This is a genomic window from Collinsella sp. TM10-22, from assembly GCF_003466125.1.
Taxonomy (GTDB): domain Bacteria; phylum Actinomycetota; class Coriobacteriia; order Coriobacteriales; family Coriobacteriaceae; genus Collinsella.
This window is the reverse complement of sequence record NZ_QSOC01000008.1, coordinates 1-57,671: the sequence shown is the minus strand read 5'-3', so window position 1 is coordinate 57,671 and position 57,671 is coordinate 1. Positions and strand designations below refer to the sequence as shown.

43 protein-coding genes, 1 tRNA gene and 1 other RNA gene (1 of these 45 running past the window's edge) are annotated in these 57,671 nt (G+C 60.9%); 26 read left to right on the top strand and 19 right to left on the bottom strand.

Translation table 11 applies throughout. The features are described from left to right. A protein-coding gene (locus tag DXD94_RS08665) for a DNA/RNA non-specific endonuclease (RefSeq protein ID WP_117763825.1) crosses the window boundary here: on the bottom strand, positions 1-786 show its 5' portion. It extends 195 nt beyond the left edge of the window; only the first 786 of its 981 coding nucleotides appear in the window; its start codon is at positions 784-786; its stop codon lies off the left edge, out of view. A 377-nt stretch (positions 787-1,163) separates the two neighbouring features. On the opposite strand from DXD94_RS08665, the gene DXD94_RS08660 reads away from it, so the two are divergent. Continuing rightward, positions 1,164-2,858, top strand: coding sequence for an ATP-binding protein (locus DXD94_RS08660; protein WP_158564816.1), 1,695 nt, complete (start codon positions 1,164-1,166; stop codon positions 2,856-2,858). A 295-nt stretch (positions 2,859-3,153) separates the two neighbouring features. On the opposite strand, the gene DXD94_RS08655 is transcribed toward DXD94_RS08660, so the two are convergent. Then, positions 3,154-4,032, bottom strand: coding sequence for an ATP-dependent sacrificial sulfur transferase LarE (locus DXD94_RS08655; RefSeq protein WP_117763823.1), 879 nt, complete (start codon positions 4,030-4,032; stop codon positions 3,154-3,156). A 173-nt stretch (positions 4,033-4,205) separates the two neighbouring features. Here DXD94_RS08655 and DXD94_RS08650 point away from each other — a divergent pair, with 173 nt between their 5' ends. After that, positions 4,206-4,856 carry an HAD family phosphatase gene (locus DXD94_RS08650; protein ID WP_117794809.1) on the top strand — a complete coding sequence of 217 codons (651 nt, stop codon included), beginning with the start codon at positions 4,206-4,208 and terminating at the stop codon, positions 4,854-4,856. 201 nt (positions 4,857-5,057) lie between these two features. Here DXD94_RS08650 and DXD94_RS08645 read toward each other — a convergent pair whose 3' ends face one another. Continuing rightward, entirely contained in the window at positions 5,058-6,263 is a 1,206-nt protein-coding gene (locus DXD94_RS08645; protein WP_117763821.1) for an ATP-binding protein, read from the bottom strand. A 214-nt stretch (positions 6,264-6,477) separates the two neighbouring features. Beyond that, complete coding sequence (locus DXD94_RS08640) at positions 6,478-7,611, bottom strand: LacI family DNA-binding transcriptional regulator (RefSeq protein WP_233540356.1); 1,134 nt, start codon at positions 7,609-7,611, stop codon at positions 6,478-6,480. A gap of 560 nt (positions 7,612-8,171) precedes the next feature. On the opposite strand from DXD94_RS08640, the gene glmS reads away from it, so the two are divergent. After that, positions 8,172-10,019 carry a glutamine--fructose-6-phosphate transaminase (isomerizing) gene (glmS, locus tag DXD94_RS08635; protein ID WP_117763820.1) on the top strand — a complete coding sequence of 616 codons (1,848 nt, stop codon included), beginning with the start codon at positions 8,172-8,174 and terminating at the stop codon, positions 10,017-10,019. Positions 10,020-10,139: 120 nt separating this feature from the next. On the opposite strand, the gene DXD94_RS08630 is transcribed toward glmS, so the two are convergent. Further along, positions 10,140-10,841, bottom strand: coding sequence for a GntR family transcriptional regulator (locus DXD94_RS08630; protein ID WP_233502147.1), 702 nt, complete (start codon positions 10,839-10,841; stop codon positions 10,140-10,142). A 193-nt stretch (positions 10,842-11,034) separates the two neighbouring features. Between DXD94_RS08630 and DXD94_RS08625 the strand changes: the two genes are divergently transcribed. From DXD94_RS08625 to DXD94_RS08615, 3 genes are all read left to right on the top strand, one after another. After that, positions 11,035-12,069, top strand: a complete 1,035-nt coding sequence (locus tag DXD94_RS08625; RefSeq protein WP_117734862.1) for a YeiH family protein — start codon at positions 11,035-11,037, stop codon at positions 12,067-12,069. A gap of 266 nt (positions 12,070-12,335) precedes the next feature. Next, positions 12,336-13,553 (top strand): helix-turn-helix domain-containing protein, encoded by a 1,218-nt coding sequence (locus tag DXD94_RS08620; protein WP_117734863.1) that lies wholly within the window; start codon positions 12,336-12,338, stop codon positions 13,551-13,553. Positions 13,554-13,637: 84 nt separating this feature from the next. Then, on the top strand, positions 13,638-14,213 hold the full coding sequence (locus tag DXD94_RS08615) for a hypothetical protein (RefSeq protein WP_158564815.1): 576 nt from the start codon (positions 13,638-13,640) through the stop codon (positions 14,211-14,213). A gap of 63 nt (positions 14,214-14,276) precedes the next feature. Here DXD94_RS08615 and DXD94_RS08610 read toward each other — a convergent pair whose 3' ends face one another. Next, positions 14,277-14,798: a nitroreductase gene (locus DXD94_RS08610; RefSeq protein ID WP_117763818.1), complete on the bottom strand. Its 522-nt coding sequence runs from the start codon at positions 14,796-14,798 to the stop codon at positions 14,277-14,279. Between the two features lie 295 nt (positions 14,799-15,093). Here DXD94_RS08610 and DXD94_RS08605 point away from each other — a divergent pair, with 295 nt between their 5' ends. From DXD94_RS08605 to DXD94_RS08590, 4 genes are all read left to right on the top strand, one after another. Continuing rightward, on the top strand, positions 15,094-15,384 hold the full coding sequence (locus tag DXD94_RS08605) for a hypothetical protein (RefSeq protein ID WP_006235631.1): 291 nt from the start codon (positions 15,094-15,096) through the stop codon (positions 15,382-15,384). A gap of 181 nt (positions 15,385-15,565) precedes the next feature. Further along, positions 15,566-16,066, top strand: coding sequence for a MarR family winged helix-turn-helix transcriptional regulator (locus DXD94_RS08600; protein WP_117734866.1), 501 nt, complete (start codon positions 15,566-15,568; stop codon positions 16,064-16,066). After that, positions 16,066-17,790, top strand: coding sequence for an ABC transporter ATP-binding protein (locus DXD94_RS08595; protein WP_117763817.1), 1,725 nt, complete (start codon positions 16,066-16,068; stop codon positions 17,788-17,790). Before DXD94_RS08600 ends, DXD94_RS08595 begins: the two co-directional genes overlap by 1 nt. Before the next feature lies 1 nt (position 17,791). Next, positions 17,792-19,798 (top strand): ABC transporter ATP-binding protein, encoded by a 2,007-nt coding sequence (locus tag DXD94_RS08590; RefSeq protein ID WP_199407130.1) that lies wholly within the window; start codon positions 17,792-17,794, stop codon positions 19,796-19,798. Between the two features lie 107 nt (positions 19,799-19,905). Here the strand turns inward: DXD94_RS08590 and cysE are convergent, their stop codons facing one another. Then, positions 19,906-20,610 (bottom strand): serine O-acetyltransferase, encoded by a 705-nt coding sequence (gene cysE, locus DXD94_RS08585; protein ID WP_117717063.1) that lies wholly within the window; start codon positions 20,608-20,610, stop codon positions 19,906-19,908. 223 nt (positions 20,611-20,833) lie between these two features. Between cysE and DXD94_RS08580 the strand changes: the two genes are divergently transcribed. Next, positions 20,834-21,481, top strand: a complete 648-nt coding sequence (locus DXD94_RS08580; protein WP_117763816.1) for a DedA family protein — start codon at positions 20,834-20,836, stop codon at positions 21,479-21,481. A gap of 287 nt (positions 21,482-21,768) precedes the next feature. Continuing rightward, positions 21,769-22,821: a branched-chain amino acid aminotransferase gene (locus DXD94_RS08575; protein WP_117734869.1), complete on the top strand. Its 1,053-nt coding sequence runs from the start codon at positions 21,769-21,771 to the stop codon at positions 22,819-22,821. A 299-nt stretch (positions 22,822-23,120) separates the two neighbouring features. Here the strand turns inward: DXD94_RS08575 and DXD94_RS08570 are convergent, their stop codons facing one another. Continuing rightward, complete coding sequence (locus DXD94_RS08570) at positions 23,121-23,672, bottom strand: LemA family protein (protein ID WP_199406608.1); 552 nt, start codon at positions 23,670-23,672, stop codon at positions 23,121-23,123. A gap of 211 nt (positions 23,673-23,883) precedes the next feature. Here DXD94_RS08570 and DXD94_RS08565 point away from each other — a divergent pair, with 211 nt between their 5' ends. Next, positions 23,884-24,468: a TetR/AcrR family transcriptional regulator gene (locus DXD94_RS08565; protein WP_117734871.1), complete on the top strand. Its 585-nt coding sequence runs from the start codon at positions 23,884-23,886 to the stop codon at positions 24,466-24,468. 3 nt (positions 24,469-24,471) lie between these two features. Here the strand turns inward: DXD94_RS08565 and DXD94_RS08560 are convergent. Then, positions 24,472-24,561 (bottom strand) — tRNA-Ser (locus tag DXD94_RS08560). Between the two features lie 51 nt (positions 24,562-24,612). On the opposite strand from DXD94_RS08560, the gene tadA reads away from it, so the two are divergent. Together tadA and ffs are read left to right on the top strand one after the other, a co-directional pair. Continuing rightward, positions 24,613-26,394, top strand: coding sequence for a tRNA adenosine(34) deaminase TadA (gene tadA / locus DXD94_RS08555; RefSeq protein WP_117763815.1), 1,782 nt, complete (start codon positions 24,613-24,615; stop codon positions 26,392-26,394). 133 nt (positions 26,395-26,527) lie between these two features. After that, positions 26,528-26,623: signal recognition particle sRNA small type (gene ffs / locus DXD94_RS08550), an RNA gene on the top strand. Positions 26,624-26,938: 315 nt separating this feature from the next. On the opposite strand, the gene DXD94_RS08545 is transcribed toward ffs, so the two are convergent. Continuing rightward, positions 26,939-27,928, bottom strand: coding sequence for an LPXTG cell wall anchor domain-containing protein (locus DXD94_RS08545; RefSeq protein WP_117763814.1), 990 nt, complete (start codon positions 27,926-27,928; stop codon positions 26,939-26,941). A 209-nt stretch (positions 27,929-28,137) separates the two neighbouring features. Here DXD94_RS08545 and DXD94_RS08540 point away from each other — a divergent pair, with 209 nt between their 5' ends. From DXD94_RS08540 to bilS, 3 genes are all read left to right on the top strand, one after another. Continuing rightward, positions 28,138-29,991, top strand: coding sequence for an ABC transporter ATP-binding protein (locus DXD94_RS08540; RefSeq protein ID WP_117763813.1), 1,854 nt, complete (start codon positions 28,138-28,140; stop codon positions 29,989-29,991). After that, complete coding sequence (locus tag DXD94_RS08535; RefSeq protein ID WP_117763812.1) at positions 29,992-31,851, top strand: ABC transporter ATP-binding protein; 1,860 nt, start codon at positions 29,992-29,994, stop codon at positions 31,849-31,851. A gap of 105 nt (positions 31,852-31,956) precedes the next feature. Then, positions 31,957-32,514, top strand: a complete 558-nt coding sequence (gene bilS, locus DXD94_RS08530) for a flavodoxin family protein BilS (RefSeq protein WP_233505103.1) — start codon at positions 31,957-31,959, stop codon at positions 32,512-32,514. Positions 32,515-32,819: 305 nt separating this feature from the next. Here the strand turns inward: bilS and DXD94_RS08525 are convergent, their stop codons facing one another. Then, positions 32,820-35,120, bottom strand: coding sequence for an LTA synthase family protein (locus DXD94_RS08525; RefSeq protein ID WP_117743447.1), 2,301 nt, complete (start codon positions 35,118-35,120; stop codon positions 32,820-32,822). 211 nt (positions 35,121-35,331) lie between these two features. On the opposite strand from DXD94_RS08525, the gene DXD94_RS08520 reads away from it, so the two are divergent. From DXD94_RS08520 to DXD94_RS08500, 5 genes are all read left to right on the top strand, one after another. Beyond that, complete coding sequence (locus DXD94_RS08520; RefSeq protein WP_117763811.1) at positions 35,332-36,207, top strand: nitroreductase family protein; 876 nt, start codon at positions 35,332-35,334, stop codon at positions 36,205-36,207. 167 nt (positions 36,208-36,374) lie between these two features. Further along, entirely contained in the window at positions 36,375-38,402 is a 2,028-nt protein-coding gene (locus DXD94_RS08515; protein ID WP_117743449.1) for a KUP/HAK/KT family potassium transporter, read from the top strand. Between the two features lie 69 nt (positions 38,403-38,471). Next, entirely contained in the window at positions 38,472-38,666 is a 195-nt protein-coding gene (locus tag DXD94_RS08510) for a hypothetical protein (protein ID WP_117734879.1), read from the top strand. A 113-nt stretch (positions 38,667-38,779) separates the two neighbouring features. Then, complete coding sequence (locus DXD94_RS08505; protein WP_117763810.1) at positions 38,780-40,405, top strand: ATP-binding protein; 1,626 nt, start codon at positions 38,780-38,782, stop codon at positions 40,403-40,405. 4 nt (positions 40,406-40,409) lie between these two features. Then, the gene (locus DXD94_RS08500) at positions 40,410-41,123 is read left to right on the top strand and encodes a response regulator (protein ID WP_199407131.1); all 714 of its coding nucleotides are present in this window, start codon (positions 40,410-40,412) and stop codon (positions 41,121-41,123) included. A gap of 92 nt (positions 41,124-41,215) precedes the next feature. Here DXD94_RS08500 and rlmKL read toward each other — a convergent pair whose 3' ends face one another. Then, entirely contained in the window at positions 41,216-43,774 is a 2,559-nt protein-coding gene (gene rlmKL / locus DXD94_RS08495; RefSeq protein ID WP_117763809.1) for a bifunctional 23S rRNA (guanine(2069)-N(7))-methyltransferase RlmK/23S rRNA (guanine(2445)-N(2))-methyltransferase RlmL, read from the bottom strand. A gap of 75 nt (positions 43,775-43,849) precedes the next feature. Between rlmKL and DXD94_RS08490 the strand changes: the two genes are divergently transcribed. After that, positions 43,850-44,677, top strand: a complete 828-nt coding sequence (locus tag DXD94_RS08490) for an HAD-IIB family hydrolase (RefSeq protein WP_117734882.1) — start codon at positions 43,850-43,852, stop codon at positions 44,675-44,677. Between the two features lie 192 nt (positions 44,678-44,869). Further along, the gene (locus DXD94_RS08485; RefSeq protein ID WP_233502152.1) at positions 44,870-45,574 is read left to right on the top strand and encodes a transaldolase; all 705 of its coding nucleotides are present in this window, start codon (positions 44,870-44,872) and stop codon (positions 45,572-45,574) included. 380 nt (positions 45,575-45,954) lie between these two features. Here the strand turns inward: DXD94_RS08485 and DXD94_RS08480 are convergent, their stop codons facing one another. From DXD94_RS08480 to DXD94_RS08465, 4 genes are all read right to left on the bottom strand, one after another. After that, positions 45,955-48,102 (bottom strand): Tex family protein, encoded by a 2,148-nt coding sequence (locus tag DXD94_RS08480; RefSeq protein WP_117763808.1) that lies wholly within the window; start codon positions 48,100-48,102, stop codon positions 45,955-45,957. 420 nt (positions 48,103-48,522) lie between these two features. Further along, positions 48,523-49,563 carry a Gfo/Idh/MocA family protein gene (locus DXD94_RS08475; RefSeq protein WP_117763807.1) on the bottom strand — a complete coding sequence of 347 codons (1,041 nt, stop codon included), beginning with the start codon at positions 49,561-49,563 and terminating at the stop codon, positions 48,523-48,525. Between the two features lie 69 nt (positions 49,564-49,632). Then, entirely contained in the window at positions 49,633-50,889 is a 1,257-nt protein-coding gene (locus DXD94_RS08470) for an MFS transporter (protein WP_117763806.1), read from the bottom strand. Positions 50,890-50,973: 84 nt separating this feature from the next. Continuing rightward, positions 50,974-51,855, bottom strand: a complete 882-nt coding sequence (locus DXD94_RS08465; RefSeq protein ID WP_117734887.1) for an SDR family NAD(P)-dependent oxidoreductase — start codon at positions 51,853-51,855, stop codon at positions 50,974-50,976. 233 nt (positions 51,856-52,088) lie between these two features. Between DXD94_RS08465 and DXD94_RS08460 the strand changes: the two genes are divergently transcribed. Beyond that, on the top strand, positions 52,089-52,967 hold the full coding sequence (locus DXD94_RS08460) for a LysR family transcriptional regulator (protein WP_233540354.1): 879 nt from the start codon (positions 52,089-52,091) through the stop codon (positions 52,965-52,967). A gap of 305 nt (positions 52,968-53,272) precedes the next feature. Here DXD94_RS08460 and DXD94_RS08455 read toward each other — a convergent pair whose 3' ends face one another. Genes DXD94_RS08455 through DXD94_RS08445 form a run of 3 tightly spaced genes read right to left on the bottom strand, consistent with a single transcriptional unit; the run spans position 53,273 to position 57,498 of the window. Beyond that, positions 53,273-55,192, bottom strand: coding sequence for an ABC transporter ATP-binding protein (locus tag DXD94_RS08455; protein ID WP_117763804.1), 1,920 nt, complete (start codon positions 55,190-55,192; stop codon positions 53,273-53,275). Continuing rightward, on the bottom strand, positions 55,185-56,999 hold the full coding sequence (locus DXD94_RS08450; RefSeq protein WP_117763803.1) for an ABC transporter ATP-binding protein: 1,815 nt from the start codon (positions 56,997-56,999) through the stop codon (positions 55,185-55,187). Before DXD94_RS08450 ends, DXD94_RS08455 begins: the two co-directional genes overlap by 8 nt. Beyond that, complete coding sequence (locus tag DXD94_RS08445) at positions 56,992-57,498, bottom strand: MarR family winged helix-turn-helix transcriptional regulator (protein WP_117734890.1); 507 nt, start codon at positions 57,496-57,498, stop codon at positions 56,992-56,994. The genes DXD94_RS08450 and DXD94_RS08445 overlap by 8 nt, the downstream gene beginning before the upstream one ends. Positions 57,499-57,671 lie beyond the last annotated feature (173 nt).

The window sequence follows — 57,671 nt, the reverse complement described above, 5'->3', positions numbered from 1 at the left end:
GTCGCGGATATAGCCGAGGATCTGCTCTTCGAAGGGCAACATGCCCGTCTCGTTGAGATAGCGCGTGCCGGTCAGGAGATTTTTGCGGTTGGCGTTTTCGCCGCAGAGCGACCAAGCGATAAGGTGGCAACGGTTATAGAGGCTCTGGCTCGGAATAAAGTCGTAGCGCTGCTGGTGCCATCCGGCGGGGTGGATACGCGAGATATCGCCGCGCTTGCCCTGACCGAGCGATTCAGGTCCTATGCAGGCGAGTGCTTTGCGGGTACGGCCCAGGCTGTCGAGTTTAGAGAACTTCTTAAAGCAGCCCTCTTCTGCAGCGCGCTCGTATTCATCGAGCGTGAATGATGGCGTGCCGAGCGCGTGCGTGCTGTCGGCACGAAGGGCAACGTAGGGGTTGCCGGCGTAGTCGGGAATGCTGCTGAGATATACGCCGCGGGCGCGGTTGAGATCGGGGTTTTCGACCTCGTCGATGGGGGTGGCGCTGTTTGCGGATGCGTCGTCACCGGTGTCGGTTGCGGCGGAATCGGAGCCATCGCCAGAGTCCTGGCTGTTTTGAGGGTCCGGGGAGCTCGCCGTTCCCGATTCGAGCCGGGCGACCAAGTCCGCTTCGTCGTCGGTGCGGTTGGGGCTCTCGCTTTGCTTCTCGGCCAGAGCCGCCGCCTGCTCATCGCTTTGCGGCGACAACAGCTTGGGCGCTCCGTCGATCGATCCCGTAAACAGCGCAAACCCCAGCACCACGGCGGTGCCGATGGAAAGTACTTGCTTGTAGGCGGACTTGCGCGACATGGGGGCTCCTGGTTAGTCGGTTGCGAATCTACCAGTCTAGCAGGAGACGCCGCAGGTCGTTTCCCAGATAAAACCTGCCAAAATAAACCCGTCCTCTTTTGGCGGGTTGGCGGGGTAATGCCCGCCGCAACTTAGGGCACGGTTGGGATGTGTACGCTTTAAAGAGCGGAGCCCATGGTTAGAGAGATGCGCTCGTCTCTCTAAACGTCTCTCTAAAGAGAACGTCGGTTAGAGAGATGGCCTTAGGTAATCTAGCAGTGAATTCGATACATCTCTCTAAATTTCTCTCTAAAAGAAGGTGCTCATCTCTCTAAAGTTAGAGAGATATACTAAGCTTTAGAGAGATAAATCTATTGTTTTAGAGAGACGGAATGCCAATGCTGTTGGATGAACCTCTTGGCCTTATCGTTGAGCGCCTTCGCAGGCGGGGGACCGATGACGCATCGGTAGAAGTTAAAGCCTGCACGAATAAATTGAGTGCAGACGTATGGGAGACAGTGAGTGCTTTTGCGAACACTGCGGGCGGGCTCATTATTTTGGGCCTGAACGAAGCCGAAGGATTTGTTCCTTCTGCCAACTTTGCTATCGACAGGGTGCGCGACCAGTTTGTTTCGGGTATCGGAGACGGAGGCTCAGCGGCGGTGGTGACCCATGCGCCACGGTATGAGCTTGATCGAGGCGAGGTCGACGGGCTCCAGGTACTTCTGGTGCGCATCTTTGAACTTGAGCTCAAAGCGAAGCCATGCTATATCGGCGCGCGCGGCGTGCAGAACGGTAGCTACAAGCGCGTGGATGATAAAGATATCAAGATGTCGCCCGCTGAGCTATATGAGCTACAGAGTGCGTTGCTTCCGAGCGATGCAGACGGTACGGTGGTTTCGGAGGCAACAGTCGAGGATTTGGATCCAGATGTCGTGCGGTCCATTATCGCAAATCGCCGGCTGCAGACCCCGCGCGTTTTGCGCGGGGCCGATACGCTGGAAAAGCAGCTGGCCAGACTCAATATCACTACAAAGGATGGAGCTGTGAAGCTCGCGGGGCTGCTGTCGGCGGGAATCTACCCCCAGCAGTTCTATCCTAAGCTGATGATCGATGTCGCCGTTCATTCCGATGTGGAAAAATCTGCTCCTGGGCAACCCCGGTTTATTGACCGCCAGTTGTGCGATGGCCCGATTCCGGCTTGCATCGAAGATGCCCTCGCTGCGATCGGACGAAACTTGCGCAAAGCGGCGATAGTGCGAGGCGCTGGTAGAAGGGAAGATTGGGAAGTACCCCAGGAGGTTTTGCGCGAGGCCTTGGCGAATGCCTGCATCCATCGAGAGTATTCGCCCATGTTTGTGGGGCAGGCCGTGAGCGTCGATATCTACCCAGACAGAATAGAGATCAAAAACCCCGGCGGGCTTTGGGGCGGAAAGACGGTGGACAATCTTGCGGACGGGGAATCGCGCTGCCGAAACCCAAAGCTCATGAGCCTGATGGGGGCGACGCCGTTAGAGCATGCTGAGGGGGCTGTTGCGGAAAGTCAGGGATCTGGCATCCCGGCTATGATTCGCGAGATGGAGTCTCGTTCGCTTGGCAGGCCGAAATTTATCGTTAAGGCCGATTCGTTTACGGTGCTGCTTTCCCGGCACGGGGCGGAGCTTGCTGAAAACCGCATGTGGATTCAGGGCCATGTGGACACCGAACTGACGCATCGCGAGGAAACATTGCTCATGTTTATGCGGGAGCATGGGTGCGTATGCGATGTTCAAAAAATACGAGAGGCTTTGAAGTGGGATTCGGATGACATTCGCCTGATCTGCGGGGGCCTTGTCGATAAACATGTCCTGTCAAAATGTGGCAAAGACACGTTTGAAATTATCGATATGAGCAGAGAATTGTCAGCTTCGACGGCGGATAGGATCCTGGAGGCTCTCAGCGCCGGAATGGATATGACGGCGCGAGAAATAGCGGTTGCATCGGGGGTTAAGATTTCGTCCGTCCGTTACCATCTGCCAAAAATGGCGGATAAAGGACTCATTGAAGTAATGGGTTCATCGACGAGCCGCAACCGCCGCTATCGGAAGAAGTAGATGCAGCCGGGTCGCCTCTCTAGTGTCTCTCGAGGCCAGATGGGTGCTGGAGGGGCGATTGTCTCGCGATATTTCCCCAGATAAAACCTGCCAAAATAAACCTGTCCCTTTTGGTAGGTCAGTTAACGCAGTCCAGGTTGAGCATATGCGAGCGAGCAGGCTCCGGGTGCGGTAAGGTGACGTGAAACAAGCGGGCGCTGACCTTTTGGTCGCGCCCGTGAAGTTGAACGTCAGATTGCCGCGCCCGGGGCCTGCGCAGCGCCGAGCAGTTACGCCGTTTGTAAAACGGCGTAACCTAAAGGTTCATGTTGCCGTGGATGTAGGGGGTGACCTCGGGGAAGATGTGGGCGCAGCCCAGCTCGCGCAGCGCGGACTCGATGGCGGCGGGCAACGGGGTCTTGCCCTCGCCGTCGACGGCGGCACTGCCGAGGGCGGCAATCTTAGCGAGATCTGCGGGAGCGGCTTCGATATGCATGCAGCCGCCGACGAGGCGTGCGCGGACCTGGTCCAGGCCAAGGTCGTGCAGGTAGTCCTCACAGGTGCGGATTACATCGACCTTCTCGCGCGTGAGCTCCTCGCCCGTGGGGACACGCGTGGCCAGGCAGGCTCCTGCCGGCAGGTTCCAGACGGGGTATCCCCAGGCGCGCAGCAACTCGCGCTCCTCGTCCTTGGTAAAGCCGACCTCCATGAGAGGGGAGCGTACGCCGAGCTCCTGGGCAGCGCGCATGCCGGGGCGGTAGTCACCGCGGTCGCTTGCGTTGCTGCCGTCGATGACGGTGGGAAAGCCCAGCGACTTGGCGTGGTTGACGATGGCGGTAAAGCCGGCGCGCTTGCAGTGGTAGCAGCGGTCGGCATCGTTGCAGGCTACTTGGGGGAGCCGCAGCTGATCGACCGAAAGATTGAGCACGGGGAGCTTAAAATGCGGCCCCTCATTGGCCTGCCCGTCAACGGACCGCTCAAACGAAGCCTGCTCGGGCGTGCCGATGAGCGGCGTGGTGAGGTGAACGAGAAGCGTGCTGGCGGGCATGATGCGGGCGCAGACCGCGGCCAGAAAGCTGCTGTCGACGCCGCCGGAAAAGCCAATGGCGACGCGTCCGTATGCCAAAAGCAGCTGCTCGAGCGCTGTGAGTTTGTCCTGAAGCCCCTCTGCAGGTGCGGTGGTGTCTGAAAGCATGAATCGATCCTTGCCGTTGAGTACTCGGTCGAAAACTATAATCCTACCGAGCCGCTTGTCATAAGACTTCTATCTATGTAACGAAAATGCAATATGCTATATACGTTATATACAAGTCTACAGGTGCGGTAAAGTTGCGGGAGTACAGAAGCGCGAAGCGATGGGGGACCGATATGATCAATGCCGTTATTTTTGACATGGACGGAACGCTGGTCGATACCGAGCGTTTGGGTATCAAGGCGTGGAAGGCGGGCGCGGCCGAGCTGGGATTCGCGATTGATGATGCGCTGATCCATCAGTTTATCGGTCGTACGCTGCCCGACGTCATGGGCATCCTTGAGGAGCATTACGACAGCTGCGAAACCGCTGAGGCAATCTATCGTCGCCATAGGGAGATTCGCGACGAGATGGTCAAGACCGACCTGGAGCTTAAGGCCGGCGCCGCCGAGTGCCTCGACGAGCTGCTGGCTGCGGGCTATCACGTGGGCCTCGCGACGTCGTCGCGCCACGTTACCGCCGAGCGCAACCTTAAGATGGTCGGTCTCTTTGACAAGTTTGAAACGGTGACCTGCGGCGATGACGTCGCGCACGGCAAGCCCGATCCCGAGATGTACCTGCTCGCCTGCGAGCGCGCGGGCTTTGCTCCCGAGGAGTGCGCCGTGGTCGAGGACTCACGCAACGGCTGCGTCTCGGGCATCACGGCCGGCTGCCACGTCTTTGCCGTCCCCGATATCGTGCCGCTGCCGCAGGACGTGGTGGATGGCTGCGAGGCCGTGCTCGACACGTTGTTCGATCTGACGGCGGCGGTCAAGGCCGTGTGTTAGCGTTTGTACGTGAGTCGCCATGTCCCGCGCCCGATCCCGCGGGACGGTGGCGGCAACGGCGCCTGCGTGGAGGCGCCGACGCAGTCAGCCCCTCTTATCACGCCAAGATTGCTGTTTTGGCTGATAAGAGGGGCATTGTGCTTTAAGCGACTGGGGCTGCGGCCTTGGTAAGGAGCTGGCGGAGGGTTATGACGCTACAAGTTACTCAAGGAGCCAGTCGATCACGTTGCGCTTGCGGACTCCTTCGTAGTTCGCGTCCGCAAACAGCGTGTCGAGCGTAAGAAGCGTCTTGGGGTAGTTGTCTCGGACTTTCTTAAAGGGGGCCAACTCTCGATTGAGGGTGGTTTCGTCGAGCGTTGTGGCTGAAACCTGAAAATAGGCTGTCTCGTCTGAGTTTAGGGCAACAAAATCGATTTCCCCGCCGTCGATATCGCCCACGTAGACGTCGTATCCACGGCGTAGGAGCTCGAGATAAACAACATTTTCGAGGATATGACCGATATCGCTGCTTTGGGTTTTGACAAGAGCGCCTCTAAGTCCAAGGTCAACGGCGTAGTATTTGCCGTTTGTTGAAAGAAGCTGCCGACCGCGCACGTTATAGCGCGGAGCAAAGTACAGCACAAGGCTGTCTGTTAAGCCTTTGAGGTACTTGGCTACGGTTTTCTGGTCGGTTTTGTTGCCGTTGGACGAGAGCGTGTCGGAGATTTTTTTAATCGAGATCCGGTTTCCAATGCTATGGAGTAGGAACTTGGTGATATCGCGCAGGGTCGGGACGTCCGAGACCTTCAGGCGTTCGATAACGTCGCGTATGACGATGGTATCGTAGAGGCTCATAAGATAATCGCGCGCCTGGGGTCCCTGAATACCCGTCTCGGCGATAAAGGGAAAAGAGCCCCGGGTGATGTACTCGTCAAACAACTGCGCGGGAGCCTTTCCGTCATTGGTTTTTGCCGAGCAAAACTCTTTAAAGGATAGGGGCAGCATCTTGAGCTCTACGTAGCGACCGGAGAGCAAAGTAGCCAGCTCGCTCGAGAGCAGATAGGCGTTGGAACCGGTTATGTAGAGGTCGACATTGTCCTTGATAAAAAGACTGTCGACGGCTTTTTCGAAATGCTCGACGTGCTGTATCTCGTCCAGAAAAACGTAGTTCATCTTATCGGGGACGAGTCTGGCGGAAATGTAGTCGTAGAGTGCTCTATATGACGTAAGCGACTCGAACTCCAGGTCTTCAAAGTTGAGGGATATAACCTGGTCACCTGTGATTCCATGATCGCGCAGGTAGCTACGGTAGATTTCGAATAGCTTTGATTTGCCGGACCTTCGCACGCCCGAAACGACCTTGATGACGTGCGAGTCTTTCCACGAAATGAGCCAGTCGAGGTACTGTTTGCGATCAATCAGATTCATGAAACCCCTTTCTTGGCGAGAAAAAACTGGAGCAAAATCAATACTTATAGGAAATATCTAAAAAAATGGAATTGAGTCTATTTTAACAAAAAAGTTAATGAAAATTGGATTACATTCCATAAATATCCGTAACCGCAGGTCCGGCTAAACGGGGGGCGCATGGGGCCAGTAAAAAACGCCGCAGCGGGCCTGTTTCCGTTTCGGCGTTTTTTTGTTACAAGTAGGCGCCTAGGTTGATGTCGGTTGTCGGGACCATGGGTTGGCCCGTCGGGTGCGGCTTGGCATTTTGGGTGCTTACGCGCTCGAGCAAGAAGGGACGCACGAGCTCCTGACGGTTAATGTCCTCGCTGGCCGTGACCGTGGTGACGGTGCGCGCGGCGGAGCCGATGCGGACTCGTTTGGTCTTGGCGACAGGTTTATCCTCGATTTGTTCCATGAGCAGCTGTACGCCCTTGCGGCCAATTTCGTAGCCCGGCGGCGCCACGGTGGTAAGGGGAACAGACCCGCTCCATGCAAGGGGGTTGCCGTCGCAGCCGGCCACACGGACCTGCTCGGGGACGAAGATGCCTTTGTCGGTCAGCGCCGAGATAACGCCCGAGGCCAATACGTCGGTCAAGCCGATGACAAAATCGGGGCGCTCGTCAGCAGGGCGTTCGGCAATCTGGGTACCGATGCTGTAGCCGTCGGCTGCGGTATTCCACTCTCCGGCATCGATGACCTCAATTTTGATATCGGGATGCAGGGCAAGTGCTTTGTGGATGCCAAGGACGCGCAGGGTGAGCTGCATAAATGCCGCTCTGCCCACAACGGTGATATGGCGTGCGTCGCGGGCGATGGCGAGCTCGGCGATAATGCGCCCCTGTGCCTCGTTGTCGGTGGCCACGTAGTAACCGGGTTCGGAGCAGTGGATGTCCAGATGGACGATCGGCACGGGCATTTTGGTCATGGCGGGGCGCCAGTCGGGGGATGCCATGGGCTGAACCATGACGCCGGACATCTGAGTGCCCATAAAGTAGCGCAGGTAATGATCCTCGAGAATATCGTCGTTATCGGCATTGGCGATGAGCAGATCGTAGCCGTGCTTGCGGGCCTCGTTGTGGGCGCCGCTGGCGATTTGGAGCGAAAAGCCGTGATCGAGACGGGGGAGCACCAGGCCAAAGGACTTGGTGGCGCCGCCCGCAAGCTGACGAGCGCTTTGGTTGGGCAGGTAGCCCAGTCGATTGATGGTTTCGTTAATGAGCTTGAGGGTCTCGGGGCGCAGCTTTTCGGGGTGGTTGAGCGCGTTGGATACCGTGCCCAGCGAAACCCCGGCTTCGCGCGCGACGTCGCTGATTTTAACCTTTGCCATAGCGGCCCCTTTGATGCGTTTCAAGTACAAGCCAGATTGTAGCATCGCCCGCCCGCAGGGTGTCAAAACCTGCCAATTAGGGACAGGTTTATTTTGGCAGGTTTTATCTGGGGAAACGCCGCTACTGCCCCGGACCACCACGAAGGGGACAGGCACCTTTGTGGTGGTTTGAGCTGCCCGGGCCTTCAATTGTCTCGATCTGTAACATCTGGACGGCAAAACCGGCTCTACCTGTTACAGATCGAGACATAGTGCAGGGGCCGAACCGTAATGTCTCGATCTGTAACACTAAGCCGGCTTCCGGAGCCGCAGATGTTACAGATCGAGATCTTTCGCCGGGATAAGCCGCCGCCCCGGCCCAAACCACCGTTAAAGGTGCCTGTCCCCATTGTGGTGGTTTGGACCGGCTGGGCATGTGTGCATCGGGTGGTATCTAAGTTGAGATACCACTTCTGGTATATCAGCTTGCGCTTGCGTGAGTACAATACTCGAACGTTATACGTCTCAGCGCCCCCTGTGCGTGGACGTCTTGCAGTCACGCGAACGAAGGGATTTATCCTATGTGCGGAATTGTCGGCTACACCGGCTCTGATATTGCAAAGAACATCCTGGTCACGGGCCTCAAGCGCATGGAATATCGCGGCTATGACTCCTCGGGCGTTGCGCTCGAGGTGGGCGAGGGCGCCGCGGCTCACCTCGACGTCATCCGCCGCGTGGGCAAGGTCGCGGGCCTGGAGAGCGAGCTTTCCAATATCGACAGCGACGCTACCTGCGGCATCGGCCATACCCGCTGGGCTACCCACGGCAAGCCCTCCGTCGTTAACGCCCATCCCCACACCAGCTGCGACGGTCGTATCGCCATCGTCCACAACGGCATCATCGAGAACTTCGCTGAGCTGCGCGAAGAGCTGGAGGGCCGCGGCCACCACTTTAAGAGCGAGACCGATACCGAGGTCTTTGCGCATCTGATCGAAGAGGCCTATGCCGAGACGCACGACCTGATGGCCTCCGTGCGCGAGGCTTGCACCCACGTGGTCGGTGCCTATGGTCTGGCCGCAGTGTGCGCTGACGAGCCCGGCGTGATCGCCGTAGCCCGCAAGGATTCCCCGATTGTGGTAGGCGCAGGCGAGACCGGCGCCTATGTCGCCTCCGACGTCATTGCACTCATCGACGCCACCCGCGATGTCGTGGTGCTCGAGGACGGTCAGTTTGCCAAGCTCACGCCCGCAGGCGTCGAATACACCGACGAGGCCGGCAATGTTATCGAGCCCAAGGTCACTCACATCGACTGGGATCTGGACATGGCCGAAAAGGGCGGTTATCCCGACTTCATGCTCAAGGAAATCCACGAGCAGCCGCGCGTCGTGCGCGACACGCTGGTCGGTCGTATGACGCCAGCCGGCGAGCTCGACATCGACGAGCTGGGCCTTTCGCTCGAGGAGCTCAACGACATCGACCGCGTCTACGTGATCGCTTGCGGCACCAGCTATCACGCTGGCCTCATTGCTAAGAATCTCATTGAGGGCTGGGCTCGTATTCCTACCGAGGTCGAGGCGGCAAGCGAGTTCCGCTACCGCAACCCCATCATCACGCCGACGACGCTTGTTGTGGCCGTGTCCCAGTCGGGCGAGACGGCCGATACCCTTGCCGCCATTCGCGACGCGCGCATCAAGGGTGCCAAGGTCTTCGGCATCACCAATGTGGTGGGCAGCCCGGTGGCGCGCGAGAGCGACGGCGTCATCTATACCAAGGCCAACAAGGAGATCGCGGTCGCCTCGACCAAGAGCTTTATCGGCCAGGTTGTGAGCCTGACGCTGCTGGCGCTGCTGCTGGCGCAGGTCAAGTACCGCCTGACCACCAAGCAGGCGCGCATGCTGTTCCGCGAGCTTTCCGATACGGCCGAGCAGATCCAGTGGATTTTGGATACCCAAACCGAGACCGTTCATGAGGCCGCCCTGCTGTGCAAGGGCGCGCAATCGGCGCTGTTCGTGGGCCGCGGCATGGGCGCCGCCATTTCCTACGAGGGCGCGCTCAAGCTCAAAGAGGTCAGCTACCTGCACGCCGAGGCCTACGCCGCCGGTGAGATGAAGCACGGCCCCATCGCCCTGATCGACCCGGGCTTCCCTGTCATCGCCGTGGCCACCAAGAGCGCCACCTACGACAAGACCGTGTCGAACCTTATGGAGTGCAAGGCGCGGGGTGCCAAGGTCATCGTCGTTGCCACCGAGGGCGACGAGGAGATCAACAAGATCGCCGATTGCATCATCCGCGTGCCGGCAGTCCGCGACGTGTTCAGCCCCATCACGGCGAGCGTCCCGCTGCAGCTGCTCGCCCGCGAGGTCGCCATCCTGCGCGGCTGCGACGTCGACCAACCCCGAAACCTGGCGAAAAGCGTTACTGTCGAGTAGCGGATGTTCCGGCGTTCCAACAGCCAAGGCCCGGCTCCGCGTCATCAGACGGAGCCGGGCCTTTTTGTACGGAGAAACCACCACAAAGGTGCCTGTCCCCTTTGTGGTGGTTTTGGCAGGTTAGCGGAGCTTGCTGGTCTCGAAGTACTCGGGATACTGGTCCAGAATCTCGGTCTGGTTGCGGAACATCATGTGCAGGTGCTTGCTCACCAAAAAGCGCGCCTCGATGGGGTCGCGTCCGGCAATAGCGCGGCGGATTTGCTTGTGCTCGTTAACAATCTCCTGCTTGTCGAGCGTCTGCGTGGCGGCGCGCAGCCAGCGGAAGCGCTCTAGGTCGGCATTGGTCTCCTCGAGCCACGACCACACGGTGCTGCGGCATGCGATGCTAAAGATCATGCGATGCATGAGATTGTCGCTCAAAAAAAAGCCGATGCGATCCTCTTCGGCCATCGCCTTTTCCTGCAGCACGATGGCGCGGTCGAGCTGCTCGATGCCCACCGAGGTGGCACGCGCGCAGCACTCCACGATCACCTGCTTTTCCAGGTGCTCGCGAATGTAGCAGGCACTCTCGGCAAGGGTAAGGTTGATGGGCGAGACATAGGTGCCGCTTTGGGGCACGGTGCGCACCAAGCCCTCTTGCGCCAGACGCACCAACGCTTCGCGCACAGGGGTGCGCCCCATATCCAGGTCGTCGCAAAGCTGTTTAACGCCCAGCTTTTCGCCCGGCTTGTAGTCCAGGTAGACGATTTTGCGTCGAATGGTGTGGTAGGACTGGTCCTGTAGGCTCGCTTCTTGCTCGCCGATGTGCATCGATTCTTCCATAGCGCCTCGCAACCGTTCATTCACACTCATATGTCAGTTGTTTATTATGCCGCGAGTCAGCCCTCCGCGGTGGGTAATTCAATCGCCGCCCGATAACTTTTGCGACATTTTTTCCTGCGTTTGCGCGGGATTGCGCTTAGCGTTGTCGTATCGTAAGTCGTCGCAAACGTGAAATAGGAAGAAGGAATCCCATATGCAACTGGCAAATATCGTACGCGAGCGCTGGAAGGGCGTCTTGTTCTGCCTGATCATCGCCATTCCCGCAACGCTGCTCGGCAAGCAGATCGAGGTGGTTGGCGGGCCGGTATTTGCCATCCTCTTTGGCATGGTCCTGGCTCTCGTCTTTCCCAAGAATCGTCGCGAACCGCTCGCTGCTGGCGTCACCTATACATCCAAAAAGATCTTGCAGTACGCGGTTATCCTGCTTGGCTTTGGCATGAACCTCTCGCAGATTCTGTCCAAGGGCGCCCAGTCGCTGCCGATTATCGTGGCGACGATCTCGACCTCGCTTGTTGCCGCCTTCGTGCTCTGCCGCGTCATGAACGTGCCGAGCAAGATCGCGACGCTTGTGGGTGTGGGTTCGTCGATTTGCGGCGGTTCTGCCATCGCCGCGACCGCACCCGTCATCGATGCCGACGATCGCGAGATTGCCCAGGCTATTTCGGTCATCTTCCTGTTTAACGTTATCGCGGCGCTCGTGTTTCCGACGCTCGGCGGCATGCTCGGGCTGACCAACGAGGGCTTTGGCATGTTTGCCGGCACCGCCATCAACGACACCTCGTCGGTAACGGCTGCGGCGAGCGCCTGGGACAGCATGCATCCCGGTGCCAATGTGCTCGAGAGCGCCACGGTGGTCAAGCTCACCAGGACGCTGGCCATTATTCCCATTACGTTGGTCCTCGCATGCTGGCAGATGCATCTAGCGCGCAAGGCTGGCGGCGACGCCAAAAGCACGTTCTCGCTTAAACGCGCGTTTCCCATGTTTGTGCTGTTCTTCGTGCTGGCGAGCGTGATCACCACGGTGCTTCAGCTTCCCGCGTCCGTTACGGCACCTATCAAGGAGCTTTCGAAGTTCTTTATCGTGATGGCCATGGCGGCTATTGGTTTCAATACCGATATCGTTGAGCTGGTCAAAAAGGGCGGTAAGCCCATTGCGCTGGGCCTTTGCTGCTGGATTGGCATTGCGTGCATGAGCTTGGGAATGCAGTACGTGCTGGGAATCTGGTAGAGAAGTAGCCAGTTTGCGTGTTGGCTGCTGGTGAGCGCATGCCTGCGGTGGAGCGATAGGAGCTCTTGCGGGTATGGCTTGTCCGCAGGTTGATAGGTCCCGAAGAGCTCTTATCGCCCCGCCAGGATGGCGATGCGGGGCAACACCTATACTCGCAGGACGGCGCTTTCTGCCCTATAGTGTTTGGTGAGCAATATCGTTCAATTTTGAAACACTCGGTCGTGCGACCGTCGGCGGCTGCACGTCGCCGCGGACAGGGGCAAATCATGGATAGCGATTCCAAGCTGAACATCTTGACCGAGGCCCTGGCTGCTGCCGGGGCCTCGGCATTGGCAATCGATGCGCGGGGGGACGTCGCGATTTCTACCATGAATGACGCGGCTCTTGAGCGGGATGTGGCGGCTTTTGTTACCGAACGCCTCGACCGTATAGGAGACGGCGCGCGTCTGGTTATGGGACGTGCGGGTGCGCGCCTGAGCCTGACCGTTCGCCCCACCGACAAAGAGGGCGGGGGGCTTTGGGTCGCCGTGGTCCGCGAGGTGCGCGGCGCCGCGGCACATGCGGGCATCGAATGGCTCAATGCCGACGAAGTTGAGGCCCGCTACGAATCGAGCGCGTACGGCATCGTTGAGGGGGCGGCCTCGATGGCTGCGCCGGTCGCCGAGAGCTACGCGCGCGGAGTGCCCCTTATGCTCGAGGGCGAGCTGGGGGCGGGTCAGGTCGAGATAGCCAAGCGCCTCTATCTGGACGGTCCTTTTGCCGATCAGCCCTTTGTTTCCGTCGCGCTCGATGAACTCACCGATCGCGGTTGGCGCCATATGCTCAAAAGCTCCGAATCGCCGCTGTTCCAAACGGGGCTGACCCTTTGCATTGAGGGCTGGAACGCGGTTGGCCCCCAGCGCCTCCGCGAGCTCGTTTCCACGATGGCCGACACCGCGTTGGCGACGCGCTGCCATGTGGTGCTGACGGCGAATGACATGCCGGGCGGCAGCGAAAGTGATCAAGCCGCCTTTGTGACCGAGCGCTTCGCCTGTGCGGTGAGCGTGGCGCCGGCAATCGCCGAGCAGGGAGCCGCGTCGACGAAGGCTGCGCGCTATTTGGAATATCTCGCTGATGCATTTGGGACGGCAGCGCCCACGCTGTCTGCCGCGGCGACGAAGACGCTCGATGCTTACCGTTGGCCGCGCAATTATCTGCAGCTCCGCGAGGTCTCGGAACGACTGTATATATTGGTGGGGGCGGGCACGGTGGACCGCGCTGTGGCGGAGGAAGTGCTCGCCCAAGAGGACGTGATTAAGACCGCAACCTTTGGCGCCCCGACGCTCGAAAGCGACCTGTATATCCTGCGACCGCTGGCCGATACCGAGCGAGATATCGCGCATCTGGTTGTAGATCATCTCCACGGCAACCGGACTCGTGCGGCAGAGGTGCTGGGTATAAGCCGTACAACGCTGTGGCGCTTGCTGAAGGACGATGACCGTTGAGCGAGGCGCCCGTGACCGCGCGCGACGCGTGTGCTACAGTCCAAAGCGTTATTGTTTCGATTTGGTTACGGCGTGCGAGGGCATATGGCTGAGACTTCAAAACCGAGCCGCAGAAGACGGAGCGCCGCGCCGGTTAACCGACGCACGACATCGGTGACGTGGGGCAAACACGCCTCGGGGTTTGATGGCTCGTTCAAGCGCACTAAATATGGCTATCCTTCGGCAAGCGCTCGCTTGGCTATGCAGGCCGAGTCGTCGCTGTGGGGCCGCAAGCGCGTGGTGGGCTCAAAGCTCAAGCACGACGGCACACTCGGTTACATCAGCCGCGGGGCGGCTCGCCGCAGCGGGCTCAATCCCGCCGGCTGGCATCGCTACGTGCCGATCATGGTTGTCGTTGCAGCGATCGTCATCGCGCTCGCTGCGCTTGGCTACGCCGGCGGCGGCGCCAACTTGGACGCAATGTTTAAATCGCCCGAGCTCGCGCATGCAGGCACAGAAGTTGTCGAGGGCGCACAGACCCAGACGGGCGTTGTGCCCCAACGCGGTATCGTCGCGGCGGCCACCACCATCGCCGATGCGCAAAAGGACGAGGACGAACAAAGCGGCGAAGCCGAAACGACTCACACGAACGAAACGACGACAACGGCGACGTCAATATAAGTTGCGAGAGGGGTAGCTAAAATAGCCCCGTCCCAAATTAGCTACCCCTATGACGCTCCTGGGTTACCTTACGTAGACCACGTTGCCGCGGCGCGGCTTTGCCTCGGGAAGTGCGTCTTCGGCATAGCCCAGAATGCAGTGACCGACGCCGCGTAGGCTTCCGTCGGCGGGTAGACCCCAGCTGGCCAGTAGCTCCAGACCCTCGGGCGAATCGAAAACCTCATGCGCGCGGTGAATCCAGCACGAATCAACGCCCAGCGCATAGGCGGCGTTGAGCAGGTTACCCATGGCAAGCGAACCGTCTTCCAGATGCGTGGGCACGCTGCGGTCGACCAGCACCACCACAACGGTCTTGGCGCCATAGAAGGGGTCGCTGTTGCTGCCCATGACTTGCGCGTTGAGCTGTGAGAGACGCTCAGCGGTCGCGGGGTCGGTGACGGCGACAAACGTCACCGGCTGGCGGCCCATGCCGCTCGGTGCATATTGGCCGGCTTCGATAATACGTGCAAGCTTTTCGGCCTCGACGGGGCGATCGCTGTATTTGCGACAGCTGCGGCGGTGAATGAGCGCTTCGATAGTCTCCATGGTGTCTCCTTGCGATGGCGTTGCAGATGCCCCGTTCATACCCGTCGGGCTCAAACGATAGACGGTCAATTGCCCGGCCAAAAGGATAGATTCCAATTGGGAAAGTGAGTTTGCATAAAAGTGCCTTCAGAATGTGACAAACAAATGGGATGGTTAAACGTTTTATCCCGTCTACCCTGCGGTTTTTTACCACTTGCCTAAATGATGCGCGTATAAGCTCTGATAAAGGTTTTACTAAAGGAGAACCAACGTTTATCAATGCGCTGTGGTGGCGCCGGGCCAGGAGGTAACTATCATGTTCCAGGCTGGAGATGTCGTCGAGACCGATTTCGAAGGATTTCTGAAGCTGCTGCGTTCCAAGACGCGCGCTTTCGTGTCGATCAACGATCACGAGTACTACATCACGCACACCGATGGCTATTGGCGTGTTCAGGATTGCGAGGCCCTCAACGACAAGGGCCACTTTACTGACTGCTCCGAGCTGGTCAACACGGTCTGCGAGGTCGTCGAGCTGCCGTGGATTGCCGGCAAGAGCCTGCATGATAGCTTCTCGGGCGCTACGGTCTATGAGGCAGTCGCCGCTTAACAGGCAATAAAACCCGAATTTCACGTGACCGCTGGCGCTGCCCCCGCGCCGGCGGTCTTTTTCTGCCGATAGGCCATAAAAGTGCAAACATTTGCGGAGCGCCTGTTGACGATAGTCAAAACTCGGACTAATATAGAGATACAAAATTGGTCAAAAATCGGACAATCGAATGGTGGGATAGATGAATAGTGCGGTTACACTGGTCGATTTCGACCGGTTGCTCAATGGACTCGACCATATCTATTCGGAGTTCTCGCGCGCCTGCGGTCTTTCGGACTGCGCTTACTGGATGCTCGTCGATACCAGCACGGCGGGCGGCAGTGTTGCCGTAAGCCGTCTGACAAGCGAATGGTTCTACAGCAAGCAGACTATCAACTCGGCAATTAAAACCTTGACGGCGCGGGGTTTCGCAACGTTGGAGTTTGCCGAAGGCAGCCGTAAGAACAAGGTTGTGCGTTTGACCGAAGCGGGCATGCGGTTTGCCGAGCAATATGCGCTGCCGGCGCAAGAAGCCGAGCAACAGGCTTTCGAAGTGCTCGAGCCCTGGGAACAGCGCGAAATCATGCGCCTAATCGGAAAATTTTCCCATGCGCTCGGCGATGAGTGCGATGCCTTTAAGCAGCATATCGCTGCCGAGAGCCAGGCCGAGAATCAAGGTGAGGGGGAGTCGTGCGACTCTTAATGAGGTTTATGAAGCCGTATCGCAGGCTTGTCGCGGTGACGTTGTTGGTGCTGCTAATCGACAACGTCGGTACGCTGTTGGTTCCTACGATGCTGGCGAACATGGTCAACACCGGCATCACCACGGGCGATGTCGACTACATCCTGCGCAACGGCCTCTACATGCTTATCGCGACCGGCATGGCCAGCGGCGGCGCGGTGTTGGGCTGCTATCTTTCGGCGCGCTTGGCCGCCAACGTGGCCTGCGATATCCGCAATGCCGTCTACGACAAGTCGCTCGAGCTGTCTGCCAGTGACTTTGAGCGCTTTGGTACGGGCTCGATGATCACGCGCTCGCTCAACGACATCAACGTGATTCAACAGGCGATTCTGCAGACGATCCAGCTGGTGCTGCCGGTGCCGTTCCTGGCGGTGGCAGGCATCATCTTCGCCTGGCTCATCGATTCGGCCATGGGCATGCTTCTGGGCGTCGTGGTTGCGATCGTGCTGGTTGCGGCGGTCTTTACGGTTGCCAACGCGGCTCCGATCTTTATGCGCTTGCAGAGTTTTATCGACCGTATGAACGTGGTGCTGCGCGAAAACATCGTGGGTGTGCGCGTCATCCGTGCGTTTAACAAGGAGCGCCATGAGGAGCAGCGCCTGGACGAGGTGTTTAGCGATTACGCGGACAATGCCATTAAGGTCAACCACCTGTTTGTGGGGCTCGACAGCTCCAGCTTCTTTTTGATGAACATCGCCGAGGTGGCGGTGCTGTGGGTGGGCGGCAACCGCGTGGGCGCCCATGCGATGCAAATCGGCAGCATCTCGGCCGTGCTGGAGTACGCGATCCTGATTCTGTTCTTTGTGATGATGGCGCAGATGGTGGTGCTGACACTCCCGCGCGCCGCCGCATGTCTGAACCGCGCGCAGCAGGTGCTGGAGATTGAGCCGAGTATCGTGGATGGCGAACGCACGCTCGACGCGAGCGCGTCCGACTCAAAGGACGGATCGGATGCGGTCGCCGTGTTCGATCACATGTCGTTTCGTTTTGACGATGCCGACGAGGACACGCTGTGCGATCTGAACTTTGCCTGTCGCCGCGGTCAGACGACTGCGATTGTCGGCTCGACGGGATCGGGCAAGTCAACGGTGGCCAAGCTCTTGCTTCGCTTCCACGATGCCACGAAGGGCGCCATTCGCCTGAACGGCGTCGATCTGCGCGAACTTTCGCAAGACGACATCCGCGGGCGTATTGCCTATGTGCCGCAGAAGGCGTGGCTGTTCTCGGGCACCGTGGCAAGCAACCTGCGCTTTGGCAACGAAGACGCGACTGAGGCAGACATGCTTCATGCGCTCCAGGTTGCCCAGAGCACCTTTGTGCTCGATCAGCCGCAGGGGCTCGATACCCCGGTGGCGCAGGGCGGCACGAACTTTTCGGGCGGCCAGCGCCAACGTCTGGCCATCGCCCGTGCGCTCATGAAGCATGCCGATCTATATATCTTCGACGATAGTTTTTCGGCCCTGGACTTTAAGACTGATGCCGCCCTGCGCCATGCGTTGCAAGACGAGACGCGCGACGCTGCGGTGCTCATCATCGCGCAGCGCATCTCGACGATCTTGCATGCCGACCAGATCGTCGTGCTCAAGGACGGCGAGGTCGTGGGCCTGGGCACGCATGACGAGCTTATGGAAACCTGCGAGGTGTACCGCGCTATCGCGGAATCGCAGATGAAGGGAGGTGAGTAGTATGACCGAGGAGCTCAAGAAGCAGGGCGGCGTTGATGACGCCGCTGCCGCGGGACTGGTTGAGGAAACGGCTGCCGCGGTACCCGAGCTGGACGATGCCGCCAAGGCGGCGGCCGAGCGCGAGGCTCGTCGCCAAGCGCTGTACGAGGAAAACGAACGAGCCGAGGATGAGCGTGCCCGCGCCGAGGCAGAGCGCATGCGCGACGTGGATGACGAAGACGAGGACGAGACGCCTCGGGATACCTGGGCGACGGTGCGCCGTTTGTGGAACGAGGCTACCGGCGACCATTGGCGCTTCTATATCGTGTTCGTGAGCATTGTGTTCTACGTCATCTTTAACACCGCCGCGCCGGCATATAGCGCTCATGTTATCGACGAGCTGTGGGGCCATATACAGGTGGCGTTTGCCAACGACACCACCTTCAACATCACCTGGGAGAGCTGCGGCAGAACCATCTTCATCTACTTTTTAATCTGGACGGCCGCCGGATCGTTCTATGCACTGCAGAGTTTTTTGATGTCGAGTGTTGCTGAGCGCCTCAACCTGCGCCTGCGCAACCGCATCGCGCAAAAGCTCAGCCGTCTGCCGCTCGCTTACTTTGATGCGCATCGCCCCGGTGAGGTAGTCAGCCGCGCGACCAACGACCTGGACAAGATGTCCGAGAGCATGCAGCGCGGATTGCTGCAGCTGCTGATGTCGATCGGCACCGTGACGGGCGCCATCATCATGATGTTCGTCTATAGCGTTAGGCTCACGTTGATCTTTTTGGGTTTTACGGCGGTATCGCTGCTGGTGACCAAGGTGGTCTCGCACCGCACGCATGACGTAACCGGTGAGCGCCAGGAATGGGTCTCCAAGATTACGAGCGCGGTTGAGGAGGGTTACTCGGGCCGTCTGGTGATTCGCGCGTTCAACCGCGAACGCCAGAGTTCTGCCGAGGTGCACGAAGCCTCGGGCGAGCTGGCGCGCGTGAGTGCCAAGGCCGACTTTATGATTAACGCCGTCGGCCCTGCGGTGCGCTTTATCGGCCGTTTGGCGCAGATCGTGATCGCGCTGGTGGGCTGCAGTATGCTGGTTGCCGGTCACATGACCGTCGGCGTGTTCCAGGCGTTCTTCCAGTTTATCTACGAGGCGTCCGAACCCATGACGCAGCTGTCGTTTACCTTTAACTCGCTGCAGAGCGCGCTGGCGAGCGCAGAGCGCGTGTTCGACCTGCTCGATGAGCCCGAGATGGAGGCCGATCCGCTGCCGGACGAGGCCGCCAAGCTGCCGGGTCGCGTTGAGGGTCGCGTCGCTTTTGAGCATGTACGCTTTGGCTATTCGCCCGACAAGCCGCTTATGCGCGACGTGTCGTTTACCGCCGAGCCGGGCCAGAAGATCGCCGTGGTGGGAACCACGGGCGCGGGCAAGACTACGCTCATCAACCTGCTCATGCGCTTTTACGAGATCGACGGTGGCCGCATTACGCTCGACGGCGTGGACACGAGCCGTATGGACCGCGGCGAGCTGCGCCAGCAGTTTGGCATGGTGCTGCAGGACGCCTGGCTATTTGATGGCACGATTGCGCAGAACATCGCCTACGGCTGTCCCGAGGCGACGCGCGACGAGATCGTGGCGGCTGCGCGCGCCGCGCAGGTCGACTTCTTTGTGCGTACCATGCCGCAGGGTTATGACACGCGGGTGGCCAACGATGCCGAGAGCATTAGTCAGGGCCAGCGCCAGCTGCTGACCATTGCACGCGTGCTGCTCAACAACCCGGCGATTCTCATCCTGGACGAGGCGACGTCGAGCGTGGACACGCGCACCGAGCTTGCCATCGGCCGCGCCATGGACGCGCTCATGCGCGGGCGCACCAGTTTTGTGATCGCGCATCGCCTGTCGACGATCGTGGATGCCGACCTGATTCTGGTCATGGATCACGGCAACATTATCGAGCAGGGCACACATAAGGAGCTGCTCGCAGCCGAGGGCGCTTACGCCGACCTCTATCTGAGTCAGTTCGCCTAAGGTGACAAAGGGACAGTCCCCTTGTCACATCGAAAAGAAGGCCCGCCGGGGGATTGATTCCCTGGCGCGCCTTCTTGCGTTGATGCGGGTCTGTACCGTCCGCAGCCCTAGCGTTCGTCCACGAGCTTGGCGACGAGGGCCTTGAGCTCCGCCACCTCTCGCTCGAGTTCTTTGACGCGGCGGGCGTTCTCGGTGATGCCTTGGCGGTTGAGGGCACTCTGCTCGGCGGCGTCATCGGGCATGTACTCGCGATGCTGCTTGGCGTCGAAACTCTCCTCGAACACGCGGCAGCCGTTGCGCTTGATGATGCGTCCCGGCACGCCCACGACGGTGCAGTTGTCGGGCACGTCTTTGACGACGACCGAGTTGCCGCCGATCTTGACGTTGTTGCCGATGCGGATGTTGCCGAGCACCTTGGCGCCCGTGCCCACGGTGACGTTGTTGCCGAGCGTTGGGTGGCGTTTGCCGGTCTCGTTGCCAGTACCGCCGAGCGTGACGCCCTGATAGAGTACGCAGTTGTCGCCCACAATGGCGGTTTCGCCGATGACGACGCCCATGGCATGGTCGATAAAGAAGTGCTTGCCAATCTGCGCGGCAGGGTGAATTTCGACGCCAGTGATATGGCGGGTGATTTGCGAGAGCACGCGGGCGAGCGAGCGATGGCCGTGCTCCCAGAGCCAGTGCTCGGGTACGTGGTTCCACTTGGCGTGTAGGCCGGGATAGGAGAGGAAGATGACCAGGCCGTTTTGCGCAGCGGGATCCTGTGCCTGGACGGTCTTGATGTCCTCGCGAATGGTATTGATAAAGCTCACCGGCCGCCCTCCCTTAGCGCCGCGACAATGCAATTCAATAAAGTATAGCGATTAGCTAGGGATTAGAAAGGGCAATCTTGCCTGCTTTGCGCGACAGGTGTCAATTATGCAAACTTGCTGGTAATGAAGTCACGCTTTTGTAAGGTCGTGTGCGTGGCCGTGTCGTAACCGTATACTGGTCAACTTGGACGTGTCCGCGCCCACAACTGAGAGGTTTTACTTCATGGGTTTCATCAATTTTATCGCCGAGCTGCTTAAGGATCCGCGCACTGCGATCGCCGGCTGGATCGCCGCCGGCCCGCTTATGGCGTACGGCTGCGTGTTCCTGATTATCTTTATCGAGACGGGCGTGGTGTTCTTCCCGTTCCTTCCCGGCGACTCGCTGCTGTTTGCCTCGGGCTTCTTTGCCCACAACGGCGGCTTTAACATCGTGGCTCTGTTGGCCGTCGCATGGACGGCTGCCATCTTGGGCGATCAGTGCAACTTTATGATCGGTCATTTCTTTGGCCAAAAGATCATCGCCTCGGGCAAGGTGAAGGCCATGACGCCCGAGCGTATCAAAAAGTCCGAGGACTTCCTGGACAAGTGGGGCCACCTGGCCATCTTCCTGGGTCGCTTCTTCCCGTTTATCCGCACCTTTGTGCCCTTCATCGCCGGTATGGGCGGCATGCACTGGCGTAACTTTGTCATCTATAACGTGCTGGGCGGTATCACCTGGTCGACGGTCTTTACGCTGCTGGGTTACTTCTTTGGCGGCATTCCCTTTGTGCAGGAGCACTTTGAGCTGCTAATCGTTGGTATCGTTGCCGTGTCGATCATCCCGACTGTGGTCGGTCTGGTTAAGGCTAAGCTGGGCAAAAAGAACACGTAGCTCGAGCCAGCGCGCAAACCGTGCCGTTGAGGCCCGTCACCGTTTACGGTGGCGGGCCCTTTGCTTCGGTCAAATGAAAATACTTTAGTTAGTTAAAGAAAAACGTTTTATCCAACGCATGCGGGGAGTACAATCTCGTGCATGCGAATCGACGTGCCATCGGCTTTGATGCTGTTCGCGTGTCCCGTCCGGCTCTACGCTCCGGGCGTGCGACGTTGCGACGCGGTCGGCCTCGGTCCTTGCGTGCGGGTTCGCGAGTATGCAACTGTGTATGTAAGGAGCGACATATGGCTGTCGAGAAGAAGGATATCGATTGGGGTAGCCTTGGCTTTGGCTACATGAAGACCGATTACAGCTACGAGGCCCATTGGAAGGATGGCGAGTGGGACGAGGGCGGCCTGACCACCGACCACACCCTGCATGTCTCCGAGTGCGGCGGCATCTTCCATTACTGCCAGGAGGTCTTTGAGGGCCTGAAGGCCTATACCGCCGAGGACGGTAGCATCGTCTGCTTCCGTCCCGACATGAACGCCGAGCGTATGTATAACTCTGCCCAGCGCCTCGAGATGCCCCCGTTCCCCAAGGACAAGTTTGTTGAGGCCGTCAAGCAGGTCGTTTCTGCCAACGCCGCCTGGGTTCCGCCTTTCGGCTCCGGTGCAACCCTGTACGTGCGTCCGTTTATGATCGGCTCCGGTGACGTGATCGGCGTGGCTCCCGCTCCTGAGTACACGTTCCGTATTCTCGTGACCCCGGTCGGTCCGTACTTTAAGGGTGGCCTTAAGCCCGTCAAGCTGCGCGTTTCCGAGTACGACCGCGCCGCACCGCACGGTACCGGCAACATCAAGGCCGGCCTTAACTATGCCATGTCCCTCAAGCCCACGATGGAGGCCCATCGCGGGGGCTATGCCGAGAACCTGTATCTCGACTCCGAGTCCCGCACCTATGTCGAGGAGACCGGCGGCGCGAACGTCCTGTTCGTGAAGGAGGACGGCACCCTCGTCGTTCCGCAGTCGCACACCGACTCCATCCTGCCCTCCATCACCCGTCGCTCGCTCGTTCAGGTTGCCGAGGATCTGGGCATGACCGTCGACCAGCGTCCCGTCGAGTGGGCCGAGGTCAAGGCCGGCACCTTCGTTGAGTGCGGTCTGTGCGGCACCGCTGCCGTCATCTCTCCGGTCGGCGAGATCGACAACAAGGTTTACGGCGCCGACGAGACCGTGACCTTCCCGGCTGGCTACACCGAGATCGGCCCTGTGATGAAGAAGCTCCGCGAGACCCTGACGGGCATCCAGTCTGGTGCTGTTGAGGATAAGCACGACTGGGTTTACACCGTCGCGTAATTATCCTTTCCTGTTCGGGCGGAGAGCAAGTTCCCTCCCGGCGCGTTCTCGGACATGCAAGAAGCCCTCGCTGCGCACTTCGTGCGGCGAGGGCTTCTTGCGTTCTGCGGAGTGCGCCGGGAGGGAACTTGCTCTCCGCTCTGCGGGAACGACGTTGTCGCAACAGGCAACAATTAATCTGAATAAAGATGGCGTCCGGCCTTTTGGCCGCGCGTTGTGCGTGGATACGAAAAGGGCCCAAGGTTTGTGCCTTGGGTCCCAAAGGGTTGATGAACTGGCTTAAGACTCTGCCTTGTTGTTTAGAACTTGACGGTCGGGGTCTGGCGGGCGGCCTCAGCTGCCTCGAAGCCCTGGCGCTCCTTAAACTGGAAGATGCCGGCAAAGATGACAGCCGGGAACGTCTGAATGGCGTTGTTGTAGCTGAGCACGCAGTCGTTGTAGCTCTGGCGTGCATAGCTAATCTTGTTCTCGGTATCCTCGAGCGACGCCTGCAGCTGCGTAAAGTTGGTGTTTGCCTTAAGGTCGGGATAGGCCTCGGCTACGGCGAAGAGCTGGCGCAGCGCACCGGTCAGCACGTTGTCGGCTTCCATCTTGGCCTCGGGTGTGGTGGCCTTGACGGCGGTGTTACGCGCGCTGATCACGGCGGAGAGCGTCTCCTGCTCGTGCTTGGCGTAGCCCTTGACGGTCTCGACTAGGTTGGGGATCAGGTCGTTGCGGCGCTGCAGCTGCGTATCGATGTTCTGCCATGCGTTATCGATGCGGTTGCGCTTGGTGACCATGTTGTTGTAGATGCCGGCGATGGCGCAGACAATCACAATAACAACAACGATGCCGATGATGACGGGAAGCATGATGTCTCCGTTTCGAATGGCCGCGGCGGCATGCGCCAGCTGCCGTTGGTATAACGCTACTAGTATACCCGCAACGTTTTGTCGTGCCGAACTTTCCGGTAAGCGTTAAGTTTTCGGCGGGGTTGGCACCGGGGCAAAGCGCGCGAGGTACAGGTGTAAGATATGCGACAGATTGACGAGTGTTGTCTTTACCCTGAGGATGGCGATACCAGTGGACCTTCGCATTAAGAAAACCTACCGCGCCCTGTTCGATGCCTTCACCGAGCTTCTCGAGGAGCATCGATTTGAGGACCTGACGGTTGCCATGCTGTGCGACCGCGCCATGATTCGCCGCACGACGTTCTACAAGCACTTTCGCGACAAGAACGATTACTTTGCCTTTTATATCGATGAGCTTATGTCGGGTTTGCCGCAAAAGCGGGCTGGCGAGGGCGGCACGGTGTCGGCCGACGACGTGCGCGTGCTTCGCCACGAGGTGTTCACCGACGCCATGGACCTGATTCTGGCCCATGAGCAGCTCATGGACAACATTTTGGCGAGCAGCATGTCGGGCATGCTGACCAGCATGATTTGCGATCGCATTGCCCGCTCTATCCGCGAGCGTGTGATGAGTGCGCTAGACGAGGACGCGCTTGCGCCCGTGCCGCTCGACACGACGGCTGAGTTTGTCGCCGGCGGCATTATTCGGCTCTTTACTATGTGGTGGGAATCGGGTCACGATCTGGAGCGTCGCTCCGAGATGGCTGACGTTGTCGATGCGCTGTTCGAGCGGACCATGACGCCGGTGCATCGCTAAAAGTGGCGGAGAGAGGGGGATTCGAACCCCCGGAACGCTCTCGCGCTCAACGGTTTTCAAGACCGCCGCATTCAACCGCTCTGCCATCTCTCCGTGAGTCGTAATGATAGCATCGTTTTGAATTTGCAACAGGGAAGGCGAACGATGACGATCACCGAAATCGACGAGAAGTTCATGCGCAAGGCGCTGGCGGAGGCGTGCGTTGCCGCGGCAGTGGGCGAGGTGCCCATCGGAGCCGTAGTGGTGCGCGCGGGCGAGATCGTCGCGAGGGCGCATAATCGTCGCGAGCTCGACCAGGACCCTTCGGCGCATGCAGAGTTCGCGGCCCTGTGCGCTGCCGCTCAGTCGCTCGGTCGCTGGCGCCTTTCCGATTGCACGGTCTACGTGACGCTCGAGCCTTGCTGCATGTGTGCGGGGCTTATGGTCAACGCGCGCGTGGGGCGCTGCGTGTATGGCGCGGCTGATGCCAAGGCGGGCGCCTTGGGCTCGTTGTATGACCTGAATGCCGATTCGCGCCTGAACCATCGGTTTAACGTGACGGCCGGCGTGCTGGCAGACGAGTGTCGTGAGGTGTTGAGCAGCTATTTTAGTGGGCTGCGTGGCACCGATGGTGCTGGCTGCGGTTGTGGGGCCGATCTTGAGGCGCATGCCGCTCATGCCGAGGCACTCGCGTGTGCCGAAGATATTGCCGTTGAGGCGGTCGATTTTGGTGTCGCATGCCGCCGGCCCCGCCGTGTGCTGCTGGCGATTGATTCCTTTAAGGGTAGCGTGTCGAGTGCGCAGGCAGAGGAGGCCGTTGCCGAAGGCATGCGCCGCGTTTGGCCCGATGCCGAGGTGTGCACATTGCTGCTGGCAGATGGTGGCGAGGGAACGCTCGATGCTATCGCCGCATGCGGTGGTGAGCTCTCGGCCTGCGAGGTGGCAGGTCCCTTGGGCGAACGCGTGTCTGCCCGGATGCTGGTGGACGGCGAGCGCGAGTCGGCTGTTATTGAGATGGCCGAGGCGGCGGGTATTGGGTATTCGCCCTGTACGGAGTCGGCGGCGTTGGCGGCTTCGACCTATGGCGTGGGCGAGCTCATGCTTCGCGCAGTCCGTGCTGGGGCAAAGACTATCTATATTGGTCTGGGCGGCAGTGCTACCAACGACGGTGGGGCCGGCATGCTGCAGGCGCTGGGCGCGCGTGTGGTCGATGACCAGGGCTGCGATGTCGCCCCCGGTCTTGCCGGCCTTGAGCGGGTGGCGAGCGTTGATTTGGCGCCAGCGCTTCGGGCGCTGAACGGTGCGCGTGTCGTGGTGCTTTCCGATGTCGAGAATCCGCTCGTGGGGCGTCGGGGCGCATTGGCGGTGTTTGGCGGGCAGAAAGGCTTGCCGACGGGTGACGCCGAGGCGCTGAGCAGGTGCGACAGCTGGATGGTCGGCTACGGTCGTCTGCTCGATACGGCAATTGTCGAGGCTCGAGCCCAGGGGTTGTTGCGCGCACCCGAGGGCGCACGGACATTTGGCTCGGTGCTTGGCGTGCCCGGCGCAGGTGCCGCCGGCGGCCTGGGCGCCGCGCTGCTGGCGCTCGGTGCGGAGCTACGCTCGGGCGTGGAGACGGTGCTCGATCTCGTGGGGTTTGACGAACGTGTACGCGATGTCGACCTGGTCATAACGGGCGAGGGCAATATGGACGAGCAGTCCGCCGCCGGTAAGGCGCCGGTGGGCGTGGCCCGCCGTGCCAAGCGCTATGGCAAGACGGTTGTTGCCGTCGTGGGCGGTCGTGCCGACAACCTGGATGCGGTGTACGAGCAGGGTATCGACCTTGTCCTGCCGATCTGTCGCAAGCCCATGGACCTGGAGCGGGCACTCGATCCGCAAGAAGCCGCAACCAACCTCATCTGCGCCGGCGAGTCTGCCGCGCGAGCCTACGACCTTGGCCGCATCTAGAAAAGTAGTCATTTTGGGACGGGGCTTTTTTGACTACCCACCAGTCAAAAGTAGTCAAAAAAGCCCCGTCCCAAATTAGCTGTCTTGCCCCATCGGGCGGGAGCAGGTAAGATATACCGAGCGCCTAGCGCGTTCGATGGATTCGGATGACGACATGTTCCGAATCTGGTCAGGTCCGGAAGGAAGCAGCCATAAGGAGCCTCTGTCGGGCATCCGGATCCATCGAGCGCACGGGCTTTCTTTTTGCGCGGTTTTACCAAACCGCGCAATGCTCGACGCTGCGCGCCACCCAGAGCGACAATTTGTCATTCAAAAGGCAAGGCATGACCAGAAGGTCTATGCCTTGCCTTTTTCATGCCAACTTGTTCGCTCTGGATGGCGCTCGCTGACTGCGCCAAGATATCAATGGCTACGTGGTTCAAGAGACGGCGGCGTTGCCATCTGTTTTTACAAGTAAGGAGGCCCGTTTCTCTGGTTTTGGTTGGGGGAACGGGCCTCTTTGTCTATGGGCTTGTAGATTGGTGGGAGCGATATGCTCTGGCAGCTATTTTGAGTTCTTGATGCGGCGTGTGGCTGCGGTGGTTATTCCGAGTCCTACGGCGGTGATTCCTGCGAGTGCGATTGCGCTCGGTGCTGTGTCGCCCGTGTTCGCGAGCTTGCCGGCGGTCGTATCTGCTTGCTTGGTGGAGCTCGATGGAGCGTATTTGCCGGTCGCGGGCGAGCTGGCGGGCTGTGCCGTTTCGGCCGGCTGCGCTGAGCTGGAGGGTTTTGTCGTCTCGGCGGGTTTCGTTATCTCGGGCGAGGTGGCCTTGTCTGCCGCGGCTTTCGCCTCTTCGTATGCTTTGCAGGCGTCGTCATAGGCCGTTTGCGCCTTTTCCAAATCGCCGAGGAGTGCATTTCGCTTGGCTATGTCCTCGTCGATGTGGGCTTTAGCTTCCTTTGCCTCACTTTCGAAATACTGAACCTGTTTTTCCTGGCTTTCGAGCCGGCGTTGGTAGCGGTGAAGATCATCTTCGCAAGATTCTTCTCGCCTTTTTGCCGCCATGATCTCACTGCGCAACTGCTTAATATGCTCCTTAATAGCTGTGCTGGGCGCCTCGTCGCCGAGCTCCTTGAGTACCTTATCTAATTCTGCCTGAAGGCCGCTTGTCCGGTTGTGGGCCTCATCGTATTTGGCTTGGGCTGCATCGACGTTCGCTTGCATGGCGGGAAGGGGTTCCCTCCGTTTGGCGGCTTCCGTCACCACCATGTCGTGGATCTCTTGAAAACTGGCAATGTCATCATCGATTTCCGCAAGTTTCTCGGGACTTGCGGCGTCTTTTGCGGCTTCGAGGTTTTTGAGCGCTTCCTGCATGGCTGCATACGCTTTTTCTTTTGCGGCGGCCGCGTCTTCCGTCTGCAAGGCAACTGCACCGGTGGGGGAGCTGGTTTCCGCCGCGATCGCCGTTGCAGGGGCGATTCCCGCGATAAGTGCCGCGGAAAGGGCGATGCCCAAGGTTGTTCGTCTTGCTCTTCTCGCGAGAATGTCGTTCATCTCGGCACCTCATTTCAAGGGTCGGCGACTAACTTGGTAGCACTAATGTAAGTAAACCAAGCGATTGGCCCGCCACTGGCTGGGTGTGCGCGTATGCTCCTCTGAAAACTGAATCCCGTTAGAAATGACGAGTTGTTTACGCTTCTTTTGGGGTGGCGGTACTATCATGGTTCGAATTGAATGTGGATGATGATAGGGAGCGCCTATACATGATTGAGTTGCTCAGGCGTTTTGGTGGTAAGTTTCGCCGATATATGGTGATCGGCCCTGCGTGCAAGTTGATCGAAGTGATCTTTGACCTGCTGACGCCGCTGGTGATTGCCCAGATGATCGATAAGGGCATTGGCTCGCACGACGTGAATGCCGTTATCCACTACGGCATGGTACTTGGCGCCATGGCTGTGATCGGCATCTCGTTTACGCTCGTCTGCCAAAAGATGGCGGCGCTCACCTCACAGGGCATGGGCACCGATATCCGTGGTGCGCTCTACGAGCACATCAACAAGCTGAGCTATGCCGAACTCGACCGCTTCGGCACGCCGTCGCTCATCACGCGCATTACCAACGACGTCAACCAAGTTCAGCTCGCCGTGGCGCTGGGCGTGCGTATGCTCATCCGCTGGCCTTTCTTGGCGGTGGGCTCTATGTGCGCGGCCCTCGCCATCGACCTTAAGCTTGGCGTGATTTTCTTGATTTGCACACCCGCCATTGGCCTGGTGTTTTGGTTTGTCATGGCGCGCTGCATTCCCTACTACAAGCAGCTGCAGGCAAAGCTCGATCGCATCGCGCTTATCTGCCGCGAAGGTCTTTCGGGCGTCCGCGTGGTTCGCGCCTTCGTGCGCGAGGACCACGAGCGTGAGCGCTTTGCCCAAGCCGCCGATGACCAGGCCAATACTGCCATCGCGGTGGGCAAGCTCTCATCGATTCTCAACCCCGTCACGTTTTTGGTGATGAACCTAGGCGTGTGCGCCATCCTGTGGGTGGGTGGCATCCAGGTCAACGTGGGTGAGCTCACGCAGGGCCAGGTCATGGCGTTTGTGAACTACATGACGCAGACCCTCACCTCCATCGTGTATGTCGCCAACCTGGTCGTGGTCTTTACCAAGGCGAGCGCCAGTGCGTCACGTATCAACGAGGTGCTCAATTGCGTGCCGAGCATCACGGACGGGGACAACCAGCAGGTCGCGCTGCCCAGGCCGGGTGACCTGGCAAGTGGCGCCCCGGCCCCCGCACTGAGCTTTGACCATGCGAGTTTTTCGTTTGGCGCGGGCGCGGCAAATGCCGTCGACGATGTGACCCTGGAGCTGCCGCCGGGCAAGACGCTCGGAATCATCGGCGGCACGGGCAGCGGCAAGTCCACGCTCGTCTCGCTTATTCCGCGCCTGTATGATGCGGGCACCGGCAGTGTGAGCGTGATGGGTACCGACGTGCGCACTTGGCCGCTCGATCAGCTGCGCCATGTGGTTGCGACCGTACCGCAGCGCGCGTCGCTGGTGAGCGGCACCATCCGCAGCAACCTGACCTGGCGCGACGAGGCGGCAACCGACGAGGAGCTCTGGGCGGCGCTCGATATGGCGCAGGCCAGCGAGTTCGTGCGCAACAAGCTGCAGGGGCTCGATGCCCCGGTCGAGGCGGGCGGCAAGAACTTTAGTGGTGGCCAGCGCCAGCGCCTGACCATCGCGCGCGCCCTGGTGGGTTCGCCACAGGTCCTGATCATGGACGATTCCGCCTCGGCGCTCGATTTTAAGACCGACGCGGCGCTTCGCCATGCCATTCGCGAGCGCAGCGTGCGCGGTGCCGCCGAGGGCGGGCTGCCGCTGACGACCGTCATCGTAAGCCAGCGCGTCTCGACCGTGCGCGACGCCGACATGATCTGCGTACTCGACCACGGCTCGGTCGCGGGTCTGGGCACGCATGACGAGCTGTATGCAAGCTGCCAGCTCTATCGCGAGATTTGCCAGTCGCAGCTGCGCCGCGAGGAGCTCGAGGGCCAGCAGAGGAGTGCGGCGCCCACGTCCGCCCCAACCGTTCCCGCATCCGTCTGCGCAAAGGAGGGCTGCTAGATGAATCCGTATACTTCTTCCGGTTCGGTCGCCACGATGACGGCCAATGTGTCCGGCAACGACAAGCTCAACGACCTGGGTGACGGCCCGCGCCAGCCCGGCGACCCTGAGCGCTATCCCGTGGGCGCGGTGACCCGTCGCCTGATGGGTTATGTTCGCCCGCACCGCGTCTCGTTTGCGGCGTCGTTTGTGAGTGCCGCCATTTCCGTTATCTTGCAGCTCTACACACCTATTCTCATTGGCGAGGGCATCGACCTGATTGTTGCCGCGGGCCAGGTGGATTTCGACGCACTGCTGCCGCTCGTCACCAAACTCGCGCTCGTCGTGGTGGGAGCCGCGGCCTTCCAGTGGCTGCAGGGCTACTGCGTTAACCGCCTATCCTACGAGACGGTGCGTGACATGCGCGTGGAGGCGAGTGATAAGCTCAGCCGCATGCCGCTCGGCTTTATCGACAGCCATGCCCACGGCGACCTTATGAGCCGCGTGGTCAACGACGTCGACCAGGTTGGCGACGGTCTGCTGCAGGGCTTTACCCAGCTCTTTACCGGCGTCATCACCATCGTGGGCACGCTTGCGTTTATGCTCTCCATTAACCTGACCATGACGCTCGTGGTGGTGCTCGTCACGCCGCTTTCCATCTTTGCCGCCGGCGCCATCGCCAAGCTCTCCAACAAGAGCTTTACGGCTCAACAGCGCATTCAGGGTCAGCTTGGCGGTCATATCGAGGAATACGTGGGTGAGCAGAAGCTTGTCGACGCCTTTGCCTATGGTCCCAACGTCCAGCAGCGCTTCGATGCCCTCAATGCCGAGCTTTACACCGCGGGCGAGCGCGCGCAGTTTATGGGTTCGCTCTCCAACCCCGGCACGCGCTTTATCAACAACATCATCTATGCCGTGGTCGCTGTGATCGGCTGCGTGGGCGTGATCACGGGCGTGCCCGCGGCGCTCACGGTGGGCGGCGTGCAAATCTTCCTGTCCTATGCTAACCAGTACACCAAGCCGTTCAACGAGGTCACCAACGTCATTACGCAGATCCAGACGGCGTATGCTTCGGCGCGCCGCATGTTCGCGCTGCTCGATGCGTGCGAGCAGGAGCCCGATGCGGCGGATGCCGTGGAACTTGCTGCCCCGCAGGGTGAGGTGACTTTTGAGCATGTGGACTTTAGCTACGTGCCCGACCGCAAGCTGCTGCAGGACATTTGCATCGAGGCCAAACCCGGCATGCGCTTTGCCCTGGTCGGCCCCACAGGCTGCGGCAAGACGACGCTCATCAACCTGCTGCTGCGGTTTTACGATATCGATGCCGGACGCATCATGGTCGATGGCCAGTCTTCGCGTGACTACACGCGCGCAAGCCTGCGCCGCGCCTTTGGTATGGTGCTGCAGGACACCTGGCTGTTCGAGGGCACGGTGGCGGATAACATCGCGTACGGTTGTCCCGACGCCACGCGCGAGCAGGTCATCGAAGCCGCCAAGCGTGCGCATGCGCACAAGTTTATCGTGCAGCTGCCCGACGGCTACGATACGGTGATCGGCGAGGACGGCGGCACATTTAGCCAGGGCCAAAAGCAGCTGCTGTGCATCGCGCGCGTCATGCTCACCGACCCGGCGATCTTGCTGCTGGACGAGGCGACCTCGAGCATCGATACGCGCACCGAGCTGCAGGTGCAGGCGGCATTCGACGAGCTCATGGCTGGCCGTACAAGCTTTGTGGTGGCGCACCGCCTGTCGACGATCCGCAACGCTGACTGCATTCTGGTCATGCGCGACGGCCAGATTATCGAGCGTGGCACACACGACGAGCTGATAGCGGCAGGCGGCTTCTATGCCGAGCTCTACCGCAGCCAATTCGCCCAGTAGGGAATACCGATTAGCGGCAGATGGTTTACATCTGCGCCGTTAGTACTAAGATATGCTTCTAACAAATTGCATTAATGGCTCGAGTTTCGGGGGAAACGAGGCAACGTGACTACGACGTGCTCTTTGGTGGTTAACAGCAAGAGCGGTAATACCAGGATGGTTTCGGGTGCGATCAAGCGCACTCTGCAGGCTGCGGGCGTTGAGTTTGTCCACGCTGCGGCGTTGAGCGACGATGCGGACGCAGATCAGGTTGAGCTCGAGGCGCAGGGCGCCTGCGCGGCCGACACGGTGCTCGTCGGTTTTTGGTGTGACAAGGGCGCGTGCACGCCTTCGGTCGCGGCGTTGCTCTCCGCCTTGCACGGTAAGCGCGTCTTCCTGTTTGGCACCTGCGGCTTTGGGGCCGACCAGAGCTATTACCAGCAGATTATTGATCGCGTAACTTCCAATTTGGCTGGGGATGCCGAGCTTGCGGGCTGGGCGATGTGCCAGGGCAAGATGGGCCCCGCGGTCAAGCAGCGCTACGAGGCCATGCTCGAGCAAGATCCCGATAACGTCCGATTTAAGATGCTGCTCGACAACTGGGTTGCCGCGAAGGACCATCCCACCAAGGAAGACCTGGACAACATGGCTGCAGCCGCCAAGAAGGCCGTGCTGGGAGAGTAGCTTCGCCGTTCGCGGTCCTTCGTGCAAAACAATACAAATGTGAAAGCCTCGAGATTCTCGAGGCTTTTTCTTGACACTTGTGGACGCAACCACTGCAAGCGTTTGGGGCGACATTTTCCATCACCCCGATGACAAGCCGCGTTCCAGCAACTGGGCGTCTGTCCGGGCGGAGGCATATAAGGCTCATCGCGAGTTCCGCACGCAAAGGAGGCCACTTAATGTGGCCTCCGTCTTGCGCAGGACTGTCCGAGCAGGGAACCTTATATGCCTCCGTCCGGACAGACGTTTCAGTTATGAGCGACCCGCTACTTAATCTTGGTTGTTCCCGGTGCCAGGTTGGGGTCGGTCTCGTTGGCCTCGGTCTGGAAGTGCTCGGTGTACACGTTCTTGCCGTCGCGGAACATCTCGTAGTACTGCATCTTGGCGTAATCCTCGCGCGCCTTGGTGGCGGCTGCGGCAGCGGCGTCGTCACCGGTGACGTTGGAGGAAAGCGCCCAACGCAGGCTGGCGTCCTCGTAGCCCACGGAGTTGATAGCGGGCAGCGACTCGCGCAGCGTCATGTGCGCCTTCTGGTAGTCGGTCAGCGGGGCGCCGATCAGCTGCATCAGCTGGGTAGACAGGTAGTTGGTGGACAGGTCGTCGACCTCGCTCGTCTGGTCGCAGCCGGCAACGTCGTAGTTGGCCCAAATGATGTAATCGGTCTGCCACAAGCGCTCCTGGTGCGTGGCGTCGTCCTCGCCGGTAAACCACTTATCGTTGAACTTGGACGGGAAGAACGGCTGATGGTCGCCCCAGAACACCACGACCACCTTGCGGTCGAGCTTGCTCAAGGCGTTAAGGAAGTAGCGCAGCGCCTGGTCGGACTGCTCAATGCACGAAACATACTCGTCGACATCGGAGAGCGTACCGTCCTCGACGGTCTTGGTGTCCAGGTCGGTCGTGTCGATGTTCAGGTGCAGCTGCTTGTCGACCGGCAGCAGGCCCGTGTCGTAGCCCGAGTGGTTCTGCATGGTCACGTCGAAGATAAACTGCGGATCGGCGTTCTGGTCGAGCAGCTCAAGAATCTTGTCGTAGGTAGCCTGGTCGGTCACCATGCCGCGTAGGGTATCGGCGCCCTGGAAGTCGTTGATGGACAGGAACTGGTCAAAGCCAAAGTCCTTGTAGACGTTCTCGCGGTTCCAGTTAGTCGCGTGGTTGGGGTGCATGGCCGTGGTGGAATATCCGAGCGACTTGAACTGCTCTGCCAGGTTCCCAGTCGTTTCCATGTTGTAGATGGTGTAGGGGTACACGCCCGAGCCCAGGTTGGCCATGGAGTTGCCGGTCATAAACTCAAACTCGGTATTGGCGGTACCGCCGCCGTAGGCGCTTACATAGAGCTTGCCGCGGCTGAGGCAGTTGGACAGGCTCTTAAAGTGCTGCGGACCCTCGTAGCCGGCGCGCATGTTCTGATAGATCGACAGGTCCGAGAAGGTCTCGTTCATGATGGCGATGACCGTGGGCTTCTCGCTGTCGAACTGCTCCTCTGCGGCGGCGCGCTCGTCGCTCTTGGCCGCGTTGGACTTGTCGTAGGCCTTGGCGTACTTTTTGAGCGTGGCCTTGGCATCGTCGACGGAGTAGTCGGCGGGTTTGGGCGGCTTAATGGACTGTGCCGCACTAATAAAGGCAGGCAGGTAGCCCTCGCGCCAGTAGCTCTCGAGCGGGCGCCAGGTGTAGACGGTGATGCCGAGGGTGTTGTAGTAGTCGATGAGCGTGACGTGTGCGGTAACGCCGCCCAGGCACAGCACCGCCACGAGCAGGTTGGTGAGCAGCATGCGCTTGGCGTTGGCGGTACCCTTCTGACGATGCGGTGCCACTAGGCCGGCGTACTCGCATAGCAGCATGGCGATGGCGGTAAAGCCCATGGACAGCACGCAGAACAGCGAGATGGAGAAGGTGTAGCCGTTGCCGGCGACTGCGGCGGCAGTGGAGATGGCCGAAAGGTCGCCCGGCTGGATGGGCATGGATTTAAACGTGATGACGAAGAACTCGGCAATGCCCAGGATAAAGAGGGCAAAGGCCAGGACGGCCGGAGCTGCGCCATGGCGCTGGAACAGGAAGAACAGGCCGACCATGAGCACGGTGATGATGGCCCACTCGAGCAGGATGCATAGGGGATAGACCCAGGTAAAGTCGTGGTTGGACGAGACCTCCATGCCCAGCAGCGCAAAGACGCCGGCGAGCAGCAGGCACAGGACGGCGGCGACGAGCGGTTTGCCCACAAAGGCGCCGCGCAGGCGGGCGAGCTTGCCGGTGGGGGCGGGAGCGTCGGGCCCGGCAAACGCAAAGACGCGCGGGGCGATGCGGTCGCGGGCGATGCTGGCCCAGGCGCAGCCGGTAAGGATGGCGTTGGTCAGGATGAGCATCACAAAGGCGAGCGGCTCGTTTTGGGCGACGAGGCCAATGGCGCCCCAAATGGTCAAAAAGAGCTGGAACAGGCCGAAGACGACGCTCCACCCAAGAGCGCTTTTGGCAACGGTGCCCGACTGAGCGCGAATGGCCTTGGCCTCGCGCAAGACAAGGTAGATGGTCGCCGCAAGACCGACGAGCGAGATGGCGGCTGCGAACATGCTGAGACTCCTCACAAACTTAAAACCTACGAAAGCGGGGGTTCACCCGATTGTTAGCAAGATATGCGCTGCAATTGGTGGCTGCGCACAACCAGCCATATTAACGCGCACGTGTGGCGGTGTGGCGCAATGTAGTGGCGACCTGCGCGATAATGGACGGGAATTACACGGAAACGTAAAGGCTTCTTAAAGAAATGGCGAGGGTAGGGCGATGAGCGAGCAGGTTTGTATGACAGGCGCCGAGTACTGCGGCGGAGCTGCGGGCGTGGATACGTGCGGCTATCCGGTCGAGACTACGGGCAACACAGTGCTGGACATCTTGGAGCATCGCTCGTCTACGCGTGCCTTCGCGCGTGATGACGACGACCGTCCCGTGGCGGTGACTGACGAGCAGCGGGCGGCGATTTTGCATGCGGCGAGTCGCGCGCCGTCGGCGGGCGCCATGATGATGTATTCCATCGTGAGCATTCGCGAGCAGGCCACATTGGACCGCCTCGCCGACCTGTGCGATCATCAGCCCATGATCGCCAAGGCGCCCTGGGCACTCATATTTGTGGTCGATTATGCCAAGTGGATCGATCTGTTTGAGCACGTGGGCTGCTTTAAGCCCGAGTTTGTCGAGCGCACGGGCAAGGCGCCCCGTCGTGCACCGGGTCTGGGTGACTTTGCCATCGCGGCGCAGGACGCCGTGATCGCCGCGCAAAATGCCGTGGTCGCCGCCGAGGCCCTGGGGCTGGGGAGCTGCTACATCGGTGATATCGTCGAGAATGCCGAGGAAGTCGCCTCGCTGCTGGACTTGCCTCCCTATACCATGCCGCTGTCGATGCTCATCATCGGCACGCCCCGCAAGGAGCGTCCGGCAATCGCGCATCCCGTGGTGAACCTGGTGCACGAGGAGCGCTACTGCCGCGCCGATACCGCGACCATGGACGCGCAGGTGGCCGAGATGGATGCGATGTTTCGCCCGCACGCCCGCGAGGTGGGCGAGCGCGTGGTGGATATCTACACCCGCAAGCACACGAGCCCCTTTATGGCCGAGATGAGCCGTTCCATGGAGTGGTGGTTCAAAAACTGGCTCGGCAAGTAACGAATGCGGCGATGTGAGAAAGGGAAAGTCCCTCTGTCACATTCCATATCGCCGTGGTGGCCTAAAGGCCGTATAAATGTTTATCTAGCTGGGAAAACGGCGCCATTCAAACATGGGCCGATTACCTATAATCCCTTCGAACATTAAAGTTGGGAGGAAACCGGCTTATGGAACAAAAGGCCAAGGAGGCAGCTTCTCACGCTGCGATTCCTGTGAGCATCTCGGCGATGCTCGTCACGCTGGGCGTGGTGTACGGCGATATCGGCACCAGCCCCATGTATGTAACCAAGGCGCTCGTTGCCGGCAACGGCGGCATCGGAAGCGTCACGCAGGAGTTCGTGCTCGGCGCGCTCTCCCTTGTTGTGTGGACGGTCACGCTGCTGACGACCGTCAAGTACGTGCTGATCTCGCTGCGCGCCGACAACCACGGCGAGGGCGGTATCTTTGCCCTGTACAGCCTGGTCAAGCGTTGCGGCAAGTGGCTCATCATCCCCGCCATGCTGGGTGGCGCGGCACTGCTCGCCGACGGCATCCTGACGCCTGCCGTTACCGTGACCACTGCCATCGAGGGCCTGCGCACCATCCCGGCGGTCCACGCCGTGCTCGGTGACGACCAGGGTCGCGTTGTCGCGATCACGCTTGCCATTATCATTGCGCTCTTCTTGGTGCAGCGCATCGGCACGGCCAAGATCGGTCACGCCTTTGGCCCCATCATGACGCTGTGGTTTTTGTTCCTGGGCGGTACGGGCCTGTTCTTTGTCTTCCAGCATCCCGCGGTGCTGCTGTGCCTCAACCCGCTGCGCGGCATCGGCTTTCTGCTGAGCCCCAACAACCATGCGGGCATCATGATCCTAGGCAGCTGCTTCCTCGCCACCACCGGTGCCGAGGCGCTCTATTCCGACATGGGCCATGTGGGCCGCGGCAACATCTACGCCACCTGGCCGTTCGTTAAGTGCTGCCTGCTGCTGTCCTACATGGGTCAGGGCGCGTGGCTTATCAACAACGCTGCCAACCCCGAGCTCATGGGCATCGCCGACCTCAACCCCTTCTACCAGATGCTCACCCCGAGCCTGCGTCCCTTTGCCGTCGGCCTTTCCACCATCGCCGCCATCATTGCCTCGCAGGCGCTCATCACCGGCGCATTCTCGCTGGTGTCCGAGGCCAGCCGCCTGGACCTCATGCCTCATATGCAGGTCTTCTATCCTGCCGAGACCAAGGGTCAGCTCTACATCCCCATGGTCAACAACGTCATGCTCGTGGGCTGCGTTATCGTGGTGCTGCTGTTCCAGAACTCGGCGCACATGGAGGCTGCGTACGGCTTGGCTATTACCCTGACCATGATGTGCACGACGCTGCTGCTCTTCTTCTATCTGCACGTGGAGCGCAAGCTCAAGGTTGCGCCGTGGATCTTTGCCGTCTTCTTCCTCATGCTCGAGGGCTTCTTCTTTGTGAGCTCGCTCACCAAGTTCTTCCACGGCGGCTATTTCACCATCCTTATGGCCGCGCTCATCATGAGCATTATGGTGTGCTGGTACAACGGCACGGCGGTCGAGCAGCGCCAGTTTACGCTGCTGCCGCTGCGCAGCTACCTGCCGCAGCTCAAGCGCCTGCGCGACGACGACCGCTACGAGCTCATGAGCGACAATATCGTGTACCTGACCAAGGACACCAACACCGACTATATCGACCGCGATATCGTCTACTCCATCCTGGATAAGCACCCCAAGCGCGCTCGCGCCTGGTGGTTCGTGAATGTCGAGACCATGGACGAGCCGCATACCTTTGCCTACTCGGTCGAGACGTTCGGCACCGACTACGTGTTCCGCGTGCATCTGTACCTGGGCTACAAGATCAACCAGCGCGTTAACGCCTATCTGCGCCAGGTTGTTCAGGATCTGGCAGCCAGCGGCGAGCTGCCGCCGCAGACGCATGACTACTCGGTCTACAAGGATCCGGGCAACATCGGTACGTTCAAGTTCGTTATGATCCGCAAGCTTCTGGCGCCCGAAAGCGACGTGGAGCCGAGCGAGCGTACGGCCATTACGCTCAAGTACATCATCCGCCGCGCCGCTGGCACGCCTGCGCGCTGGTACGGCCTGGAGAACTCCAACGTGAACTTTGAGTACGTGCCGCTGTTCACCAAGTTTAAGGCCGTGAGCAAGATGCAGCGTCTGGCTCCCAACGAGCGCCCGTAATCGACACCTGAGATTTGACTGTGAACGGGCAGGTTTGCAATGACGGGAAATGAGTCTGGGGAGAAAACCATGGACGCAAAGACGCTTGACGGTCGCGATCTTGCGGCCGAGCTGGTGCGCGAGGCACGCGTCGACGCCGCCGAAGATCGGTTCTTTACGAATCGGGCCAACATGGACATGGCCGATCGTGTGATTTCGGTCGTGGCGCTGGTGTTTGTCGCGGCGTGCGTGTGCGCACTGCTCGCGCACGTGCTGTTTGTCTAGCGACCGCAGGTTGCAAAGGCTATACACTTGGAACCACCACGAGGGGAAACCACCACAAAGGTGCCTGTCCCCTTTGTGGTGGTTTTTGTTTTTGAGAGAGGGGCGGGGCGCTGATGGACGTCCATGCGGACGGCGATATTGCCGAGAACTTTTGGTGGCGGCGTACAACGCTGACGCGTCGCAGCCCTCTGTATGACGCCTGCGTATCGGCGGGGCTGCTGGTCGCGGCGACGATTGTGGGCGCGCTGCTCGACCATCCGGGTCTCGCGCCGAGCATCATGATCGTCTATGTGTTCGCCGTGCAGCTGTGCGCATTCTTTACCTGGAGTCGCCTGTATTGCTTGCTGAGCTCGGCTGCCGCCGTGGCGCTCTACAACTTCTTGTTTGTCGACCCGCGCTGCTCGCTGTCGTTTATCGACCGCGTCTATCCCGGCATGTTCTTCATTATGTTTGCGGTCTCGCTCGTGTCGAGCTCGATCGCGCTGGCCCTGCGCCGCGCCTTGGCGCAGGCTGCCGCCAGCGACCGTCGCACGCAGATGGTGCTCGAGACCAACCGTATGCTGCAGCGCTGCGCCGATCAGCAACAGATTGTGCACGCTATGGCAACGCAGCTGGCGCGTCTTTCGGACTGTCCGGTCGTGTGGTATAGCGCCGATGCCGACGACGATGACCTGCTGCCGCGCGCGACGTACACGGCCGTGGGCGATGCCGCGCCGGTGCACCAGTTGGCGCCCCAGATGCCGCCGCGGCTCTCGGCATCCGCTTATGTGGGAACGCCGCTCGATGCCACCTATGGTGGCTCGGCGTTCTACGGCATATACCTGACCGTGCGCTCGGGTGACACCATGGTGCGCGCGGGCGATCCCGCCTCGGTGGTGGGCGTGCTGGCTATCGTTGCCGAGCCCGACGTGCTGACGCACGAGGAGCGGACGCTTGCCGATGCCATCGTGAGCGAAGGCGAGCTGGCGCTCGACCGCGCCCGCGCCATGGAGGCCCGCGAGGAGGCGGCGGTGCTCGCCAAAAACGAACAGCTGCGCGCCAACCTGCTGCGCTCCATCTCGCACGATCTGCGCACACCGCTTACCAGTATTTCGGGTAATGCCGACGTGTTGCTCGACCAGGGCTCGACCGGCACGGCCGTGCTCGACGACCAGACACGCCGCGGCATGCTCCTATCCATTCGCTCGGATGCGCTGTGGCTCAACGCTACCGTCGAGAATCTGCTCGCCATCACCAAGCTCGAGGGCGGCGGCATGCACCTGTCGACCACGCTCGAGCTCATGGACGATATCGTCGAGGAGGCGCTGCGTCACGTAAATCCGGCCGTGCGCGAGCACGACCTTAAGGTAGTGGCGTGCGATGAGCCGGCGCTCGTCAACGTCGACGCGCGCCTGATGGTGCAGCTGGTGGTCAATCTGGTGAACAACGCCATCACCTATACGCCTGCGGGCTCGCATGTCGTAATCTCGATTGGCGTCCATGATGGATGCGTGGCGTGCTCGGTTGCTGATGATGGCCCGGGCATTGCGCCCGAGGACCGCGAGCGAATCTTTGAGTCGTTCTACACCGCCAACCATGGCCTAGCCGACAGTTGCCGCAGCGTGGGCTTGGGGCTTTCGCTCTGTCGCTCCATTGCGCTGGCACATGGCGGTAGCATAGAGGTTGCCGCGGCGGCCCCGCACGGCTCTGTCTTTACGATTGAGCTTCCCGCCGCCGATATTTCGTTTGATAAGGAGTAGCGCTGTGCCGAACTCTGCCGTGAAACCGCTCATCTTGGTCGTTGAGGACGATCCCGCCGTCCGCAACCTTATCGTCGCCGCGCTCGAGGCGCACGGCTTGCGCCATATGGCCGTGGAGACCGCTCACGCCGCCATCGCCGCCGCCTCGTCGCAGGCGCCGAGCATTGTGCTGCTCGATCTGGGCCTGCCCGATATGGACGGCGTCAAGGTGGTGGAGTCGGTGCGCGCGTGGTCGGGCATGCCGATTATCGTGGTTTCGGCACGCAGCGAGGATGTGGACAAGATCCGCGCGCTCGATGCCGGCGCCGACGACTACCTGACTAAGCCGTTTTCGGTCGAGGAGCTGCTCGCGCGCATTCGCACGACGCTCAGGCGCCTTTCGTATGCGCAGGCGGGCGGTGTTGCTTCCGAGGGCTCGTTCGATACCGGCGAGTTGCATATCGATTTTGATGCCGGCATCGCCACGATGGATGGCGAGGAGCTGCATCTGACGCCGATCGAGTACAAGTTGCTCTGCCTGCTGGCACACAATGCCGACAAGGTGCTGACGCACCAATTTATCCTGAACGAGATTTGGGGTACGGCGACTAAGAGCGACCTGGCGAGCCTACGCGTCTTTATGGGCACGCTGCGCAAGAAGATCGAGTCCGACCCCGCGCATCCGCGCTATATCCAAACGCATGTGGGTATCGGTTACCGATTGGTCACCCAGGAGTAGGGCAGAGCGCGGCCCCTCTATGAGGTGCGGTGAAATAGATCCTATTTTGGCCTTTAACAGGCATTTTTAGGAACTATTCCACCGCAATTTTGTTATTTGCCCTTGGGCTTGCTGGCGTAGAACTTCTTCTTTTTGGGCTTACCTGCACAGGTGGGCTTGCCGTCACCGCGCGGCCCTCGGTCGCCGGCCTGCGCGTGCGCGGGCACTGCTGTACGGGGCTTGCGGGCTTCGGGGTTGCGCAGCTCCTCGGTTCGCTCGGCAATCTCCTCGGCACTAAAGCCGACTTCGGCCATGGCATCCTCGATGGGCAGGCGGCGCACGATATAGCAATGGTGCACCTTCTGGTTGCGCGCGAAGTCCTCGGGGATGGTCTGCGCCGTAATGTCCTCCAGCACGACGCCCGCGCGCGCGAGCTTGCGCGTCTCGGGGCGGAAGCCGCGCAGGTTGCAGCTAAAGATGGCGTGGCCGCCCTGCGCGAGCAGGCGCGATACACCGGCCAAAAGCTCAACATGGTCGCGCTGAACATCCCAGGTGCGGCGGCCCATCTTGGACGAGTTCGAAAACGTGGGCGGATCGACAAAGATCAGGTCCCAGCGATTGCGCGTCTGGCGCTGGTCGCGAATCCAGGCGAGCACGTCGTCGCGCACAAAGTGGTGCTGCGGCCCCACAAAGCCATTCTGGCGCATGTTGCGCTCGGCCCAGTCCAGGTAGGTGTTGGAGAGGTCGACCGTCACGGTTTCCTCGACGCCGCCGTCGGCTGCATAGCAGGTGGCGGTGCCGGTGTAGGCAAACAGGTTGAGGAAGCGGCGCGCCTGCTTGGCGTGCTCGCGCACCAGATTGCGCGTGACGCGATGATCCAGGAAGATGCCGACGTCCAGGTAGTCGTCAAAGTTGACGGCAAAGGTAAGGCCGCCTTCCTCGATGAGCGGCAGGCGACGGCGCGCAATGTTGGCGCGCTCGCCCGAGCCGCCCTTGCCGGCGCCCTGCTTACCGTACTGCGAACCGCCGCGCGAACGTATGCGGGCTTTGGCGTGCACGTGCTCGGCTGGAACATCCAAGATGAGCGGCGCGATGGCCAAGATATCGAGCATGCGGGCCTGGGCCAGCGCAGGATCGATGGTCTTGGGTGCGGCGTACTCGGCGATGACGAGCCAGCGGCCCGGCGTCTGCGAGCAGCCCTCGTACAGGTCGATGGCGGCGGAGTAGTCGGGCAGGTCGGCATCGTAGACGCGGTAGCAGCTCACGCCCTCACGCTTTGCCCACTTGCGGCGCAGGCGGGCGTTCTTGCGCAGGCGGTTGGCGAACTGCTCGGACTCGGGAATGAGCACGGGCAGCGGCTTGCCGTCGCCCAAATCGAGCGTGGCGGCAGGTTCGGGCATGGGAGCGTTGGCGGCTTCGTTTTCGGTATCTGCGGCCTGCTCCTCGGCATCCGCGCTAGTCGCAGCTTCAAATGCTGCGGCGGTGTGGTCGAGCGAGGGCCAAACCTCAATAGTCGCCTCCTCGTTGTTGGGCATGACAGCGATGGAGCGCGCGGGCTCGGCATGGAGTGCGCGGGCCATAAGGCCGTCGCGGGTGAGCGCGGCGACCGGTGCGGCGGTAAGCTCGGGCGCGCGACGCAGTTCGCCGACCAGCGTCATGGCGTCGTGCATGAGCGAAAGCGGGGTCTCGGTGGTGTCTGCGACCACGGCGGCGCCGGCGACAGCACCCGCATGGTCCAGTACGGTAGTGGGCTTGGCGGCGCAAAAGTCGACAAAGCGCTTATAGCCGGCGCACTTGACCATGCGCTCGGCGGTCTTGCGGGCGGCGGGGTCGATGTCTACGGCAACGATGCGCGCCTGGCGCTCGCGCGCTGCCGTCTCGCGCTCGCGTGCCTCGGCAAGCAGCTGCTCCCATAGGGCGGCATCGTGCAGCTGCCAGCCCTCAAAGCCCCAGCGCTCGCGCGCGGCGCCCGGGGCGCGGTCGGCCAGAATGTTCACGGCCTCTAGCAGCAGGCCGCCGCCGGCGCACGAGGCGTCGATCAGCGTAGGCAGGGCTTCGTTTTCGTAGTCGTCGGCCGTCAGCTCGCGCTCGCACAGTGCGGTCCAGCCGACCTGCGCCAATACCAGGGCGGCGTAGTCGGGGCGCAACACGTGCGCGCCCTCGCCGGCGCGAGTCGCGGCGGGAGGCAGGCGCTTGAACAGCGGGTCGCCCGAAAGGTCCAGGCTTATGCTCGCGCGGCGCTGACGCAACGAAAGCAGCAGGTGAACATCGGGATCGGTGGCATCGACATCGGCGCGACGGCCCGTGGTCTCGGCCAGGCGATCGCACAATGCGTCCTTGGCGCGCAGGGCAGAGAAGCGCGTGTTGCGCAGCTGCTCGGTCACACCACGGGCAGTGATGGCAATGGTGGCGCCGGGGCGGACGATGTTTTCCCAGGCAATGTCGTAAACGGCATCGTACAGCTCATCGGCATCCTGTGCCTCAAAGCGCCCGAGCACCACAAACACGCGGCTGGCCAGGCGCGACCACAGGCAGGCACGGTAGCCTTGCTCGAGCTCGCCCTCAAACGTGGCGCGGCCCTTGAGGCGGCGGACATGCGAAAGCCCGAGCCGTTTAAGCTCGTCGGCGAGTGCGGACTCAAAGCCCTCGGGGCAGCTTGCATAAAATTCCATGGGTGACCTCTCTGGTTGTGTCGCTCCATTATATGATGGAAGCTTCGTTTGCCATCGCCCTCGAAAGGAACCCATATGATTGATGCGTGCCCCGATTCCGCTGTACTGTTTTTTGACGTGGACGGCACGCTGACGTCGTTCGATCCCGACAGCATGACCGATAAGGACTTTTCGGCGGTGCGCCCCTCGCAGACGGTCATTGAGGCGTTTCATCGCCTGCACGATGCGGGGCACAAGGCGTTTATCTGCACAGGACGCCCCTTGTGGCTGATTGCCGATGGTCTGCGTGAGCTCGAACCTGCGGGTATCGTGGCCATGGCGGGGGCGACGCTCGAGGTTGAGGGCCGTGTGGTGCACGAGGATTGCTTTGAAGAGGACATTGTCGAGGAGCTTGCGCGTCGCGTTGTGGACGCCGGCATTGAGGTCTTTTTTGAGGCCAACGCTGCGACTTTTGCACTGGAGCCCGCGGGTGTTGAACGGTCGTCTCTGATCGGCACGCATGTGGTGCATAGCGCCGAGGAAATGCGCATCGACGGCCGCCTGCGTGTGGGCAAGGTGTGCCTTAACGAGCCCGGCTTGGCTCGCGTGGCCAATGACGACGGCTTTATCGAACGCAACTTTGAGCTGTGCAACACCGGCGGCCAGAATCGCGAGCTGAGTCCCAAGGGCATTGACAAGGGCGTGGGCGTGGCGCGAGCGCTTGAGTATCTGGGGCGCGCCGGCAACGCGCGCACCTTTGGCTTTGGCGATTCGGGCAACGACCTGGGCATGCTTGCCGCCGTCGAAACGGCTGTTGCCATGGGCAACGCCATGCCCGAGGTCAAGGCAGTCGCCGACTACGTGACCGACGACGTCGCACGCGACGGTACCGTCACCGCCATGCGCCACTTTGGGTTGATCTAATTATTTCGCCGTTCGGACGATTTTCGATCTGCAACTCACCGGATTCACATGCTCAATCGATTTATCAATTCAAACGCTAAGGCGTTTATACCGTTCGCCGAGAAGATAAAAAACCGCAGTTCACGCCTTGATAAACGTAGATAAAGTGTTTAGCAGTTCCACGCCCGTATGCTAACGAAAGGAATCAGGCAGATGGCAATCAAGGTGTTCGCTGACGGTGCAAACCTCGAGGGCATGCTCGACATGTACGAGAACGGCAACGTTCAGGGCTTCACGACCAACCCGTCCCTTATGAAGAAGGGCGGCGTGACGGATTACCGCGCGTTTGCCAAGGAGGTCCTGGCCCACATCACCGATGTGTCCGTATCGTTTGAGGTCTTTGCCGACGACGTCGAGACCATGGAGATCGAGGCCCGCGAGATCGCTGCCTGGGCCGAGAACGTCTATGTCAAGATTCCGTGCGTGACCACCAAGGGCGAGTCCACGGCCGAGTTGGTGCGCAAGCTTTCCGCCGACGGCATCAAGGTCAACGTCACCACCATCTTTACGCCCGCGCAGGTTGACGAGATGGTCGACGCTGTCGACGCCGAGACGCCGTCTATCATCTCGCTCTTTGCCGGCCGTATCGCCGACACGGGTGTCGATCCCATTCCGTTTATGACAGAGTCGGTCAAGAAGGCCGCCGCCAAGCCCAACTGCGAGGTTCTGTGGGCGTCCACGCGCGAGCTTATCAACATTTACCAGGCGCAGGCCTGCGGCTGCCAGATCATCACGGTGCCCAACAGCATTCTGGCCAAGCGCAAGAACATCGGCCGCGACCCGTACGAGGTTTCGCTCGATACCGTGCGCGGCTTTGCCAAGGATATCGCGGCGCTCGGTTTCCATATCCTGCCGTAACGCGAACACTGGCTGCGCCGCGGATTGTTCGCCCCGGCCTTTCCTTTCCCTATCGCTCACGCGCTTCGCGAGGGTCGCGCTAGGCAAAGGAAAGGCCGGGGCTGCCGACACGAACTTGCCGGTAGGTTGGTGATAGGCTTCCATATCCTGCCGTGGACAAAGGTACCCCCGCCTGCGCCGTGCAAAATTGAGAGTATTCAGCAAGGTAAAGTCTTTTACCAGCTGGGTGAAGCATGGAACAGCCCCCGTTTTGGCTCTGATGACGCTAAAACGGGGGCTGTTTCTTGCTTTTTCGTCTCTGAGGGGCATCCGGAACGGTGGAATTTGCAGAATACTCGCGATTTTGCACGTCGCGAGAGGGGGGACCCTTGCTTGGCGGTTTACTTCCCCTGCACCATGGTGAGGGAGATCTTCTTGCGGTCGCGATCGACCTTTTCAACCCACACCTTGACCGTGTCACCGACGCGCACCACGTCGCTGGGGTGCTTGACGAAGCGGTTGGCCAGCTTGGAGATGTGCACGAGGCCGTCCTGGTGCACGCCCACGTCGACGAAGGCGCCAAAGTCGACGACGTTGCGCACCGTGCCCTTGAGTTCCATGCCGGGCTCCAGGTCGTCGATCGAAAGCGCCGAGCGGCTAAAGACTACCTCGGGCGCGTCGTCGCGCGGGTCGCGACCGGGCTTCTTGAGCTCGTTGACGATGTCGATGAGCGTCAGGGTGCCGCAGTCCAGGTCGCTTGCCAGCGCCGAGATGCTGCCCAGGCGGCGCTCGATATCGGGCACGCCGCCGCGGCTGAGCTCGCTTGCCGCAACGCCGGCGCGCTCCAGGACGGCCGTGGCCACCTCGTAGCTTTCGGGGTGGACGCTTGTCGCGTCGAGCGGGTTCTTGCCGCCGCTGATGCGCAGGAAACCTGCGGCGTTGAGGTACGCCTTGGGTCCCAGCTTGGGGACCTTCTTGAGCTGGCGGCGATCGGTAAAGGCGCCGTTTTCCTCGCGGTAGGCCACGATGTTTTTGGCTACGCTCGGCGTAATGCCCGACACGTAGCCCAGCAGGCTTGCGCTCGCGGTGTTGACGTCGACGCCCACACGGTTGACGACGTCTTCCACCACGTGGCCCAAGGTGCGCGAAAGCTCGGCCTGGTCAAGGTCGTGCTGGTACTGGCCAACGCCGATGGACTGGGGCGGAATCTTGACGAGCTCTGCCAGCGGGTCTTGCAGACGGCGGCCCAGGCTCATGGCGCCACGTACGGTGACATCCAGATCGGGATACTCCTGGCTGGCGAGCTCGGAGGCGGAGTACACCGACGCGCCGGCCTCGTTGACGATGGTGTATCGCAGCCCAGGCGCCTGCTCGGCGATGAGCTCCGAGACGACTTCCTCGGTCTCGCGGCTGGCGGTGCCGTTGCCGATGACGATGGTGTTGACGCCGTCCTTCTTGACGAGGCGGGCGAGCTCGCGCTTAGTGCCGGCGACGTCGTGGCGCGGCTTGGTGGGGTAGACTACGCTGTGGTCGAGCAGCTTGCCGGTCTCGTCCATGACGGCGACCTTGCAGCCGGTGCGGTAGCCCGGATCGAGCGCGAGCACACGGGCGCCGCGGACGGGGCGTGCCGAGAGCAGGCCCTCAAGATTCTTGGCAAAGACGTTGATGGCCTCGGTCTGGGCACGAACGGTGAGTTTGGCGCGGGCCTCGCGCTCCAGCGAGGGGGCCATGAGGCGCTTGTAACCGTCAGCGATGGCGGCATCGAAGATGGGAGCAAACACGCCCTGGCGTCGGGGCCAACGGCTGCCGAGGCGTGCCGTGGCGGCAGCGCCGTCGACGTTCACGCGCACGCGGAGCTTGCCCTCGCGCTCACCGCGGTCGATAGCCAGCACGCGGTGGTTGGGAATATGGCGCAGCGGCTCGTCAAAGTTGTAGTACGGCTCATAGGGGGTCTTCTCGGCAGGGTCGGTGGCCTCGACGACGATGTCGGCGGTGTTTTGCGTAAAGGCGCGCAGGTCGGCGACGTTCTCGGGGTCCTCGGCCACCGTCTCGGCCACGATGTCGGCGGCGCCGGCGAGCGCTTTCTCGGGCGTGTCGAAGCCGGCCTCCTCGTTGACGTATGCCGCGGCGGTGTCGAGCGCGCTGCCCTTGGCCGAGGCCTGCATGATGATCATGTTGGCGAGTGGCTCCAGGCCGGCCTCGCGGGCCTTCTGCGCGCGAGTCATGCGCTTTTTGCGGAAGGGCTTGTAGAGGTCCTCGACACGCTGGAGCTGTGTGGCCTCGCGAATCTGTTGCTCGAGCTCGGGCGTGAGCTTGCCCTGGGCGCCGATGAGCAGAATGACGTCCTCTTTGCGCTGCTCAAGATTACGCAGGTAGGACAGGCGCTCGTCGAGCGCGCGCAGGGCGACATCGTCCATGCCGCCCGTGGCTTCCTTGCGGTAGCGCGAGATAAAGGGAATGGTGTTTCCCTCGTCGATGAGCTTGACGGCCGCCTCGACGTTGGCGGCCTTAAGGTTGAGCTCGCGCGCGAGCTGGGCGATAAGATCCATGGGACTCCTTGCGTTTGAGGTGCGTTTGCAGCACAGAGCTACCAAGGATACCACCTGCCACTTCGCTCAAAAAAGACTGTTTTGGCGCGGGACCACGAAAGCGGCCTATCTACTACGTTTGAACCGTGTGGGTCGACCATCCCCCGGTTTTCCGAAAATGCGCAAGCCGTTTACCTGCGGTTTTTATTTCGCGAAATTCGGTATGGATGAGGGTGATTGGTTAAACGTAGTAGATAGGCACATTTTGTGGCGAACGAATCAAGCTAAGGTGCAAAAAGTCCCCCGTCCCAGAAAAATCATTGGAAACGTAGCAAAATGCCCCGCGGGCAGGAGGCTGCTCGCGGGGCAAAGAAGAGGGGCTTATTTGTGTCGGACCGAGGGACTCGGCATGGGGTTTCTGCCGCGGCCGCTCTCAAGGCATTACAGCTCGACGAGCTGGCCGGTCTCGGCGGCCTCCTTGATGGCGTTGAGAAGCGTGAGCGTCTTGACGTTGTCGGCGGGGGTCACGACGGGCTCGACCTCACGGCGGACGACCTTCACAAAGTGCTTGAGCTGCATCTTGTGCGGCAGCGCCGGGTCCACGGCCGGAATCTCCATCTGCAGCGGCTTGTGCCAGTTGGAGGCGCCGTCGTAGGAGAACTGGTGCAGGCGGGGCAGCGAAAGGGCGCCCAAGGTTCCGCCGATAAAGTAGGCGTCGGCGTCGAAGGGACGGTACTGCGGGTCCTCGCGAGCGGTGGCCTCCCAGTTCCAGGGGCTGGCGGTGGCATCGGAGATGGTCATGCTTGCGAGCGCGCCATCGGCAAAACGGACGTTGACCACGGCGGAGTCCTCAGTCTCAAAACCGCGGGCGGCGCTGGACTGCATACCCTGGACGGCAACGGGCTCGCCCAGCAGATAGCGGAGCAGGTCGACGTCGTGAACCAGGTTAACCAGGATCGGGCCGGCACCCTTCTTGTGGCGCCACTCGACATCGAAGTACTCGTCATTCTTATAGATCATGTAGTGGAAGCTCGACACGGTGAGCTTGCCCAGCTCGCCGGACTCGATGATCTCCTTGGCCTTGTTGACGAAGGGGTTGTGGCGACGGTGCTGGCCCACGAGCACGGGCACGCCGGCGGTCTCGGCCTCGGCGGCGAAAGCCTGGGCATCCTCGAGGTCGTTGGAGATCGGCTTTTCGACCAGCGGCACGATGTTGCGCTTGATGGCCTCGCGGGCAACGCCCAAGTGCAGGTCGTTGGGGGTGGCGATGATGACGGCCTCGGGCTTGACCTCGTCCATCATCTGGGCGGGATCGGTAAAGAACGGCACGCCGGCAGCCTCGGCCGTGGCGCGGGCGCCCTCAAAGGCGTCGGCGATGGCGACGAGCTCGGCCTCGGGCTCCTCGGTGACAAAGCGGATGTGGTTGCGGCCCATGGCGCCGGCGCCGATGACGGCAATGCGGACGGGGTTGAGCTCAGACATTTCGACTCCTTAATGCTGGTGGCTGGTGGAATGTGACAAAGGGACAGTCCCTTTGTCACATCGGTAAAACTAGGCGGACTTCTTCTTGCTGTCGGAGACCATCATGTAGAGGGTGAGCACGACGGCGATGGCGGCGATCACGATGGCGCCGTAGAAGGACTGCTGGTAGGCGGCGCTGCCGGCCTCGGCGTGATACAGCACGGCGGTGATGGGCTGGCTGATCCAGGTAGAGGCGGCGTAGCCCAAAAACATGATGCCGTAGTTGACACCGATGTTGCTGGTGCCAAAGGCGCCACCGGTGAGCGGCGGGTAGATGACGAGCAGGGCGCCAAAGCTAAAGCCGAGCAGGGCGAGCGCCACAAAGAACATGCTCTGCGTAAAGCTCATCGACATGATGACGAGCGCGACGATGGTGACGACAAGGCTGATGAGCAGCGACTTGTAGGCGCCGAGCTTGTCGATGATCTGGCCAAAGGACAGACGGCCGACCAGGTTGGCGCAGGTGTTGACGGAGACGACCACGCCGCCGAGGGCGACGGCCGCGGCGCTCGTGGGGTCGGCGAAGAGCTGGACAGCGGCGATGGAGGCAACCTTGCCCACGAGCAGGGTGCCCGCGGTGGCGGCAAAGGCGAAGGTGACGATGAGGACCCAGAAGCGCGGGGTCTTGACCATCTCGCTCGGGGTGAGGTCGCCGAAGGTGCCGGCATGCGCGCCGCCCTTGGGGGCCTCGAAGCCCTCGGGCAGCCAGCCGGCCTCGGGGGCCTTCAGGAACAGGGCAGAGGCGGCGATCGTCACAAAGAAGATGACGCCGAGTGCCTTGAGGGCGCCAAAGATGCCCAGGCTCGGGATGAGCAGCGAGGCGAGCACCGGGGACAACACGGCGGGGCCGGCGGTCGAAGCGGCCAGGGTGATGCCGGAGGCGAGGCCCTTTTTGTCGATGAACCACTTTTGGCCGGTGGTGAGCGCGGGGTTGTAGCCTAGGCCGTTGCCGATGGCGGCGACGAGCGAGAACCACAGGTAGAACTGCCACGGCTCGGTGACGGTGCCGGACATGAACCAGCCCACGCCGTAGCACACGGCGGCAGCGATCACGACGTTGCGCGGGCCGATCTTATCGGAGATGCGGCCGGCGAAGATGCCCGTCACGGCCATGATGGTCTGGAAGACCGGGAAAGCCCAGGTAAGTGCGCTGGACCACTCGGGGTAGACGGCGAGCAGGTTCTTGCTCACAACGGAATACAGCGCGATGGAGCTGATAAAGAACATGGTGACGCACGCGGCGGAAAGCACGACGGCGCGACCCTTGTTGGAGTTGGTGGAAGCCATTGGACTCTTTCTAATCGATACGGGGGAGGGGAGGGGCAAACGCCGCTGAGGTGCTTGCCCCGCGCCCCTTTCTACCGGGCTGGTTTACTGGTCAGTCGGCTTTGCGACGCCGGACTCATCGGACCAGAGCTCGACGCCCTTGTTCTTGAGGTAGTTGTCGGCAAAGGCGCGGCGGCCGCCGGGCTTGGCGGTGAGGTCGCCCATCATGTTGGAGAAGCCGCCGTCGACCTTGATGGCGTCGCCGGTGGTAAAGTCCGAGCGCTTGGACGCCAGGAACATGACGGCGTTGGCGATATCGCTGACCTCGCCGATGCGGCGCGTGGCGATGAGGCGGCTGCGGCTCTTCTCGACCTCGGGATCGGCGTAAAAGCTTGCCGACATGGGTGTCTTGACAAAGCAGGGCTCGACGCAGTTGGAGCGGACGCCGTAGGGGCCCCACTCGGCGGCGAGCATCTTGGACATCATGTTGACGCCCGCCTTGGTGGAGCTGTACACGCCCGAGAACGTCTCGGGGGAGTGGCTGGCAACGGTCGAGATGTGCACTAGGCGGCCCTGGCCGGCCTTGATCATCTCGCGACCAAAGCGCTGCGAGGTGATGAAGTAGCCGGTGAGGTTGACGTTGAGCACCTGCTCCCAGTCGCTTAGCGGCAGGTCCTCCATGGCGGCGAAGCGCAGGATGCCGGCGGTGTTGACGAGAACGTCGACGCGGCCGAAGTTGGCGATGGTGGCGTCGACGGCAGCCTGAACCTCGGCCTCGTCGGTGGCGTTCATCTTGTAGCCCTCGGCGTGGATACCAAACTCGGCGGCGAGGTCGGCGGCTGCTGCCTTGACCTTCTCCTCGTCTAGGTCGAGCAAGACGACGTTGGCGCCGTTGCGGGCGAACTCGCGGCAAATCTCGACGCCCATACCGCCGAGCGCGCCGGTCACGGCGCAGACATCGCCCTCGAGCTTAAGCCAATTGCTCATAGGAACTTCCCTTCTTGTGCCTCCCGGTGGGTCGCTCCCATTAATCGACCCACGTGGTTTTCGCTGGTTATCGTATGCTTTGCATTTGCGCAGGTGAATTGCATATTTGTTAGAATGGCGTTAACCATAGGTTTACACTGTGCGATGCAGTTTATTCTCAATTGAGCGCATGACCTGCGAAAACAACCTCCTGTGGCACCATGTGGCCACGGGCGCGAAAACGGGAGATTGACGTGTACGATCGACGACTTGAGGCCATATCGGCCGCCGCGGAGCTGGGAAGCTTCTCGCGCGCGGCGGCAAAACTACGTGTGTCGACCCCGGCTCTCGTCAAACAGGTGTCGGGGTTCGAGGCCGAGTTTGGCATCACGTTGTTCGAGCGCTCGCATTCGGGCGTTAAGGTGACGCCGGCGGGTGCGCTGCTGGTAGACGATGCGCGCTCGATCATGCGTCAGTCCGAGGATGCGTTGCGCCGTGCCCGACGCGCAGCGGGCGATGGCGGCGCCGTGCGTCTGGGCGTGTCGATGATGTGCCCGGGGCGCCAAACGCTGTCGATGTGGCCGAGTGTGCACGAGCTGGAGCCGTCGCTGCGCTTTGAGATTGTGCCGGTGAGTGACCTCTACGATGAGCGCGAGACCGTCATGCGCAGTCTTGGTCGCGAAGTGGATGTAGTGCAGTCGAGTTTTTCGACCCCGCGCTGGGGCGACGCCTGCCAAAAGCTCCTTATCGTCAACGTACCGTTTTATATTGATGTGCCGCGCACGAGCCCGCTTGCGCGCAAGACGCGCATCACGGTTGCCGACCTGGAGGGCATGCGCCTGCGCGCGCTCCGTCACGGCAACGACGCTATGGACAGCCTGCGCATCGACCTGTTGGCCGACGGCGGCGTGGACGTGATCGACGTGGATAGCTTCGACTTTGCGCTCTTTAACGAGGCGGAGGAAAAGGGCGATGCGGTGCTCACCTGCGGAGCGTGGTCGGGCGTGCACCCGGCCTTTGTGGGCGTACCGTTTCTATGCGGTCGCGAGGTGCCGGTCTATTTGCACTACCCGCTCGAGCCCACCCTCCAAGTCCAAAAATTCGTCAACGCCATGGCCCAACTCCTCAACTAGCTCATTTGGCGCGGGTAGTCTTTTTGGGACGGGGCTTTTTTAGCTACTTTCGCCGCCCTGCCTGCGCACCCTCAAAGTAGTCAAAAAGCCCCGTCCCAAAAAGACTAACAAAACGAGGCCCTGGCCAAACGGCCAGGGCCTCACTAACCTTTATTCCGTTTTAAACAACGGGCTGATTGCGCGCAGGAGGGTGCCCCGGGGCGGCGGGGTATTTCCTCCGCGCGCAGTTTCGCAGCGAAGCGAGAATGTTTGAGCACGGAGGAATTACCCCGACGCCCCGGGGCACCCTCCGTCAGTAACCGTTCCTACTCCAGCTCAAACGCACCCGTGTACAGCTGGTAGTAATACCCGCGCTTGGCGATCAGCTCGTCGTGGTTGCCGCGCTCGATGATACGGCCGTGATCCAGACAGATGATTGCGTCGGAGTTGCGCACGGTGGACAGGCGGTGCGCGATGACAAACGTCGTGCGGCCTTCCATGAGCTTGTCCATGCCGGCCTGCACGATGGCCTCGGTGCGGGTGTCGATGGAGCTCGTGGCCTCGTCCAGGATCATCGCCGGCGGATCGGCGACGGCAGCGCGTGCGATCGAAATCAGCTGGCGCTGGCCTTGCGACAGCTGGGCGCCGTTGCCGGTGAGCATGGTGTCGTAGCCGTCGGGCAGGCGGGTGATAAAGTCGTCCGCGCCCGCGAGCTTGGCCGCCGCGATGCACTCCTCGTCGGTCGCATCCAGGTTGCCGTAGCGGATGTTATCCATCACGGTGCCGGTGAACAGGTTCACGTCCTGCAGCACGACGCCCAGTGAGCGGCGCAGATCGGCCTTGCGAATCTTATTGACGTTGATACCGTCGTAGCGAATCTTGCCGTCGGCAATGTCATAGAAGCGGTTGATGAGGTTGGTGATGGTCGTCTTGCCGGCACCGGTGGCGCCGACAAACGCGACCTTCTGGCCCGGCTTGGCAAACACGGACACGCCGTGCAGCACCTCGTGGTCGGGCGTGTAGCCAAAGTCGACGTTGTCCATGACCAGGTCGCCGCGCAGCGGTACGTACTCGATCTCGCCGGTTGCGCGGTGCGGATGTTTCCACGCCCACATGCCGGTGTGGTGGTCCGCCTCCTCGAACTTCCAAGTCTCGGGGTTCACCTGCGCGTTGACGAGTGTCACGTAGCCTTCGTCGGCCTCGGGCTTCTCGTCGATGAGCTCAAAGATGCGGTCGGCGCCGGCGAGGCCCATGACCACGGCGTTGATCTGCTGTGAGATCTGGCCGATCTGTCCGCAGAACTGCTTGGTCATGTTGAGGAACGGCACCACGACGGCGATGGACAGTGTCATGCCCGAGATGCTCAGGTTGGGCACGCCCAGCGCCAGGAAAATGCCGCCTGCCAGTGCGACCAGCACGTAGAGCAGGTTGCCCAGGTTCATAAGGATAGGCATGAGGATGTTGGCGTACATGTTGGCCTTCTGCGAGACCTCGAAGAGCTTTTCGTTGCGCTCGTCAAAATCGGCCTCGGCGGCAGACTCGTGGCAGAATGCCTTGACGACCTTCTGGCCGTTCATGACTTCCTCGATATGACCCTCGACCACGCCGAGCTCGGTCTGCTGCGCAATGAAGAAGCGCGCGGAGTTGGAGCCGAGCAGCTTGGTCATAAAGGTCATAAAGGCGACGCCCGCCACAATGACCAGGCACATCCAAACGCTGTAGTACAGCATGATAAAGAACACCGTGACGATGACGATGGTCGTCATGAGCAGGTTGGGCAGCGACTGGCTGATCATCTGGCGCAGCGTGTCGATGTCGTTGGTGTAGTGGCTCATGATGTCGCCGCGCTGGTGCGTGTCGAAGTAGCGGATCGGCAGGTCCTGCATGCGGTTGAACATCTTCTCGCGCAGCTTCTCCAGCGAGCCCTGCGTGACGATGGCCATGGCGCGGTTCCAGAAGAGCGAGGACAGGATGCCGACGCCGTAGATGCAGGCGAGGGTGGTCACGAGCTGTGCAATCTTGGGCTGTGCGGCTTCCCAGTCGCCCGACTGCCACGATTCGCTAATGATCTGCAGGGCGCTCTGAAGGAAGGTCGCGCCGATGGAGTTGATGATGGCGCAGAGCACCACGCCGGCGACGACGAGGGGCAAAAGCGCGGGGTAGAAGCCAAAAAGCGTCTTGATGAGGCGCGACATGGTGCCGCCCTTGCGGTTGAGCGCGCGCTCGGCGGTCGTTGCCTTACTCATGTGCCTCGCCTCCTTCCTGGTTCTGAGCTTGCGTTACGGATGCCTCGGTGCCGGCTTCGACGGCCCCTTCGCCTTCGGCAGACATCTTGTTTTGCGAGGTAAAGGTCTCGCGGTAGATCTCGCTCGTCTTGAGCAGCTCGTCATGGTTGCCGATCTGCGCGATACGGCCGCCCTCCATGACGATGATGCGGTCTGCGTCCTGCACGGAGCTGATGCGCTGGGCGATGATGAGCTTGGTCGTGTTGGGCAGATAGCTTGCCAACCCTGCGCGGATCTTGGCGTCGGTCTTGGTGTCGACGGCGCTGGTGGAGTCGTCCAGGATCAAGATCTTGGGGCGACGCAGCAGGGCACGCGCAATGCACAGGCGCTGCTTCTGACCGCCCGAGACATTGGAGCCGCCCTGCTCGATCCAGGTGTCGTAGCCCTTGGGGAAGCCGTCGACAAATTCATCGGCGCAGGCCAGATGTGCTGCCTCGCGGACCTCCTCGTCGGTGGCGTTCGGGTCGCCCCAGCGCAGATTCTCGGCGATGGTGCCGCTAAACAGCACGTTTTTCTGCAGCACCATGGCGACCTGGTGGCGCAGGGCGTCCAAGTCGTAGTCGCGCACGTCCATGCCGCCCACGCGCACGGTGCCCTCGGTGGCGTCGTACAGGCGGGCGATGAGGTTTACGAGCGTGGACTTGGCCGAGCCGGTGCCGCCGATGATGCCGATGGTCTCGCCGCTCTTAATGTGCAGGTCGATATCGTCGAGCGCCCGGCGCTTCGCATGCGCAGAATACTTAAAGCTCACGTGGTCAAAGTCGATGGAGCCGTCGGCCACCTCGAGCACGGGTTCGGCGGGATCGGCGATCGTGGGCTCGGCGGCCAGCACCTCGGTAATGCGGTGCGCCGATTCGTCGGCCATGGTCACCATGACAAAGATCATCGACAGCTGCATCAGGCTCATGAGGATCTGGAAGCCATAGGTAAAGATCGAAGAGAGCTGGCCCACGTCGAACAGCGTACCCTGGCTCGTGATGATGAGCTTGGAGCCCAGGTAGATGATGACGACAAATGCGCCGTTGACGCAGATGTTCATCATGGGGTTGTTAAAGGCGAGCAGCTTCTCTGCGCGGGTGAAGTCCATCTGGACGTCGCGTGCGGCGGTCGCGAACTTCTCCTTCTCAAAGTCTTCGCGCACGTAGCTCTTAACCACGCGCATGCCGGTGACGTTTTCCTCGACGGACTCGTTAAGGGCGTCGTACTTGTGGAACACGCGCGAGAAGATGGGGCGCACCTTAAAGATGATAAAGAACAGCCCAAAGCCCAGCAGCGGAATGATGACCAGGTAGACCATGGCAACGCTGCCGCCCATGATAAACGCCATGGTAAAGGCGAAGATCAATACCAGCGGCGCGCGCACGGCGATACGGATGATCATCATAAAGGCCTGCTGCACGTTGTTGATATCGGTGGTCAGGCGCGTGACGAGCGAGGAGCTCGAGAACTCATCGATGTTGGCAAAGCTGAACGTCTGGATCTTGTAGAACAGGTCGTGACGCAGGTTCTTGGCGAACCCGCAGCTCGCATGGCTGCAGGTGACGCCGGCAGCGGCGCCAAAAGCAAGCGACGTCAGCGCGATGAGCACCAAAAAGCCTGCGGTGGGAAGCATCTCGGCTACGGTGGCACCGTCTTTGATGGCGTCGATCAGGTTGGCGGTGATAAAAGGAATCAGCATCTCGCAGAGCACCTCGCCAAGCACGAGCAGCGGCGTGGCAACGGTGACTTTCATATAGTCGCGGATGCTTCCCATGAGGGTTTTAATCATCCAGTTCCTCCCAGGTTACACGGATTTTCTCGAGCATTTCGGCGAGGTCCTCGCGCTCGTCATGGGTGAGCGCGCTAAAGGCCCGTTCTCTAAAGCGGATGCGGGCCGCCTGGTCGATGCGGGCGTTTTCCCGGCCGGTTTCGGTCAGACGAATGGTGAGTTGCCGTCGATCCTTGGGGTTACGGCTGCGTTCAATGAGGCCGTTGAGCTCGAGCTTGGACAGGATCTCGGAAAGCGACCCCGGCTTGAGGTCAAAGTGCATGCCGAGTTCCTGCTGCGACATCTCGCCGCCGGGCTGCTTGGCCAGCAGGCAGATGATGGGCGCCTTGCCGGACACGCCTCCGCCATGAAAATGCATGTAATGGCCGCAAAAACCCAGGCCGCTCAGGATGCGCTTGGCGAGCTTGTCTTCGCCGTTAACTGCTTCGGGCACGTCTGCCGGCTCCGAAGGATCGCCGCCGGGCTCATGCGGGCGAAGGTTAAGGGGTTCATCGCACATGAATTCGTATCGCTCCTTTCTTTAGTTAGGTAGTGGAATTGTTTTGTGCCTAACTAATCTAGGAGTGCCACACAAGAATGTCAAGGTACCAAACTTATTTAGTTACGGCGCCGCAAAACATCGGGGTAGTCGTTGGGTGTTCCTATAGTTTTGTCAACCGTCGGGGCTACTCC

Excerpts from the sequence above, each read along its gene's own strand:
- DXD94_RS08475 (WP_117763807.1), bottom strand. The coding sequence starts at position 49,563 with ATGTCTGAGCTCAACCCCGTCCGCATTGCCGTCATCGGCGCCGGCGCC.
- DXD94_RS08625 (WP_117734862.1), top strand. The coding sequence starts at position 11,035 with ATGCAACTGGCAAATATCGTACGCGAGCGCTGGAAGGGCGTCTTGTTC.
- DXD94_RS08630 (WP_233502147.1), bottom strand. The coding sequence starts at position 10,841 with ATGGAAGAATCGATGCACATCGGCGAGCAAGAAGCGAGCCTACAGGAC.
- DXD94_RS08510 (WP_117734879.1), top strand. The coding sequence starts at position 38,472 with ATGGACGCAAAGACGCTTGACGGTCGCGATCTTGCGGCCGAGCTGGTG.
- DXD94_RS08470 (WP_117763806.1), bottom strand. The coding sequence starts at position 50,889 with ATGGCTTCCACCAACTCCAACAAGGGTCGCGCCGTCGTGCTTTCCGCC.
- DXD94_RS08465 (WP_117734887.1), bottom strand. The coding sequence starts at position 51,855 with ATGAGCAATTGGCTTAAGCTCGAGGGCGATGTCTGCGCCGTGACCGGC.
- DXD94_RS08620 (WP_117734863.1), top strand. The coding sequence starts at position 12,336 with ATGGATAGCGATTCCAAGCTGAACATCTTGACCGAGGCCCTGGCTGCT.
- DXD94_RS08490 (WP_117734882.1), top strand. The coding sequence starts at position 43,850 with ATGATTGATGCGTGCCCCGATTCCGCTGTACTGTTTTTTGACGTGGAC.
- DXD94_RS08515 (WP_117743449.1), top strand. The coding sequence starts at position 36,375 with ATGGAACAAAAGGCCAAGGAGGCAGCTTCTCACGCTGCGATTCCTGTG.
- DXD94_RS08480 (WP_117763808.1), bottom strand. The coding sequence starts at position 48,102 with ATGGATCTTATCGCCCAGCTCGCGCGCGAGCTCAACCTTAAGGCCGCC.
- DXD94_RS08645 (WP_117763821.1), bottom strand. The coding sequence starts at position 6,263 with ATGAATCTGATTGATCGCAAACAGTACCTCGACTGGCTCATTTCGTGG.
- DXD94_RS08545 (WP_117763814.1), bottom strand. The coding sequence starts at position 27,928 with ATGAACGACATTCTCGCGAGAAGAGCAAGACGAACAACCTTGGGCATC.
- DXD94_RS08525 (WP_117743447.1), bottom strand. The coding sequence starts at position 35,120 with ATGTTCGCAGCCGCCATCTCGCTCGTCGGTCTTGCGGCGACCATCTAC.
- DXD94_RS08575 (WP_117734869.1), top strand. The coding sequence starts at position 21,769 with ATGGCTGTCGAGAAGAAGGATATCGATTGGGGTAGCCTTGGCTTTGGC.
- DXD94_RS08540 (WP_117763813.1), top strand. The coding sequence starts at position 28,138 with ATGATTGAGTTGCTCAGGCGTTTTGGTGGTAAGTTTCGCCGATATATG.
- DXD94_RS08570 (WP_199406608.1), bottom strand. The coding sequence starts at position 23,672 with ATGCTTCCCGTCATCATCGGCATCGTTGTTGTTATTGTGATTGTCTGC.
- DXD94_RS08600 (WP_117734866.1), top strand. The coding sequence starts at position 15,566 with ATGAATAGTGCGGTTACACTGGTCGATTTCGACCGGTTGCTCAATGGA.
- DXD94_RS08535 (WP_117763812.1), top strand. The coding sequence starts at position 29,992 with ATGAATCCGTATACTTCTTCCGGTTCGGTCGCCACGATGACGGCCAAT.
- DXD94_RS08595 (WP_117763817.1), top strand. The coding sequence starts at position 16,066 with ATGAGGTTTATGAAGCCGTATCGCAGGCTTGTCGCGGTGACGTTGTTG.
- DXD94_RS08640 (WP_233540356.1), bottom strand. The coding sequence starts at position 7,611 with ATGGCAAAGGTTAAAATCAGCGACGTCGCGCGCGAAGCCGGGGTTTCG.
- DXD94_RS08450 (WP_117763803.1), bottom strand. The coding sequence starts at position 56,999 with ATGATTAAAACCCTCATGGGAAGCATCCGCGACTATATGAAAGTCACC.
- glmS (WP_117763820.1), top strand. The coding sequence starts at position 8,172 with ATGTGCGGAATTGTCGGCTACACCGGCTCTGATATTGCAAAGAACATC.
- DXD94_RS08505 (WP_117763810.1), top strand. The coding sequence starts at position 38,780 with ATGGACGTCCATGCGGACGGCGATATTGCCGAGAACTTTTGGTGGCGG.
- DXD94_RS08615 (WP_158564815.1), top strand. The coding sequence starts at position 13,638 with ATGGCTGAGACTTCAAAACCGAGCCGCAGAAGACGGAGCGCCGCGCCG.
- DXD94_RS08605 (WP_006235631.1), top strand. The coding sequence starts at position 15,094 with ATGTTCCAGGCTGGAGATGTCGTCGAGACCGATTTCGAAGGATTTCTG.
- tadA (WP_117763815.1), top strand. The coding sequence starts at position 24,613 with ATGACGATCACCGAAATCGACGAGAAGTTCATGCGCAAGGCGCTGGCG.
- DXD94_RS08650 (WP_117794809.1), top strand. The coding sequence starts at position 4,206 with ATGATCAATGCCGTTATTTTTGACATGGACGGAACGCTGGTCGATACC.
- DXD94_RS08520 (WP_117763811.1), top strand. The coding sequence starts at position 35,332 with ATGAGCGAGCAGGTTTGTATGACAGGCGCCGAGTACTGCGGCGGAGCT.
- DXD94_RS08590 (WP_199407130.1), top strand. The coding sequence starts at position 17,792 with ATGACCGAGGAGCTCAAGAAGCAGGGCGGCGTTGATGACGCCGCTGCC.
- DXD94_RS08660 (WP_158564816.1), top strand. The coding sequence starts at position 1,164 with ATGCTGTTGGATGAACCTCTTGGCCTTATCGTTGAGCGCCTTCGCAGG.
- DXD94_RS08485 (WP_233502152.1), top strand. The coding sequence starts at position 44,870 with ATGGCAATCAAGGTGTTCGCTGACGGTGCAAACCTCGAGGGCATGCTC.
- DXD94_RS08580 (WP_117763816.1), top strand. The coding sequence starts at position 20,834 with ATGGGTTTCATCAATTTTATCGCCGAGCTGCTTAAGGATCCGCGCACT.
- DXD94_RS08610 (WP_117763818.1), bottom strand. The coding sequence starts at position 14,798 with ATGGAGACTATCGAAGCGCTCATTCACCGCCGCAGCTGTCGCAAATAC.
- DXD94_RS08655 (WP_117763823.1), bottom strand. The coding sequence starts at position 4,032 with ATGCTTTCAGACACCACCGCACCTGCAGAGGGGCTTCAGGACAAACTC.
- DXD94_RS08455 (WP_117763804.1), bottom strand. The coding sequence starts at position 55,192 with ATGAGTAAGGCAACGACCGCCGAGCGCGCGCTCAACCGCAAGGGCGGC.
- DXD94_RS08445 (WP_117734890.1), bottom strand. The coding sequence starts at position 57,498 with ATGTGCGATGAACCCCTTAACCTTCGCCCGCATGAGCCCGGCGGCGAT.
- rlmKL (WP_117763809.1), bottom strand. The coding sequence starts at position 43,774 with ATGGAATTTTATGCAAGCTGCCCCGAGGGCTTTGAGTCCGCACTCGCC.